Below are 56,771 nucleotides of genomic sequence, written 5' to 3'. Positions count from 1 at the left end.
GACCGGCCAGAAGGTCTACGCCCACCGAAAGGCAATCGTCGAACCAGTATTCGGTCAGATGGCCACCCTGCAAAACGCCAAACACCTACTGCTACGCGGGTTCGAGCAGGCCCGTGGTGAATGGCTGCTCCTGGCAGCGTGCCACAACCTGCGCAAACTCCACGGCCACCTCGGCACCACCGGACTGGCCGGGCTCGCAGTCAGCTGACCGTCAAGCCACTTGCCTGCCGTGGGGCCTTGAGTATGCATCCCGGGCGTCGAGTGTGCATTCCGGGCGGCGACACGCCGACGGCCGTCACCCTCAGCGCATAGTGAAACCGATCATGTTCTGCGCGCACCACTGGACCCGCACAAACTCTTACCTGACTTGGGCCACTTTTGGAGGATCGGGGTGGTTGCGAGTCGCTGAGCTGGGGTTTTCGGTCGCGGCGGGTCGGAAGGTCTGCACTAATTGAAGTTCTTTAGTGTGCGCTGGTGGCGTATGTGCGCACGGTGAAGACGGCCTCGGGAGCAACCGCGGTGCAGATCGTGTGGTCTTCGCGGCGGGGATCGCGCCAGATTGAGCACCTCGGCTCGGCGCACAGTGAGGCCCAGCTGGAGGCGCTCAAGGCGGCTGCGGCTCAGCGCGTGGCTGCCGGTCAGCAGAGCCTGGACTTGGGACTCGAGCAGGCCGCTGCCGGCGGTGGCCGGCCGCTGGAGATCGTGGGCTCCTGTTCTGAGCACCTGTGGGAGGCGTTGTGTCATGCCTATCGGGTGCTGGGCTTTGATGCCGCCACCGATGGAGATGAGGTGTTTCGGGACCTGGTGGGCGCCCGAATCATCGAACCGACCAGCAAGGTCGATGCGCTGCGGGTGCTTTCGGAGACCGGGGTGGATTCGCCGGCCTATCGGACGGTGAAGCGGCGGCTGCCGATTTTCGCCAAACCCGAATTCCGGCAGGCACTTTCGGCTGCATGTGCAGCGCACGCTGCGTTGGGTCCGGCCAGCCTGGTGCTTTACGACGTGAGCACCCTGCACTTTGAAACCGATGCCGTTGATGGGTTTCGCGAGCCCGGGTTTTCCAAGGAACGTCGACTCGATCCACAGATCACCCTGGGTTTGTTGACCGATGCGACTGGGTTCCCGCTGACAGTGGCTGCCTTCGAGGGCAACAAGGCCGAGACCGCGACCATGTTGCCGGTGATCAACGCGTTCAAGACCGCCCACCGCTTGAGCGAGGTCACCGTGGTCGCTGATGCCGGGATGATCTCTGAAGCCAACCAGGTCGCCCTGCAGGCCGCGGGGTTGTCGTTCATTCTGGGAACCCGGATCTCATTGCTGCCCAACGTGATCGCCGAATGGCGCGCTAAGCACCCGGACGAGGTCATCCCGGACGGGTTGGTGTTAACCCAGCCGTGGCCGGCCACCTCAGCGGAGAAAGCCCGCGGTATCCCGGATCGGGTCATCTACTACCAGTACCGACATGACCGGGCCCGGCGCACCCTGCGCGGCATCGACGAGCAGATCGCCAAGGCCCAGCGCGCCGTGGATGGGCATGCCCCGGTCAAGCGCAACCGCTACATCCAACTCAGCGGTGCGACCAAATCGGTCAACCGCGCCTTGGAGGCCAAGACCCGTGCGCTGGCCGGCTGGAAGGGCTACACCACCAACTTGGTCGAACAACCCGCGCAGTTCGTCATCGACGCCTACCACCAGCTGTGGCGCATCGAGAAGGCCTTCCGAATGTCCAAGCATGACCTTCAAGCTCGCCCGATCTACCACCGCACTCGCGACTCGATCGAGGCGCACCTCAGCGTCGTGTTCGCCGCCATGGCTGTATCGCACTGGATCGAACGCCAAACCGGCTGGAGCATCAAGAAATTCGTCCGCACCGCACGCCGCTACCGCACCGTGCAGATTCGCGCCGGACGACAAATCCTCACCGCCGCCGACGCCCTACCCGACGACCTCGCCGAAGCACTCGCCAAGATCCGCACCGACGGTGCGCACTAATTTGGCCCAAGTCGGGACACGCCGACGGCCGTCACCCTCAGCGCATAGTGAAACCGATCATGTTCTGCGCGCACCACTGGACCCGCACAAACTCTTACTGACCCACGCTCCTAGGCCGTAGGGGTCAAGGTCGCTAGTTCCTCGCGGTGAGCATATGGCGGAACCATTCCGCAAGGCCGAGGGAAGTAGGCTTTGCGCCTGGTGTTGCGTCGTCTGGTCCGAACAAGCGAGGCCACGGTCGCAAGCGCGCCGCAAGGTCAGCCCGGAGGGCTGGCAGGCCCGCGTTGTACGAGTACGACCGCCTCATACACGTCCGACCGACTACGGAACAATGGGAAACGCTTCTATACTGCCACCATGAAGCCACTGCGAGCGGATGAGGACGACCTTCGGGTCACAGCGGCGCGGTGGCACGCCGTAGCGGGAGACCTAGTAGGCGCTGCACCCAATGTTCCGGCTGCCTCTAGTCAGGCCAGCGCCGCAGTTGTCAACGAAATACACGCCGGTGCGGCTGTAACCGAGCAGGCATTCGCGGCACGTATCCGGATCACAGCAATCAAAACCGACGCTGCGGCTACCCTCTACGCCGCCCAAGACGCGGCAGCGGCGACCAAACTGGACGACATTGCGAAGGCGTTGGAGGCGTAATGCTCGCCACCGTCGAATTGCCGACTCTCTCACAGATTCGAGCATGGGACACAGACCATCTCATCGAAGCGGCTGACCACTGGACCGCTACCGCTGATCGATGGGATGACGCATTCTGGCAGGTGTGGAACCAGTCGGCCTCGATGAACTGGGAGGGGCAAGCGCAAGATGCGTTGCTCAACCGGACCACCGCCGACAAGGCTACGGCTAGCGGCAAGTCTGACCAACTACGTGAGGCATCCGGAATCGCACGACGCGGTGCGGGCGATATCGACGCTGCCAAGCGGAGGGTGCTTTACGCCGTCGAGGACGCGCATAACGCCGGTTTCAGTGTCGGTGAAGACTTGTCGGTCACCGACACCCGCAGGAGCAGGACGGCGGCAGAGCTAGCAGCCCGTCAAGCTCAGGCTCAACAATTCGCAGCCGACCTCCGTTCTCGGGCTGCCGAACTAGTCGGGGTGGACCACGAAGTCGCAGGCAACCTCGCCAACGCCGCCGTAGGCATTGGCAATACGACGTTCAACGAACAGCCGATTCACAGCGGCCCCGACGACAAGATCATCAATGACGGTGACGCAGACCGTCGATACGGTGTCCGCCTTGTCGACAACACCTTCAAGCAAGACGGGCCAACGCCGAGCCCGACTCCGACGCCGGCCCCTCCTCCTGCCCCGGATTTGGGGCCAATTCAGAGGCAGCTCCAGGACCAGCAGAAGCAAATAAACGACATTCAGCAGCAGTTACACAAGCCGAGCGAACCGACGCTTGGGGGACTGGGAGTGGCTTTTGGCACAGGGTGCGCGGGTGGCGCCCTCGCGACGTCGGAAACAGGCCCAGGGGCAATAGCAGGATGCGCGGTCCTTGGCGGCCTCTCGGGCATCGGCTACATACTCGGCAAGATTTGGGAGTAGGGCACATGTCACCTTCACGGACTTCCGCGCCGCTGAAGGCGTTTAACTGGCTCAGCACCAACAGGTACGGGATGGTCTTATCCAGCGCCTTCGTCCTCGCGTTCGCGGGCTTGGAGTGCTACAACTTCTTCAGCACGCACAACGCTATTCACCTCATTTTCGCCCTATTCATACTTGGGATCGTAATCAACGGCTGGGTCCAGGTGTATCGGCATCGAAACGACCCCTCCTGGCCACCTAAGCTCCGATGGGTCTTGCGGGAACGAGCCGAGTAGTTCCAACTCCCAGCGCACAAGGTCGCGCGCCGCTCTCACGTCGGGGTCGTCGGGGTCGAACCCTTCCGCTGCCCGGAGAAGTTGATCATCTTGGAGCAGGCGGCAAGCACCGCTGATGTCGTCCACCGGCTGCAATCCATCGTGGATGCCGCCGACGGACCTTCGAGTGAAGGGCTCGCAAGGCCAGCCGGTAGCTGCGCCTGAGGTCGGGGACTGCGGCAGTACCGTGCTCTGCTCACGTCGCTACTCAAGTCGCGGACACTGCCCGATGAGGAGGAGACTGCCGGCACCGGGAAGATGACCCGTAGCCAGCTCGGACGCCCTGGAGCACAAGCCCGTTGGGGGAAGGTGGCCCGCTGATGGGACGACCGAAGCGGCGCAACCGAGCGCCGGTCCAGTCAATCGAGACCTTGGCGAACGCCCTGCCGCATCAGCTTCGGAACCCGGACATGGAGCCGAGGGACCGGCTCCCGGCGATTGGAGGATGGCTCCGGGCTCACATGGTGGACCCGGCCCTGGCGCTAGACGTAGCCAACGCTGCGGGCCTGGGGATCGTGGAGTGGTCCAGGAGTCGTCTTTCCGCTCCTGGTGCAGCCGACGAGCACCCGGTCTACCGGAGCTTGTCGGTTGGTCTTCCCGAGCCCCCGTCGAGGGAGACGAGGCCGGACCTGCGTGTCGTGGAGTAGGCGCCATTGGTTCCGGCACATGCCCACCCGACCCTCAGTGAGGAACTGAGCGGATCTCCTCGTTGCACCGATCGAAGGACGACCTCTACCCGGCGTACACGATGAGCACGACGGTGAGGGCAACGATCGCGGCGGTCAAAGCGATGAGCACCAAAGTTAAGACCTCAAGGCGCTTCGAGGACTTCTCGGCTGAGCGTCGGAACCCATCGATGGCCTGGCGTAGCTCGCGGTTGGAGACGATTACCCGACGCGACTCTCGGTCGGGATGCCGATCTCATGGCGCCCCCTGTGTTGCATGTGCCCGACGAATTCCTCGTCAGTTAAATCGGCCAAGACGTCAACTTCCTTCGCCCAACTTGCGCCATCTTGTGCGCGAAGTTGATCGGCCCTCCGCTGCCCGGGCGTTCGGTTCAAAGCGTATGTACAACTCAGTCCGGTTCCGTACCGCTCACGTCGATTATGTGATATGAGGCTCTGAGCTGCGACAACTGAACGCAGACCTTGCGGATCAAGGCCTCGTCAGGGGTGCCAAGGCTGTCGCCACCCGGGACCGCCGCGCGGTGCTTCTGCTCGGGCTTCGAGTATGTGTCGTCCGCGATCAGCCTGCCGGACATTGTCTGGAAAATGATATTTGCGAAGACGAACATCACCCGAAACATCCGTTGATCATGACAGGCGCCCGATCACAATTTGCTCGGCCGACATTTCGATGCGTGACCAGGCTCCGGCGAACTCTGGTTGTTCAGTAAGAACTGTGGTAACCGCGGCCCGAGGCTGTCATACTCGTCAAGTTGCCATGCGTATATCGCCCGCCGGTCTGCCCCGCGGCGGGTCACGATAAGCAGGAAGTCCCCCATGAACCACGCGCGAACACTGCATATCAGCGGAGCGGTCGGTCGCACGGCCGCGGTCCGGTGACGCTGTTTGCCCACCCGAAACGGGTGGTTTCGCCGGTGCCGAACGACGGTTTCGACGACGACTTAGATGCCCATGCCGCGGAGCCCACGCCCGCGAAACGCCCGCCGAGGTGGTCGATGCGCAACTGGCCTGTGCGGTGGAAAGTCGTAGCGATCGCGCTGGTGCCGCTGCTGCTGGCGATGGTTTTCGGCGGATTGCGCATCGCCGGAGCGATGACCGACGCCAGCAACCTGCGGCTGGCCGCGGACCGCGCCGAAGTGGTCCCGGCAATCACCAAGTACATGTCGGCGCTCGATGTGGCGGTGATCGCGACCTCCACCGGGTCTGACGTGGAGGGAGCCAAGAAGAACTACGAGGCCCGCAAGGATGAGCTGCAGGCGCGGCTGGCCGACACCGACGTGGCACCCGACGTCCGGACTGGGGTCGGCACCCTGTTGACCGGCGGGCAGGCACTGCTGGACAAGATCGCGGCGAACAGCATTGGTCTGCGTGACCGGGTGACCATGTATGCGCCGATCCTGCTGACCGCCGAGAACGCGGTCGACGGGTCGGTGCGCGTGGACAACACGCAGATCCGGGCCGCGGCACAAGGATTGAGCCGCGCGATCGGTGCTCGCGGTCAGATGATGATGCAGCGGCTGCTGATCACCCGTGGCGGCGATCTGCCCGAACCCGAGCTGCGCACCTCGATGATCACGCTGGCCGGCACCGAACCGTCGACCCTGTTCGGCATGGCCGAGGTGCTCGGTGTCGGGTCGTCCCAGGCAAAGACGTTGCAGCAGCAGATGGTCCGCCGGATGGCCATCATGTCGGACCCGACCAGCCAGCTGGTCAACAACCCCGAGCTGCTGCGCTCGGTGCAGACCACCGACGCGATCGCCGCGCAGGTGATCAAGGACACCACCGGGTCGGTGACGAAGTCGCTGGAGGACCGCGCCAACAGTCGGCGCGACGCCGCGATCCGCGACGCGGTGCTGGTACTGGCCGCCTTCGTGGCGGCGCTGGTGGTGGTTTGGCTGGTAGCGCGGTCGCTGATCCAGCCGCTGCGGGTGCTGCGCGACAGCGCTTTGAAGGTCGCCCATGAGGACCTCGAAGGCGAGATCGCCCGGGTGCGCGCCGGCGACGAGCATGCCCCCAAGCCGCTGCCGGTGTACACCACCGAGGAGATCGGGCAGGTCGCGCACGCGGTCGATGAGCTGCATACCCAGGCGCTGTTACTGGCCGGCGACGAGGCCCGGTTGCGGCTGCTGGTCAACGACATGTTCGAAACGATGTCTCGGCGCAACCGCTCACTGGTCGACCAGCAGCTGGCGCTTATCGACCGGCTGGAGCGCAACGAGGAAGACCCCGGCCGGCTCGACAGCCTGTTCCGCCTGGACCACCTGGCCGCGCGCATGCGCCGCAACGGCGCCAACCTGCTGGTGCTGGCGGGTGCCCCGATCACCCGCGAACAACGGGGACCGTTGGCGCTGTCGACGGTGATTGACGCGGCAACCTCCGAGGTGGAGGACTACCGACGGGTGGAGACGGCGACGGTGCCCGACTGCACCATCACGGGCGCCGCGGCGGGCGACATCGTGCACATGCTTGCCGAGCTGATCGACAACGCGTTGCGCTACTCGCCACCCACCTCACCTGTGCGGGTTTCCGCGGTGTGGCACCGCAACGGCGGGGTTCTGGTGCAGATCGTCGACTCCGGGCTGGGCATGACCGACGGAGATCGCAGGATCGCCAACATCAGGTTGCGTGCCGGCGGCGAGGTTACCCCCGACAATGCCCGCCACATGGGTCTTTTCGTGGTGGGCCGGCTCGCCGACCGACACGGCATGCGGGTGCGGCTGCGCAGCTCGGCACCCGAAGGCAGTTCGGGGACGACGGCCGAGGTCTACCTGCCACCCAACGTGCTCGTCGGCCTGCGTGGCGCTCCGCCGCCAGCGAGAACCGGTGTCGCGTTTTCGCGGGGACCGGCGGCTGCGGAGACAACCCCTGCGCGGGCTGCTCGCCGTGCGCACGACGCGGAACGTAGCGCAACCGTCGCCGCCGAGCCGTCGGACCGCAACGGGTCCCACGCGACCGGGCCACCGGGGGCGCTGCTGCCACGCCGCAAGCCTGGCTCCAGCGGCATCACCGGCGTTCCCGCTCCGCCCACCGCAGCCGGCGGGCGGCCCGAAGAGTTGCCGCGGCGTGAGCAACCTGCCACGCGGCTGGCGCAGACCGACCAGGAGTCGCCAGCGGAACAACCCGCGCCCGGACGGGTTTCGGACACCTCGGCCTACTTTTCGTCACGCTCGGGGGCCGCGCGCGCCGACGATGCGGCCGCATCGGGGTCGGGGCGGGGGCAATCCCCGCCGACCAACGCGGCCCGGGTGCTGAAGACCGCGACGCAAAGACCGCCGCTGCGAAGTTACCCACGCCGGCCAAGGGGCCCGAGGAAGACGTGATTTATCAACGGATGCTGTCGGAGTGGCTGGTCGATCCGCATGACTTGGCCCGCAGCGCCGACCTGGACTGGAAGTCGGTCTGGGATCACGGGTGGTCCACAGCAGCCGAGGTCGAGAACGTGCCCGTCCGGTCGCGCACCGCTCATGGCCTTCCAGTACGGGAACCCGGTGCCCGGCTGGTGCCCGGAACCGCGGTGCCGGATGCGGCACCACAGCAGACGTCACAGGCCAACGGCGCCGTGGCACCATCCAACCGCCATGGGCGACACCAGAGTGACCAGGACCACGGGGTAGCATCCAACGGCGGATTTCACTCGGGTCGGCACCAGGCTTCACCGCCGGACCCCGAGGCGATCCGGGCCTCCATGAGCAGCCACTTCGGCGGTGTGCGCGCAGGCCGGTCGCATGCCCGTGAGACAACCGAAGGATCCGATCACGAATGACGTTTTCTTCTGGCCCGTCCTCCGACAATTCGTTGGGTTGGTTGCTGTCGAACTTCGCCCGTGAGGTCCCCGGGGTGTCGCATGCGGTGCTGGTGTCCGTCGACGGTCTGCTGATGGCCGCCAGCGAACATCTGCCGCGGGAGCGTGCCGATCAGCTGGCCGCGGTGGCCTCGGGATTAGCCAGCCTCGCGACTGGCGCCGCCCAGTTGTTCGAGGGCGGTCAAGTGCTGCAGTCGGTGGTCGAGATGCAACACGGTTACCTGCTGCTGATGCGGGTCGGTGACGGCTCGCATCTGGCAGCGCTGGCCGCAACCTCGTGCGACATCGGTCAGATCGGTTACGAGATGGCCATCCTGGTGGAACGGGTGGGCGGCGTGGTGCAGTCGTCCCGACGGGCATCGTTATCCTCGTGAGCCGCGATGGACAGCCGCGAGCCGCCGCCCCGCGCGCATGAGGCGAGTCTGGTCCGCCCCTACACGCTGACCGCTGGACGGACCAGCCCCAGCGTCGAGTTGCCGCTGGAAGCGCCGGTGCAGACGCTGCGATCGGCCCTGTTTCACCAATGGCCACCACACGATATGCGGGGCAAAATCATCCAGCTTTGCACCAAAAGCCCCTCGGTCGCGGAAATCTCGGCGCGCCTGGATGTGCCGTTGGGCGTCGCGCGGGTCCTGGTCGGCGATCTGGTGACCTCCGGCTACCTTCGGGTGCAGCCGACGCTGAATGACCACTCCACTCAAGACGAACGCCGTGAATTGATAGGAAGGACGCTGCGTGGCCTACGAGCACTCTGAGAGGCGCAACGCCGCCTCGACGAAGATCGTCATCGCGGGCGGCTTCGGGGTCGGCAAGACGACGTTTGTGGGCGCGGTGTCGGAGATCATGCCGCTGCGCACCGAGGCGATGGTCACCGACACGTCCGCCGGCGTCGACATGCTGGAGGCCACGCCGGCCAAGCGCACCACCACGGTGGCGATGGACTTCGGACGGATCACGCTGGATGAGGATCTGGTGCTCTACCTGTTCGGCACGCCGGGCCAACGCCGGTTCTGGTTCATGTGGGACGATTTGGTGCGCGGCGCGATCGGCGCCGTCATCCTCGTCGACTGCCGGCGTCTTGAGGACAGCTTCGCCGCCGTCGACTTTTTCGAGCACCGCCGGCTACCGTTCCTGATCGCGGTCAACGAATTCGACGGGGCGCCAAGGTATCCGGTTGACGAAGTGCGCAAAGCGCTGACACTGCCCGACCACATCCCGGTGATCAACATCGATGCCCGCGACCGCCGCTCGGCGACCGACGCGCTCATTGCGGTGAGCGAGTACGCGCTGGACAGTCTCAGCGCTTGAGTCTTAGCGCTTGATCCGGATGTGCCACCGGACGTAGCCGGCGTAGAGCACCGACAGCACCGCGAGCATGGCCATGTCGAACACGTAGATGTGCTTGGAGTGTTGCCACCACCTGTCGTCGGTTGGCACCTGCGGAACTTTGACCAGGTGCGGGAAATCGATTGACGACGCTCCAGCGGCGAAGCCCCAACGCGCGGGCGTCACAAACGACAGCTGGTTGAGACCGAACCGGCCGGTCACCGGAATGCCCATCCCGCCGCAGAGCACCAGTTGCGACATGATCGACACCACCAGCAGTGGCATGATCTGCTCGTTGGACTGCGCAAGAGCAGACAGCAGCAGGCCCAACATCGCCGACGCGACACAGGTCGCGGCGACGGTGAGGAAGAGCGACAGCGTCGCGCTGTCGAAGAAGGGCGGATGCGCGGTGGGCGCGCCCTTGCCGAGTCGAACGATGAGGGTCGCGATCGCTGCCTGGATGGTCGCGAAAACCGAGAACACGAGAACCTTGGCCAGCAGGTAGGCCGTGGTGGACAGGCCCACCGCCTGTTCTCGCCGGAAGATGGGGCGTTCACCGATCAGGTCGCGGATGGTCAAGGCGGTGCCCATAAAGACGGCCCCGATGTTGAGCAGCACCATGATGTACTGGGGCTGAGTAGGTGCGGGGCCGGTGGGGTCGGCAAAGCCAAGTCCCGGTTTGGGGCCTTTCACGGTCAGCGACAGCGCGCCCATGAGGAACGGCAATACCGCCAGGAACACCGTGTATCCACGGTCGGAGATGACGAGGCGAACCTGGCGCCGCGCAACCGTCGAAAGTTGGCGCCATCTGTCGGTGTGCACCGGTTCGCCCAGATCCCCGGGCTCTGCCGCGACCCGCACCGGCTGCTCATGCCGTTGCTTGGCTCGCTCCAGGAAGCGCCGGTTGGCCTCGTCGGGGTCGGCGCCCACCTTGGCGAAGATTTCGGCCCAGTTCCGGGTGCCGAACGCCGACTCGACCTGGTCGGGAGGGCCGCAGAACGCCGTCTTGCCGCCCGGGGCCACCAGCAGAATCTGGTCGCACACGTCGAGGTAGGACACCGAGTGCGTCACCACCAGCACGACGCGGCCGGCGTCGGCAAGCTGGCGCAACATCAGCATGACTTGACGGTCCAGCGCCGGGTCCAGACCGGAGGTGGGCTCGTCGAGCAGCAGCAGCGACGGCTGGGTGAGCAGCTCCAGCGCCACCGACGCGCGTTTGCGCTGGCCCCCCGACAGCCGGTCCACCCGGGTGTCAGCTTGCTTGGTCAGGTCGAGCTCCTCGAGCACCTGGGCGACGACCTGAGCGCGTTCCTCTTTACTGGTGTCGGGCGGTAGCCGCAGTTCCGCGGCGTAGCCCAGCGCCTGGTTGACGGTGAGCTGGCGGTGCACGACGTCGTCTTGCGGAACCATCCCGATTCGGCTGCGCATGGTCGCGTATTCGCGGTGGATGTCGTGGCCTTCGAAGGTGATCGCGCCTTGGCTGGGCCGGGTATACCCGGCGATCAGCCGCGACAGGGTGGTCTTGCCCGCCCCGGATCCACCGATGATCGCCGTGAGCGTGCCCGGGCGCGCGGTAAACGAGATGTCGTCGATCAGTTCCTTGCCGTCGACCCTGAAGTGGACGCTACTGACCTCCAGGCCGCCGGTGCGGGTCGCGGCCTCGGTCCGGCGGATCAGGGTGCCGTCGCTGAAGACCAGGTCGACGTTGCCGATCGTGACCACGTCGCCCTCGTTCAATACCGCGGAGCCCACCCGGACCCCGTTGACGAATGTGCCGTTGATGCTGCGGGCGTCGCGGATTTCGGTGCCCAGTGGCGACGGCACCAAAAACGCGTGATGGCGCGATGCCAGGACGTCCTGGATGACGATGTCGTTGTCGGTGGCGCGACCGATTGTCAGGGACCCGGCCGGCTTCTCCGGCGTTGCGGCGCCGGGCCGCAACGCCTGGATCATCTTGGTCGCCAGGTTCGACACTTCCGGCGGCTTGGTGGCGGCCGGGGCCATCTGGGTCTTTGGTGCGGCCGCAGCCGGGGCCGGTTGCGGTGAACTGCCCGCATAGGCGGGTGGCTGCCCACCGCTGCCGGGATACGCGGGTGGACGCTGCCCGCCGGGCGGATACATCGGCGGGCGCGGCGGCGGAGGCGTAGGTGCGCCGGGGTGCGCCCGCAGCGGCGCGGACTGCGGTGGCCACGACCCGCCGGGCTGTCGGCCGGGCGGGGGAGGCGCGAGCCGCGGCGGGGCCGCGGACGGCTGCACGGCGCGCATCGACGCGGTTTGGGGCGGCCGCCCGGCCAGGCCCTGGTGCCGGCCCACCTCGAAGGTCAGTCGCGGCCCGTCGGGGTTGCCGATGTTGATGCTCTGGCCGTCGTGGATGTCGACCACCGGAACCCGGCGGCCGTTGACGAAAGTCCCGTTCAGTGAGCCGTTGTCGATCGCCAGCCACCTGCCCTGGTCGTAGCGCAACAGCAGATGTGCACGCGAGATCAACGGGTGGGTAATGCGCATGTCCGCGCGCAGGTCGCGCCCGACGACCACATCATGGCCGGGCGCGAACGTGCGCTGTGACCCGTCGTATCGAACGGTAAGCACGGGCGGCGCTGCTTGACCCATCGCACCAACTGTAGCCGGTTGATTCACCGGCTCACTGTATCTGTTGTGCCGGGGCCGGTTTGGATGCGCCGAAGCGGCCCATTGGGCCGGCGCGTCAATGCGGCCGCACCGGCAGGTCGGGGGCGCCAGTCACCACGCAGCGGGTGCGGCGGTAGATCGTCGGCATGCACCGGTTGCAGTGGATGCACTCCGAATGCGCCGAACCGTCTTCGCGGATCCGGTTGACCAGGTCGGGCTGCGCCAGTAGCGCCCGCGCCATCGCGACGAAGTCGAATCCCTCCGCCATGGCCAGATCCATCGTCTCCCGGTTGGTGATCCCGCCGAGCAGGATCAGCGGCATCGACAGCTCGGCGCGAAACAGCCGGGCGTCGCGCAACAGGTAGGCGTCGCGGTAGGGATATTCGCGCAGGAACCTGTTCCCGGTCATGCGGATGCCCCAGCGCAGCGGCGGCTTGAACGCTGCGGCGAATTCCTCGACCGGGGCGTCGCCGCGAAACAGATACATCGGGTTGACCAGTGAACTGCCGGCGGTCAGCTCGAGCGCGTCCAGCCCGCCGTCGTCTTGCAGCCACTTGGCGGTAATCAGCGCCTCCTCCACCGCGATGCCGCCGCGCACCCCGTCGGCCATGTTGAGCTTGGCGGTCACCGCGATCTGCCGATCCACAGCATGGCGGACCGCCATCACGATGCCTCGTGCGAGCTTGGCCCGGTTCTCCAACGACCCGCCGAACTCGTCGTCGCGCCGGTTGATCAGCGGGCTCAGGAACGAACTCGCTAAGTAGTTGTGTCCCAAGTGAATCTCGACCGCGTCGAAACCCGCCTCGACCGCCAGCCGGGCGGCGTGGGCGTGCGCGGCGATGACGTCGTCGATGTCTTCGCGAGTGGCCTTGCGGGCAAAGCGCATCGCGATCGGGTTGAAGACCCGCACCGGCGCCAGCGCCGGGGCCTTGTTGGAGCGCGCGTCGGCCACCGGGCCGGCGTGGCCGATCTGCGCGCTCACCGCCGCGCCCTCGGCGTGCACGGCCTCGGTGAGCCGGCGCAGCCCGGGCACGGCCTCCGGGCGCATCCAGATCTGGTTGCCGCCGGTGCGGCCGCCGGGAGAGACCGCACAATAGGCGACGGTCGTCATCGCGACTCCTCCGGCGGCCGGCAGCCGGTGGTATTCGATCAGGTCGTCGGTGACCAGCGCCTCAGGTGTGCGGGCTTCGAACGTCGCGGCCTTGATGATCCGGTTGCGCAGTGTCAGCGGTCCGAGCTGGGCCGGGGCGAACACGTCCGGGGCTGCGGTCATATGAGGAGCCTAATGGCGCATGCCAGACTGTCAGCGTGGGTGCGATCAGGCTGGACGGCAAGACCACGCGCGACGAAATCTTCGTCGACCTCAAACAGCGGGTGGCGGCATTGACCGCAGCCGGCCGCACCCCGGGATTGGGCACCATCCTTGTCGGCGACGATCCCGGGTCACACGCCTATGTCCGGGGCAAGCACTCCGATTCCACCAAGGTGGGTATTACGTCGATCCGCCGCGACCTGCCAGCCGACATCAGCCAGGCCAAGCTCGACGAGACCATCGACGAACTGAACGCCAACCCCGACTGCACCGGTTACATCGTGCAGTTGCCGCTGCCAAAGCACCTCGACGAGAACGCGGCATTGGAGCGCGTCGACCCGGCGAAGGACGTCGATGGTCTGCATCCGACGAACCTGGGGCGGCTGGTGCTCGGCACCCCGGCGCCGCTGCCGTGCACTGCGCGCGGCATCGTGCACCTGCTGCGTCGCTACGACGTGCCGATCGCAGGCGCCCACGTGGTCGTCATCGGGCGGGGCGTGACGGTCGGTCGCCCGTTGGGCCTGCTGCTCACCCGTCGCACCGAAAACGCCACAGTTACCTTGTGTCACACGGCAACTCGCGACCTAGCTGCACTAACGCGACAGGCTGACATCATCGTCGCGGCCGTCGGTGTGCCCCATCTGGTGACGGCCGACATGGTCCGTCCGGGTGCCGCGGTCGTCGACGTCGGGGTCAGCCGCACTGAGGCCGGGCTAATCGGTGACGTGCATCCGGATGTCTGGGAGGTGGCCGGTCATGTGTCACCCAATCCCGGCGGCGTCGGCCCGTTGACCCGGGCGTTCTTGTTGACCAACGTCGTCGAATTGGCGGAGGCAGCGGCGTGACCGTGCGTGACCACACCCGAAGGATCGTGGCCGCACAGTGGCCCATCCTGGTGGTGGTGCTGATCTTTATTGCGGCGTTTACCCTGGCGGGCTTGAACTTCTGGCGACGCGGCGCATTGCTGATCGGCATCGGCGTCGGCGTGGCCGCAATTTTCCGGCTGCTCTTGCCCGACGCGCGCGCGGGACTACTAGCAGTGCGCAGCAAGGGAATTGACTTCTTCGCACTGGCGGCGGTCAGTGCTTCGATGTGTTACATCGCCGCGACGATCGACCCGCTGGGAACCCGTTAGATACCTGGCACACCAGGCAATTGCGGAAGGTTCGGCAGGTTGCCGTTGGCGATTGACGCCATCATCGACGGACAATACATCGATATCGCGATGCTGGTGAACATCTGCGCCATGGCCGGTGACATACCGTTTTGGCCGGTGATGCTCGACGCGGCCGAGGCAAACGTTCCGCCCGGCTGGGCCAGCATCGGGCAGACGGACTGGCCCAGTGCGACGGCGCCTGCGGGATCGCCGTAGTTGACCCCGGAGTTGCTCAACGCCGAGAGAAATTGCTCGTCAACGGAATTCGCCTGGGCGGGTGCTGCCCAGGCGGCCGCCGCAATGACGGGGATCACACACACCGGCACAATTCGCGCCCGCCGCATCTGCTGCTCCTCACCTTCGACTCTGCACAGCAACAGTGCTGTATCGCCGTCACGTCTGCGACACGGCGGGGTAAAGGTTTGCGCACAGTTCATGCGACACGTCGCTGGGGCAGCATGGTTTTCGGCGCCCTTTGGCAGACAATGCGCAGATGACAGCACCGTGGGAGCCCAGTGTTGGCTGGTGAAATCTCCCGGCAGGCCTTTTTGCGGGGCGCCGCCGGAGCGTTGGCCGCTGGCGTGGTTTTCGGCTCGGTTCGGGCTACCGCGGCTCCCAACCCCTCCGGCTGGGAAGGCCTTTCGGCCGCCCTTGGCGGGCATGTGGTGCTGCCGAATGACGGTGCCCAATTCGCCACGGCCAAACAGGTTTTCAACACCAACTACAACGGCTTAACACCGGCGGCGATCGTGATTCCCAGTTCGCCGGCCGACGTGCAGAAGGCGATGGCGTTCGCTGCCGCCCACAACCTCAAGGTCGCGCCGCGCAGTGGTGGGCACTCCTATGTCGGGGCGTCAACCGCCACCGGCACCATGGTGCTGGACCTGCGTCAACTGCCAGGAGGAATCAATTTCGACCCTGCAACCGGATACGTCACGGTAACGCCCGCCACCGATTTGTACGCGCTACACCAGGCGCTGGCCGGGGCCGGTCGGGGCGTCCCGACGGGTACCTGCCCGTCGGTCGGTGCCGCGGGCCATGCCCTGGGCGGTGGATTGGGTGCCAATTCCCGGCACGCGGGGCTGATGTGTGACCAACTGATGTCGGCGTCGGTGGTGCTGCCGGGTGGCCGGGCTGTCACCGCTTCTGCCGCGGAGAACCCCGACCTGTTCTGGGCGTTGCGCGGTGGCGGCGGTGGCAACTTCGGGGTGACGACCTCGCTAACCTTTGCCACGTTTCCCACCAAGGACCTTGATGTGGTGAACCTCAATTTCCCGCCGCAGGCGTTCGCACAGGTCCTTGTCGGTTGGCAGAATTGGCTGCGATCGGCCGATCGAGGCAGCTGGGCCCTGGCTGACGCCACCGTCGACGGACTGGGGACGCACTGCCGGATTCTCGCAACCTGCCCGGCCGGATCGGGCGGCAGCGTGGCGAACGCCGTCGTCAAAGCCGTGGGCCTGCAACCGACCGGGACAGAGACACACACGTTCAATTACCTGGATGTGGTGAGATATCTGGCTGTCGGGAACCTCAACCCGTCCCCACTCGGGTATGTCGGTGGCTCGGATGTTTTTCCGGTGATCACCCCGGCCGCTGCCCAGGGGATCGCCGCGGCGGTCGAGGCGTTTCCCCGCAACGCGGGCCGCATGCTGGCGATCATGCATGCCCTCGACGGTGCTCTCAGCGAGGTGGCACCGGCGTCCTCGGCCTTTCCCTGGCGTCGGCAATCCGCGCTGGTGCAGTGGTACGTCGAGACATCCGACGTACCGGCGGCCACCCGCTGGCTTGACACGGCACATCAAGCGGTCCAACCGTATTCGGTCGGAGGCTACGTCAACTACCTGGAGGCGAACCAGCCGGCGTCGCGGTATTTCGGCGCGAATCTGGCCCGAATGACGGCCGTAAGGCAGAAATATGATCCGGGCCGGGTCATGTTCTCTGGATTGACCTTCTGACCGCTCATCGCGAAGTCCCTTGCGCCACTTCCGCTCCATCGGCATCTTGGCGAGGATCCTTGTCGGTGCGTGTCGTTAGCATCCGGGTTGTGGTTCTGCGCAGCCGCCAGGAGATAGCCGCGACATTCGATGAGCTCGAGGCGGTGCTGCGGCGCTGCATGGAGTTGTCGGTTGATGCGATTGAGCACCACGGAGCGGTTTGAGGTGTCGGAGCGCTGTGAGCGGGTGCGCCGTCGTTTGCCGGCGATCGAGCATGAGGTGACCAATCGTATCGGGCGCGAGGCCACTGCCGAGGAGCTGGGCGGTAAGTTCGCGCATGCGTTGGCCGAGTGGCTGTTGGTCACTCGCGCTGAGGCGGGCCGCCGCATCGGGGAAGCCCGGGATTTGGGGCCGCTCACCGGATTAACCGGTGAGCCGCTGCAGCGGGTGCTCGCGGCCACCGCTGCTGCCCAGCGTAAGGGCAAGATCGGCGCTGGCGGCGTGGCGGTGATCCGCCGTTTTTATCATCGGCTACCGAGTTGGGTGGATGCGCCCACCGCCGAGCGCGCCGAGTCGAAGCTGGCCGGCCTGGGGTCGCGGTTTCGGCCCGACCAGGGCCGCGCCGGGTATGTGCAACGGCACCGACGAGCCACCGTGTGTGGACGGCACGCCCAGCCAGGAAGCCGTCGACGGTTCACCACGTCACCGATTACGCCAAATGCCGCTCCACCGACGTCAACGACTTGACATTGGCCTGCGGCACCAACCACCGCATCGTCAAACCCGGCGGCTGGCAAACCCGCAAACGCAAAGACGGTGGCACCGAATGGATTCCTCCCCCTCACCTGGATCGTGGCCAGCCCCGCATCAACCTGTTCCACCATCGGCGAGAAACTGCTCCGCGACCGGGACGACGACGACGAAGACCACTAAGTTGACAGCGTGGCCCGAACACAGACCGTGATGTACGGCAGCGCAAGGCCGTTGTTGTTGGCCAGCGCCGGGTGGGTGGCCAGCAGCTCACGCACCCGATCCAGCGTCTTGGTGCGCACATCGGCCGGCGAGGTGATGCAATAGCTGCGCGATGCCACCAAGTCGATAAGTGCTTGCGGTGTAAGGTAATTCGTCCACTCGACGCGGTGACGTTCCAAGTCGGTGAACGGGCGGGGCAGCATGACGCGCTCGCTGACCGGGTCGGCGTCACTGCCGATGATCTGGCCGAGTTCGCGCACCCAGCCCAACCGCTCGTCGCGGGTGTTCCACACCAGACCCAGCCGGCCCCCCGGCCGCAGCACCCGGATCACCTCGGGGATCGCGCGGGCCGCCTCGAACCAATGCCAGGCCTGTGCGACGAGAACGGCATCAACACTGTTGTCCGGCAACGGTATTTCTTCGGCGGTGCCCAACAGCGCGGGCGTGTCCGGCAGCGATTTGCGCAGCACGTCGAGCATCTCGGGGATCGGGTCGACGGCCACAACGTCGAGCCCGCGTTCGACGAGCCGGGTCGTCAGCTTGCCGGTGCCGGCACCCAAGTCGAGCACATCGTGAGCCCCGGTCGGCAGTAGCCAGTCGATCGCCTCAGGCGGATATGAGGGGCGGCCCCGCTCGTAGGCGGCCGCCTCCGAGCCGAACGACAGCGAGCGGTCTTGCCGGGAGCGGGTCACCGCGGCCGAGCGCCTTCAGCCAACTCGAGCGTGCGCCGGATCAACTTGCCGACGGCTTCGGATTCCACCAGAAAGCCGTCGTGGCCGTAGATCGAATCGACAACCTGAAGCTCGGTGCAGCCGGGCAACAGCTCGGCCAGTTCCTCCTGCAGGCGAAGCGGGTACAACCGGTCTGAGGTAATCCCCGCGACCACCGCCGGCACCGGGCACCCGCGCAGCGCGGCCGCGACGCCGCCGCGGCCCCGGCCGACGTCGTGGCTGTTGAGTGCCTCGGTAAGCACCACATAGCTGCCGGCGTCAAAGCGCGACACCAGCTTGCTGCCCTGATGCTCGAGGTAACTCTGCACTGCGTAGCGGCCGCCGGTGGCCGGATCTTCTTCGCCCTGAGTGTCATTGGCAAACCGCGTATCCAACTCGATTTCGCCGCGATAGGTCAGGTGCGCGAAACGGCGGGCGATCTCCAGCCCGGCTACCGGTTCGCGGCCGGTGGCATAGTAGTCACCGCCCTGCCAGTTCGGATCGGCCTTGATAGCCGCGATCTGGGTGCTCTGGGTGCCGATCTGGTCGGCGGTGGCCCGCGCGCTGACCGCCAGCAGCAGCGCTGACCCGACCTGGTCGGGGTGGCTGACGATCCATTCCAGAGCCCGTGCCCCGCCCATCGACCCGCCCAGCACCGCGGCGACCTCGGTGATGCCCAGCGCGGCCAGTGCGGCCACATCGGCTTCCACCTGGTCGCGCACCGTTATCTTCGGAAACCTCGACCCCCAGGGCCGTCCGTCACGGGCAAGCGAGCTGGGCCCGGTGGACCCGCGGCAGCCGCCCAGCACATTGGTGGCGATCGCGCACCAACGGTTGGTGTCGATCGGCGCACCGGGGCCTGCCACACCGTCCCACCAACCCGGCGTCGGATGCCCTGGCCCCGCGGGGCCGGTAATGTGCGAATCGCCGGTCAGCGCATGCAACACGACCACGACGTTGTCGCGCGCGGGCGACAATTCGCCCCAGCGTTGCACCGCGATGCAGACGTCGTCGATCACCGCGCCGCTTTCCAGCCTCAGCGAACCGATGTCGACCAACCCCACCTCGCCTTCAGCGGGCAGTCTCTGGGTCGGCACGTCGGAGATCGTCACCTCAGACCTCCTCGCACGGGCCGTACTGTTTCGGGCGTAAGGCCAGGCGCCGGCGAGCGCGTCGTTCGACGACGGCGGTGCTGGGTTGGCGATGCGGGTGTCGATATTGGCCGGGGGCCGCGGCGTGCGCGGCGTCGCTGATCCCGGTGGTGCTGTCAGGGTGGTGTGCGAGGCTCACGTGGCGTCTTTCTGGTGGAAGTCGGAAGGTGTGCGTCGTAGTCGCAGTCGCGCGGGACGTCACCAGCGATGACGTCTGCCGACAGCAGGGGGTTAGCGACGACGGCGCATGATGGGCCAACCCAAATGGGTACGCATCAGGTATCCCTGTCTACTCAGGGGGCCCGTCATGGCGGACCCGCGCTTGCCGCGTAGCCGGTGATGGCTACTCAACCTGGTCATCACCCGGGGCACCCCACCGCGGTTGGAGGGTTGCCGGCCAGCAAGCCGGGGCTTGGCGCTGGCGCTCATGACCGATAGGAAGCCTATCGTATTGGGCCGCCCCCGTGCCAGCGAGCCCGGACAACCCGTGGTCGAAGCTACCGATGAGTAGGAATGACGGCCGCCAGCGGCCCAATTCGCGCCTTGTAGTCTGACGTGACGAGCGGCTGATCGCTATGGCCCCTGCGGCCATCCGTATGCGCCCACAAGGCGTCAATCTTTGCGTAGGAGGAGTCGGACTCACATGTCCAGCGCACCCAAGATCAAGGTCGAAGGCACGGTAGTCGAGCTCGATGGCGACGAGATGACCCGCGTCATCTGGAAGTGGATCAAGGACTTGCTGATCTTTCCGCACCTCGACATCAACTTGGACTACTACGACCTGGGCATCGAGCACCGCGATGCCACCGACGATCAGGTGACGATCGACGCGGCCTATGCCATCAAAAAGCACGGCGTGGGCGTCAAGTGCGCGACAATCACGCCAGACGAGGCCCGTGTCAAAGAGTTCAACCTCAAGACCATGTGGTCGTCGCCTAACGGGACGATCCGAAACATTCTGGGCGGCACCATATTCCGCGAGCCGATCATCATCTCGAATGTGCCGAGGCTGGTTCCGGGTTGGACCAAGCCGATCGTCATCGGCCGTCATGCGTTCGGGGACCAGTACCGGGCGACGAATTTCAAGGTGGACCGGCCCGGCACCGTGTCGCTGACCTTTACTCCCGAAGACGGCGGCGAGCCGATCGTGCATGAACTGGTCAGGATCCCCGAGGACGGCGGTGTGGTGATGGGGATGTACAACTTTCGCGAGTCGATCCAGGATTTCGCGCGGGCGTCGTTCGCCTACGGGCTGCAAGAGAACTACCCGGTGTATCTGTCCACCAAGAACACCATCCTCAAGGCCTACGACGGCATGTTCAAAGACGAGTTCCAACGCGTCTACGACGAGGAATTCAAGGACAAGTTCGAAGCCGCGGGGCTGACCTACGAGCATCGGCTGATCGACGATATGGTTGCCGCCTGCCTGAAGTGGGAGGGCGGCTACGTGTGGGCCTGCAAGAACTACGACGGCGACGTTCAGTCGGATACGGTCGCGCAGGGCTACGGCTCGCTGGGCCTGATGACCTCGGTGCTGATGACCGCCGACGGCAAGACGGTGGAGGCCGAAGCCGCCCATGGCACCGTAACCCGCCACTATCGCCAGTACCAGCAGGGCCAGCCCACCTCCACCAATCCGATCGCGTCGATCTTCGCCTGGACGCGCGGGCTGCAGCACCGCGGCAAACTGGACAACACCCCCGAGGTCATCGACTTCGCGCAGAAGCTGGAAGACGTCGTGATTTCCACGGTCGAGGGCGGACAGATGACCAAAGACCTGGCCATCCTCATCGGGCCCGAGCAGCCCTGGCAGAACAGCGAGGAGTTCCTCGGCTCGATCGCCGACAATCTGGAAAAGGCGCTCAGCTCGAGCTGATCGCCCGGACCGGGGGACTGTACTCGTCGAGGAAGTCGGTGATGACCTCGGTGATCCGGCCCGGCGCCTCGAACATCGGGATATGCCCCAGGCCGTCGAGGGTGGTCACCCTGGTTGCGGGCGGCAGATAGGTGGTGAAGTGCCGGCTGTACCGGCGTGGCGGAAAGACGCGATCTTTCTCACACAGCACGAGGTGCGTCGGGACGGCGGTGTGTGCGAGATCCATCAAACCGGGCAGCAGCAGCGTTTTGGCCAGCAGCTGGAAATACGCGGGGCAGTGCGCAACGTCGTCGATGATGTCCACGAGTTCTTTCTCGCTAACCCCGTCCGGCGTTCCGCTGATCGCCAGGGTCGCCAGCCGGCGGCTGAACGGCAGCCGCAGCGCCCGCGGTCCCAGCCAGCGGGCCGCCGCCCACATCGGCATGCCCAGGACGAATTTGGCGATTACCTGGTATTTGCCCGGACTCCAACGCGTCCAGCCGCCCGCCGGCGCGATCGCGGTGACCGTCCGCGCCCGGGCGCGACGTTCGAGTTCGAACGCCACCCAGCCGCCCAGCGAGTTGCCGACGATGTGGGCGGTGTTCCAGCCCAGCTCGTCGAGTTGACGCTCGACGTGGTCGGCCAGCGCTTCGGAGCTCAAAAACCAGGTGCCGGAGTGCGGTCCGCCGTGGTGGCCGGCCATGGTCGGGGCGAACACCTCGTAGCGGCCGGTGTCGACCAGTTGCTGGGCCACCGTCTGCCACACCCGTTGCGACATCAGGAACGGGTGAAGCAGCAGGACCGGCTCACCGGACCCGAGGTGGATGGGCTCGCGAGTCGTCATGCCCGCGACACTAGGGTGATACCGGCGGTACCGCAAGCGTGGGCGAGCGGCCGGCCGCGGCGTGACAAGATCGAGTCATCATGAGCACCGCAACCCCAACCCGCCGGGTCTTCTCCGGTGTGCAGCCCACCTCGGACTCGCTTCACCTTGGTAACGCGCTGGGGGCCATCAAAGGCTGGGCGGCGCTGCAGGACGACTACGACCCGTTTTTCTGTGTCGTGGATCTGCACGCGATCACCGTCCCCCAGGACCCGGAGGTGTTACGGCACCGCACGCTGATCACCGCCGCGCAATACCTGGCCTTGGGTATCGACCCGGTCCGCAGCACGATCTTTGTGCAAAGCCATGTGCCCGCTCATACCCAACTGGCTTGGGTGCTGGGCTGTTTCACGGGTTTCGGTCAGGCATCGCGGATGACGCAGTTCAAAGACAAGTCGACACGTCAGGGCGCCGAGTCGGCGACCGTGGGTTTGTTCACCTACCCGGTGCTGCAGGCCGCCGACGTGCTGGCCTACGACACCGAACTGGTCCCGGTCGGTGAGGACCAGCGTCAGCATCTCGAGCTGGCGCGTGATGTCGCCCAGCGGTTCAACAGCCGGTTCCCGGATACCTTCGTCGTGCCTGAGCTGCTGATTCCGAAAGTCACCGCCAAGATCTACGACTTGCAGGATCCGTCGTCGAAGATGAGCAAGTCGGCGGCCACCGATGCCGGGCTGATCAATCTGCTCGACGATCCCGCCTTGTCCGCCAAGAAGATTCGCTCAGCTGTGACGGACAGTGAACGGGAGGTTCGCTACGATCCGGACGCCAAGCCGGGCGTGTCCAACCTGCTGTCCATTCAGTCCGCGGTCACCGACGTCGACGTCGACACACTGGTCGCGCGCTACGCCGGGCACGGGTACGGCGACCTTAAGAAAGACACCGCGGAGGCCGTCGCGCAGTTCGTCACTCCTATCCGCAAGCGGGTCGAGGAGCTCATGGGTGACACCGCCGAAGTGGAAGCAATACTGGCCGCTGGTGCGGCGCGCGCCCAGGATGTGGCCGGCAAAACCGTCCGGCGGGTCTATGACCGGCTCGGTTTTCTTCCCGCGTGCCCGTAGGCAGCATGAGCCCACCGGCCAAACCAGCGATTCTTGATCGGCTGCGGGCCCGCTACGGCTGGTTGGATCACGTGATGCGCGCCCACGAGCGCTATAGCGAGCGCAGGGGCAGCTTCTTCGCGGCGGGCCTCACCTACTACACGATCCTTTCGCTGTTCCCGCTGCTGATGGTGGGTTTCGCGGTCGCCGGCTTTCTGCTGTCGCGCCAGCCCGAGCTGCTGGCCGAGATCGAGGGCCGGATCGAGACGTCGGTGTCGGGCAAACTCGGCAAGCAACTGGTCAAGCTGATGAACTCGGCGATCGCCTCGCGCGGGTCGGTCGGCCTGATCGGCCTGGCGGGTTCGGCGTGGGCGGGATTGAGTTGGATGGCGAACCTGCGTGAGGCACTCAGTGCGATGTGGGCCGAGCGAGTCACGGCGTCGGGGTTCGTCCGTACCAAGTTGTCCGACCTGGCGGCGATGGTGTCGGCGTTCGCGGCGATCGCCGCCACCATCGCGCTGACCGCGCTGGCCGATGCCGCGCCGATGGCCAAGGTGCTGGATTGGCTGGGCCTGCATTATGCCCCGGCGCTCGACATTGTCTTACGCGGGATTTCGCTGCTGTCGTCGTTGATGGTGTCGTGGCTGATGTTTACCTGGATGATCGCCCGGCTGCCCCGCGAGCCGGTCAGTGTCGCGATCTCGATGCGGGCTGGCCTGCTGGCGGCCGTGGGGTTTGAAGTTTTCAAACTGGCGGGGTCGATCTACTTGCGGTCGGTGTTGCGCAGTCCGGCCGGTGCCGCGTTCGGGCCGGTGTTGGGTGTGATGCTGTTCGCCTACATCACTGCGCGCCTGATTCTCTTTGCCGCCGCCTGGGCGGCGACGTCACCGGAGAACCTGCGTGCGGCGCCGGTACCGCCGCCTCCCCCGGCGCTGATCGCCCCGCGGGTGCAGCTCGACGAAGGTCTTAGCGCCCGTCAGGCATTGGTCGCTGTGGCGGTGGGAGCCGTTGGCGCACTGGGACTTTCACGGCTTGTACGTCGGCGGTCATCCGCACCGAGGTCATCGCGGGCGGCGACCCACCTCGCACCACGCCGGTAAGCCCGCGGTGCGATTTCCGGCCGCTTCAGGCCGGGGATGCAGCCGATGACACCGGCGATCAGCACCACCTTGACCGGTGACGCGGCTTCGTCGCCGGTCAGCATGGCATAGGCAACCGTGAGCGCCGCCCCGATGCCGACCCAAACCGCGCAGCTCGCCCCGGTAGGCAGGCTGCGCATCGCGACGGCCAGGCCGGTGTTGCCCCTCCACCGCGCCGTCTTGTCGCTGGCCGGGTACGGCGCGCCCCTCGCCCGGTGTCTGCCGCTGACCGGCCCGACAGTAGCAAACGGACGACCAGCGGCCGCCGGCCTCGTTCTGCCTGCAGAAAGAATGCTGTTGTGCCACATGTCTTCTGGCTTGCAGGTCCCCTTGGGACGCTTCGTTGTTCCGGTTCGTTTGGCGCACCGTGCCCCCGGGGCGATTTCACTAGCGCGCCCGGCCCAAAGCTGCCGCGAAGCCGTGCCAGCGGTGTTATGGTCCCGTTGGGTCGGGATATCGCTCGTTCACCGGAGGTGCGCTCATGGCGAACTCTGTCATGGGCGACCTTGTTAGTCAGCTGCGTCTTGCGTTCCACCGTTTCCAGGACTGGGCCTACCCGGATGAGATCGACCACGCGGTATTCCGCGCTTACATGAAGACGCCACACGATGTCGGCGGTGAACCCGATGCTCCGGCCGTCTTCGAAGAAAAAGAGGAAGAGCAATGGGAGCTCAACACGTTCGTGACATGTGAGGTCATGGGCTGGCGCGGCATCTGGACATCCGAGGAGCGGCGACGGCTCGGCAACGTCGACGTCGGGCGCACGAAATATCTCGGCTTGCCGTACTACGGGCGCTGGGTGCTGGCCGCTGCCCGCTGTCTGGTGGACAAACGCCACATCACGCTCGGCGAGCTGATCGAGCGCGTCGCCGAGGTGCGCGAGCGCCGCGCGACAACCGGCACCGCCTTCCTTGAAGCCGCGCCTCGCACGATCGGGGACGGCAAGGCGGTCGCCAGAAACCGTCACCACACCGAAGCGCTCGGAAAGGGTGATCCCCAATACTTCGCCGGCACTGCCGGCACCCCCCGCTTCGTGGTCGGCGATGCGGTGCGGGTGCGGGACCTGCCGACCATCTTTTACACGCGCACTCAGGAGTACCTGCGCGGCAAAACCGGCACGGTCGTCAAAGTCTCATACGAGAGCCTCACACCGGAAGACGAGGCGTTCGGCCGCGACGACCAAAAGCCTGAGTGGTTCTACATCGTGCGGTTCAAAATGACCGACCTGTGGCAGCCGTACACGGGCTCCTCGAACGACACGCTGCAGGCTGAGATTTCGGAACGGTGGCTGCAGCCCGCCACCTAGGCCGCGGCTTCCGAGAGCAGGCAGGATTCCGACATGGCAGACGAAAACGACAGGTTCGAGACGCTGCCCGACGGCGGTCAACAGCATTCGACACCCATGGTCGACGAGATTACCGACTTCGAGGTGCTCGAAATTGCACTGCGGGAGCTGGCGATTGAGAAGGGGCTGTTCACCGCCGAGGAGCACCGCCGCTATACCGAATTCGTCGAGCAGCTCGGGCCGGCGCCCGGTGCGCGACTCGTCGCCAAGGCTTGGCGCGATCCGGATTTCAAGCAGTTGGCACGACAGGACGCCATCGCCGCTTGCCGCGAAATTAGGAGTTGACTGGTTGCAACCCACTGGGTTTGGCACGCCCAGTGACTTCACTTCGCTGCAGGTGCTCGAGGACACCCCGACGCTGCATCACGTGATCGTGTGCACGCTGTGCTCCTGCTACCCCCGACCCATCCTGGGAAACTCGCCCGAGTGGTACCGGACGCCGAACTACCGCCGTCGGATGGTGCGGTGGCCGCGCCAGGTCCTCGCCGAATTCGGCCTCTACCTTCCAGAGGAGGTTGAGATCCGCGTCGAAGACTCCAATTCCAAGCACAGGTTTCTGGTGCTTCCGCTCCAGCCGCCGGGAACGGAGGATTGGACTGAGCAACAGCTCGCGGAGATCGTCACCCGGGACTGCATGATTGGCGTCGCCCTTCCCAAGCCCGGCGTCACCTCCAACGGGGACCGTCCCGTGCATCCAGCGATTCACCCGGCGGAAAACTACTAGGTGCATCGAGATGCCCGACGACCGTGATGTTTCGAACGTCCGAGTGCAGACGCTGGAACGAATTGCTGCCCACGGACAGGTGTGGTCGCAGCTGGCGTCGAAGTATGGCGTCGGAAACCCTGTGCCGCCGTGGAAGTCAAGCCTCGACGCAATGTGCGACGCACTCGACAGGGAAGGCATTACGCTCCCTTTGCTGATCCGCCGCCACGACGAAGACCGCCTGTCCGACCAGGTTTACAAGGCAGTTCCGTTCCCGGAAAGTCAGCTCCTCGCGCTGGCCCATTCCCTGATCGCCCGCAATGTCATCGACGAGGCTGCGCTTGCCGACCGCATGGAGCTGGTGCGGGCGCGGTTGGAAAGCCGTTAGCTCTCGCTCACCCAGTCGCCGTTGGCCATGACCGCGCGCACCTGCAAATCATGGCTGAGCGCAACGAGATTGGCATCCAGACCGGTGCGCAAACTACCCACGTGGTCGAACCCCAGCACACGAGCGGGGGTGGTCGACGTCGTCTTCGCGGCGGCGGCCAGTCCCTCGTCCGGGTCCGAAGCCAGTCCAGCCACGGTGCGAAAGAGCTGATCCATGGTGGCTGTACTGCCGGCCAGTGTGGAGGTTCCGTGCACGCGCGCCACGCCCGCGACGACGTCGAGCTGCTGCGTTCCACACCGAAACGGCCCGTCGGCGCAACCGGCCGCCGCGGTGGCATCGGTGACCAGGGCGACGCGGTCGGGTCCGGCGGCTTCGATGACCGCATGCACCAGCGCGGGATGAACGTGAACCCCGTCGGCGATCAGTTCGAGGGTCACCCGCGGGTCCTGCAGCAGCGCCAGCGCGGGACCGGGCTCGCGGTGGTGCAGCGGCCGCATCGCATTGAACAGATGGGTGCCGACTGTCACGCCTTCGGCGATCGCCAGACGGGTCTGCTCGTAAGTCGCATCTGTATGGCCAACGGCCACAATGATTTCCGCGTCTCTGAAGCGCCTGATCGCTGTCGTGCTCCCCGGAAGCTCTGGTGCCAGCGTCACCATCCGGATCGTGCCGTTGCCGACGGCAAGGACGGCGTTGATCTCGGCGACGTCCGGATTGCGCAGCTGGGCGGGATGGTGTGCTCCGCATCGCACCGGGTTCAGCCACGGCCCTTCCATGTGGATGCCGGCGATGACGCCGGCCCGGGTCGCCTCGGCGAGCGCACCTACCGCCGCCAGCAGGTCCGCGGGCCCCGCACTGATCAGGCTGGCCAACGTCGTCGTGGTGCCATGCCGTCGGTGAAAAGCGGCGGCAGCGGCGATCTCATCACCGCGCCCGTCGGTGTACCAGCCGCCGCCCCCGCCGTGCACATGCATATCGACGAACCCCGGCACCACCACCGCGTCGGGGAAATCGACGTCGGGCGGCCGCGGCGGTGTACCCGAGCCGCAATCACTGATTCGACGGCCAGCGATCGCCAACCACCCAGGCCGGCAGACCTTGCCATCGAGAACCATTGTGCCAGCAGAGATTAGGCTCACAGCGTCGTGTCCGGCCCGCGCGGCCCGTGTTCCCGAGGCGACCGCCCGATTTGTCATGCTCCAAAGTCTGTCATCCGCCCGATGGTGCGGCGGTCGCCGATCGCTGCGTCCTACCCGTCGCCGGGTCTCGCCGGTTCGGGGTCGACGTGCTGGTCAGCGTCACGCGGCTCGCCGAACGCCCTGCGTCGTCGGCTGCGGGCGGCGGTTCAGCGACCGCGCAACCATGATCAGCCCGAACACGACAAGCGTGCCGATAATGGCCACGCCCACCCGCACCGGCAGCGCATCGGCGGCCGGCGTGATGTCCGGAGCGCGGGCCGCAGCGCCGTCGTCGGCGCCGGTGGCGGGTTTAGCGGCCACCAGCGCTGGATCGGGTTCGATGAGCGTCCCAACCCGGGTGCCCGGCGCGGTAGCGAACCCGTAGTCGAGCAGATGCGCTGCCTGCTGCCACGGCGGAATCGGCTCCCGGGTGCCGTGCAGCAGGACCACCATCAGCCGGCGCCCGTCCCGGTTGGCCGCGCCGACGAACGTCTGCCCGGCGTCGTCGGTGTAGCCGGTCTTGCCGCCCAGCGCGCCCGGATAGTTGTAGAGCAGCTGGTTGTCGTTCTCCAGCTGGTAGCCGGGACGATCGCCGTGGCCCGGGAAATCGAAGGTCCGCGTTGCCACAATGTCAGCGAATGTGGGGTTCTGCCAGGCGTAGCGGTAGAACAACCCGATGTCGTAGGCCGAGGTGCTCATGCCCGGTCCGTCCAGACCGGACGGGGTGGCGACGCGGGTGTCGCGCCCACCGAGCTTGCCGGCCAGAACGTTGATCTTTTCCAGCGCGACCTGCATACCGCCGAGCTGCATCGCCAGTGCGTGCGCCGCATCGTTGCCGGAATGCATCAGCAGCCCGTGCAGCAACTGGTTGACGGTGTAGGTCCCGCCGGCTGTGACGCCGACCTTGGTGCCCTCCACGGCGGCGTCTTCGGCGGTACCCTCGACGGTCTTGTTGAGACTGAGCTCGTTGATCGACGCCATGGCCACCAGCACCTTGATGACGCTGGCCGGGCGGTGCCGGCCGTGCGGGTCCTTGGCTGCGATGACCGCGCCGCTGTCAAGGTCGGCAACCAGCCAGGCCTCGGCGGAGATGTCGTTTGGCACCGGCGGGGTGTTGGGTGCGGCGACGACGCCACAGCCACCCAGCGCATTGCCGCCCACCGGGGTGGCGGGCACCGGCAGGGGAGCCGGCGGGTCTTTGGCCGTGGGAATCTCCGAGGAGTCGACCGCGGGCGGGGTGGACACCCGATACGGGCAGGTGTCTTGTCCGGCGGGCTCGGCGGTCGCGACCGGCACACTGGGCACCGCAGCCAGGAAAAGCACCGTAGCCAGGCATGTCGCGGATCGTTGGAGGGCCATCGTCACAGCAGAGTAGGCGATCAGCGAGCGAATTCTGCGGAGCCGCGCTGCGACCGGTGTCGCGGGGGGCAGGCCCGACCCCGGCGGACGAGTTAGGAGTCGAAGACGTCGTCGCCGATGCCGGTCAACACCGCGCGCAGGACCGACTCGATCTCGGCGAATTCGGCCGGGCCGCTGATCAGCGGCGGCGCCACCTGGATGGCCGGGTCGCCGCGCTCGTCGATGCGGCAGTACAGCCCGGCCTCGTACAGCGCCGACGACACCCGGGGCAGCAGCCGGCGGCGTTGCTCGGCGGTGAAGGTCGCACGGGCCACCCGGTCTTTGACCAGCTCGACGGCGTAGAAGTAGCCTTCGCCGCGGACGTCGCCGACCACGGGCAGGTCGTAGAGCTTCTCCAACGTGGCGCGAAACGCGGGTGCGTTCTGCTTGACGCGCTCGTTGAGGCGCTCGCGCTCGAAGATGTCGAGGTTGGCCAGCGCCACCGCGGCCGACACCGGATGTCCGCCGAACGTGTAGCCGTGCGGGAACATCGTGGCGCCGTCGTTGAACGGTTCGAAGAGCCGGTCGCTGGCGATCATCGCGCCGATCGGCGAGTACCCCGACGTCAGGCCCTTGGCGCAGGTGATCATGTCGGGCACGTAGCCGAAGTCGTCACAGGCGAACATCGACCCGATCCGCCCGTAGGCGCAGATCACCTCGTCGGAGACCAGCAGCACGTCATACTCGTCGCAGATCTCGCGGACCCGTTCGAAGTAGCCCGGCGGCGGCGGGATGCAGCCGCCGGCGTTTTGCACCGGCTCTAGGAACACCGCGGCGACGGTGTCGGGGCCTTCGAACTCGATGGCTTCGGCGATGCGGTCGGCGGCCCATCGCCCGAACGCCTTGACATCGGTGCGCAGCGGTTCGGGCGCGCGGTAGAAGTTGGTGTTGGGCACCTTCACCGCGCCCGGGGTCAGCGGCTCGAAAGGCGCCTGATACTTCGGCACACCGGTGAGCGCCAGTGCGCCCTGCGGGGTGCCGTGATAAGCGATCGCACGCGAAATCGCTTTGTATTTACCAGGTTTGCCGATGAGCCTGAAGTACTGCTTGGCCAGCTTCCACGCGGTTTCGACGGCCTCGCCGCCGCCGCTGGTGAAAAACACTCGGTTGAGATCGCCGGGCGCGTAGCCTGCCAGACGCTCGGCGAGCTCGATCGCCGGTGGGGTGGCATACGACCACAGCGGGAAGTACGCCAGCGTGCGGGCCTGCGCCGCGGCGGCCTCGGCGAGCTCTTCGCGGCCGTGCCCGGCCTGCACCACGAACAGCGCCGACAGCGCATCCAGGTAGCTACGGCCGCGGTCGTCGAAGATTCGGACGCCGTCGCCCCGGGTGATCACCGGCGCGGTGATGCCCGCGCCGTGGCGGGCGAAATGGAGCCAGAGGTTATCGAGCATCGTGTCCGCGAACGTTACGCTCGGACGATGACCTCGGCCCAACAGGTCGACGAATTCGAGGCCCTGCGCCCGCATCTGCTGGCCGTCGCCTACCGGCTGACCGGCACATTCGCTGACGCCGAGGACGTCGTGCAGGAGGCCTGGCTGCGCTGGCAGTCAGCGCAGCACGACGAGGTTCGCGATGCGCAGGCCTGGTTGACCACCGTGGTGAGCCGGCTGGCCCTCGACCGGCTGCGCTCGGCGGTGCATCGCCGGGAAACCTATGTGGGCCAATGGCTTCCGGAACCGATTGTGACCGGTTTCGACGATGCCGACCCCCTGGCGGCGGTGGTGGCCAACGAGGACGCCCGGTATGCAGCGATGGTGGTGCTGGAGCGGCTGAGCCCCGATCAGCGGGTCGCGTTCGTGCTGCACGACGGGTTCGGGGTGCCGTTTTCCGACGTGGCCGACGTGCTGGGCACCACCGAGGCCGCCGCCCGGCAGCTGGCATCGCGGGCCCGGCGGGCGGTCGCCGCTGATCCGCCGCCGCAACCGGACCCGGCACACGACGAGGTGGTCGGCCGGCTGATGGCCGCTATGGCCGCCGGTGACCTGGAGTCGGTGGTGACGCTGCTGCACCCCGACGTCACCTTCACCGGCGATTCGAACGGCAAGGCGCCGACCGCTGTTCAGGTGATTCGCGGGGCGGACAAAGTAGCGCGGTTTATCTTCGGGCTGGCGCGACGCTACGGGCCGGCGTTTTTCACGGCGAATCAGCCCGTCCGCGTCAACGGCGAGTTCGGCGTCTTCACCGCGGGCAGTGCCGGCGGCGAAGGGTATCGGGAGATGCTGCCGCGGATCCTGGCCATCACTGTGCGCGACGGAAAGGTTTGCGCTTTCTGGGATATCGCGAACCCGGACAAGTTCAGCGGTTCTCCGCTGCGGCCTCGGTGAGTGCGCCTCGAGTCCGTAGCAACCGTGGTCGTCACTCGCACTTTTTCACGGCAGCTACCGGCTCGCGGACGGATCCGCCCACGGAACCCGGCACGCGTCACCGGAACTAAAGCCCTGCTCGGTGATGCCCAGCGCCGAATACATGCGTGCCCGCATGTTCTCCGTGGCGATCTGATACGTCAGCTCGATCACACCGGCATCACCGAAGCGGGCCTTGAGATCGGCCACCTGTTCGTCGGTGATGGTGTGTGGGTCGGTGGTCATCGCGTCGGCGTAGGCGATCGCGGCCCGCTCGTCGTCGGTGTAACGCGGTGAGGTCGCGTAATTGCCGATGTCGTTCAGCCGCTCGATGTCCAGACCGTCGAGGCGCTGCAGCATCGACCCGAAGTCCACACACCACGAGCAGCCGACGGTGCGCGCAGTCCAATACACGGCCAGCTCGCGAACGTTTGCGGGCAGTTTGCGCGATGCGCGCTCCAGCGCCGTCTCGTGAATTGCGTTGGCGAACAACAGGCCAGGGTGATGCGCGGCGACGGTGAACGGTTCGGGGACTTCGCCGAACCGCCGTTTGGCGTAACGGTAGGCGGCACGGACCCACAGCGGGGCCTTCTTCGGGGGCACAGGGTCGATTCGTGGTTTCTGTCTCATACCCGTGAGACGACACAGCCCGCCAGAGTGTGACGAGCGTGAAGCTAGCTGTTCGTGAGCGTCGCGACCACCTGCGCGAACATGGTGTTCTTGATCGCCCCGAGAGTACCCCGGTCTTTGCCGTCGAGCGGCTTCAGCATGCCGACGGCGGCGGCCGCGACGGCGCCCTCGGGCGCGGTGGCGTCGACGATGCCGATCGCCTCAGCGTCCCTCCCGCCGAACCGTCGCCCCGTCGTCATCGAGGCCACCGCAGCCTGCGGTGTGAGCTTGGCCTGAATCAGGGCCGCCATCCCGGGTGTGAAGGGGATACGGATGTCGACTTCGGGGAAGCAGAAGAAGCCGCGGTCGGCGCGCATCACCCGGAAGTCATGCGCGAGTGCCAGCATCGCGCCCGCGCCGAATGCATGGCCAGGCAATGCCGCCGCGGTCGGCACGGGCAGGGCCAGCATCCGGGCGAGCAGCACCTGGACGCGATTGACATACCACGGGGTCTGATCACCATGCGCCATCAACCAGTCCAGGTCCAGACCGTTGGTGTAAAACTTGCCTGCGGCCGTCGTGACGAGGCCTTGAGCGCTGCCGCCGACCACTTCGTCGAGGTGGGCGTCGAACTCATCGAGAAAATCAGGTGAGAAGCGGTTTTCGTCGTCGCCGAGGTCCAGCACCGCGATCTTCCCATCGTAGCCGAGGTTCATCGTCGTCTCCTTTGCTGCTTGACGGGAGGGGGTCCGACGTCGAGCACCGCCCGCACGGCGGCGCGCAGGTGATCGAGGGCGGTCGGGTCGTGAATCCTGTTGCGCTGTAACACGATGCTCGTCGGAAGATCGACGATGCAGGTGGTGATCACGTCTACCGCGGCGGCGTCCTTGCGGCCCCACATCATGGTCGCGAGGTGGACCATCAGCTCGACGAGCTGGGCCTGAGTTGCCGCCAGTTCGTCCGCCAGTTCGCGGCGAATCTCCTTGTCGCTCAGCTTCTCTCGGCGTATGGCCAGCAGCACCGAGGACGACTGCGGGTGCTGCTGGGCGAAAACGGCCGGTGCCGCCGCGGCGGCGACCACGGCCTCACGCGGGGCGAGTGACCCGTCGACGAGCGCCCGTTGGGTCGCGAGAAACCGGCGCGCCGCCCGCAGCCATGTGCGCGCCAGCAGCTCGGCCCGGGACCCGAAGGTGTGGTAGATCGCACCGTTGGATACCCCGGCCGCCGCGGCAACCGCTCGGATTGTCATCGCCGACGGCCCGGCCTCGGCGGCCAGCGATTCGGCGGCATCGAGGACCCGGTCGATGTCGTAGACCCGGGGACGTGGCACGCACCCGACTATAACAGAGCAAGCGCTCTGTTATAGTCGGGTGGCACGAGCTGCGCACCTGCGGTGGGCGAGGCTATCCAGTGTCGCGCGCCCCGCCGGGGCACAGCACGTCACGGCGTGCACTCCGGTGCGCGGCGCATCTTTGCAATCAGCCGATCAGCCGCCAGCCGGCAGCCCCAACACGTGCCGGGCGACATAATTGAGTGCGAATTCGTTGCTGACCGGACCGGACCGAGCGAGCCGGGCATCGAGGTAGCAGTCGAGCCAGCCCTCGCGTTCATCCCAGGCATCGACGCCCATGACCTGCATGGCGTGATCGGCAGTCGCGAAGGCCAAATCGGCCGTAAGTAACTTGGCCATGTTGGCATCGGCGGTGACGTCGGCGCCCGCGTCGAAGAGCGCCGCGGTGCGATAGACAAAGAGCCGATTGGCCTGTAGGCGCGCGTGCTGGGCGGCCAGCGGATGGGCGATTGCCTGGTTGGCGCCGATCGGCATCGCGCCGGATATGACGCGGTCCTTGGCGCGCTGGACCGAACGGGTGATGGCGTAGGCGGCGGTCCCCAGGCACAGCGCGGCCGTCAGCACCCGCTCGACGTGGGTAAATGGCCACATCACCAGCAGGCCCTCACCCTCGGCGCCGACTATGTCCTGCTGTGGTACGCGCACGTCGTCGAGTTGGAGTTGGTACTGTTTGACGCCTCTGCAGTCGCCGGGCTCAGCGGGTGCCCCACGCCACGGCGCGCGCGAAAACGCAAGCAGCCGATCGAAGGACGTGTGCGTCTGCAGCTGCTCGCCGATGACGGCAGCGTCGTCGCGGAAGGTGAAGGTGTCGCCGAACTGCGCTCAGTTGGCGCGAACGGGCGACGCCCGTCCCGTGCGTGATACTGCGTCTGCTCGCCCGAATTAGCGCGCGACCGTCAGGACGCTTGACCTCCCGGGTCACCGTGGTCACCTCGATGTCGCGCCGGCATCGCCACACGCTGTACCGCCGCGCAGCCGCCGACGCCCCGGACCGCGGCCAGTAGGGTGGCTTCGACGCTGACCGACGAGAAAACAGGACTGTCTCATGCGTATAGAACATGGCAGGCATCGCTGTGATTACCGCCGCGATTGACTGGAATATGTTGCGGGACAACGCTACCCAAGTAGCGTATCGAGCGTATGCGCCCTATTCGCGGTTGCGGGTGGGCGCGGCGGCGCTGGTCGACGACGGCCGGGTGGTCACCGGATGCAATGTGGAGAATGTCTCATATGGCCTAGGCCTGTGCGCCGAGTGCGGAGTAATCAGCGCGCTGCATTCGACCGGGGGCGGCAGGCTGCTCGCGCTGGCGTGCATCGACGCGAGCGGGCGGTTGTTGATGCCCTGCGGGCGGTGCCGGCAACTGTTGCTGGAACACGGCGGACCCGGCCTGCTCATTGACCACCTCGCCGGACCGCGCCGCCTTGGCGAGCTGTTGCCCGACGCGTTCGGCCCCGACGACCTGCCGTGACATTCGACGCGCCGACGCTGATCAAGACCAAGCGCGACGGCGGCCGGCTCTCCGATGCCGCCATCGACTGGGTCATCGACGCCTATACCCGCGGCCGCGTCGCCGAGGAACAGATGGCCGCACTGTTGATGGCGATCTACCTGCGCGGCATGGACCGCTCCGAGACCGCGCGGTGGACCGCCGCGATGCTGGCTTCCGGTGAGCGGCTGGACTTCAGCGATCTGAGCACGCCGACGGTGGACAAGCACTCCACCGGAGGGGTGGGGGACAAGATCACGCTGCCGCTCGTGGGCGTCGTCGCCGCCTGCGGCGCCGCGGTGCCCCAGGCATCCGGGCGCGGGCTGGGCCACACCGGCGGCACCCTGGACAAGCTCGAATCGATCGCCGGGTTCGTCGCGGACCTGCCGGTCCCCAAGGTGCGCGAACAACTGCGCGACGTCGGGGCGGCGATTTTCGCGGCCGGTTGGTTGGCGCCCGCCGACGCCAAGCTGTATGCGTTGCGTGACATCACCGGCACCGTCGAGTCGCTGCCGCTGATCGCCAGCTCGGTGATGAGCAAGAAGCTGGCCGAGGGCGCCGGCGCGCTGGTGCTCGACGTCAAAACGGGTTCCGGGTCGCTGCTGAGGTCCGAGCCGCTGTGCCGGGAGCTGGCGCAGACCATGGTGCAGCTGGGTACCGCGCACGGTGTGCCTACCCGCGCGCTGCTGACCGATATGAACCGTCCGCTGGGCACTGCCGTCGGCAACGCGCTCGAGGTTGCCGAAGCCCTGGAAGTGCTGGCCGGCGGTGGACCGCCCGACGTGGTGGAGCTGACGGTGGCGCTGGCCACCGAGATGCTGCAACTCGCCGGCGTCGACGGCGGCGATCCCGCGCAGACCCTGCGTGACGGCACCGCGATGGACCGCTTCCGCGCGCTGGTCGCCGCCCAGGGTGGAGACTTGTCGGCGCCGTTGCCGGTGGGCGCGTGTTCGGAGACCGTGACCGCAGGCCGGGGCGGCACAATGGGCGACATCGACGCGATGGCGATAGGGATGACGGTGTGGCGGCTCGGCGCGGGCAGAACCCGACCCGGCGAACGGGTGCAGCCCGGTGCCGGCATCCGAATCCATCGCCGCCCCGGCGAACCGGTCGTGGCCGGCGAGCCGCTGTTCACGCTGTACACCGACACCCCGGAACGGTTCGGCGCCGCGATGGCCGAGCTCGACGGCGGCTGGAGCATCGGCGACCGCCCACCGGCCCAGCGCCCACTGATCATCGATCGGATCACCTGATGACGGCACCGCTGACCCTGGACATGATCGGCAAAGCACCCAAGGCGCTGCTGCATGACCACCTCGACGGCGGGCTGCGCCCCGCCACCGTGCTCGACATCGCGGGCCAGATCGGCTACGAGGACCTGCCCGCCACCGACGTCGACGAGCTGGCCCGCTGGTTTCACACCCGCTCTTACAGCGGGTCGCTGGAACGCTACCTCGAGCCGTTTGCGCACACCGTTGCGGTCATGCAGACGCCCGAGGCCCTGCACCGGGTCGCCTATGAATGCGTGGAGGACTTAGCCGCCGACAACGTGGTGTACGCCGAGGTGCGTTTCGCCCCCGAACTGCACATCAACCGGGGGCTCTCGTTCGACGACGTCGTCGACGCCGTCCTGGCAGGTTTCGCCGACGGAGAGAAAGCCGCCGCGGCCGCGGGCCGCGCGATCACGGTGCGCTGTCTGGTCACCGCGATGCGCCATGCCGCGCTGTCCCGCGAGATCGCCGAGCTGGCGATCAGATTTCGGGATAAAGGTGTGGTCGGATTCGACATTGCCGGCGCCGAGGCCGGTTACCCACCATCCCGGCACCTGGATGCCTTCGAGTACATGCGAGATCATAACGCCCGCTTCACAATCCATGCTGGAGAAGCGTTCGGGCTGCCGTCCATTCATGAAGCGATCGCATTCTGCGGCGCCGACCGGTTAGGTCACGGGGTGCGGATTGTCGATGACATCCACGTCAACGACGATGGCACGGTGCAGCTGGGCCGACTGGCGGCCATCCTGCGGGACAAGCGAATTCCGCTGGAGCTGTGCCCAAGCTCCAATGTGCATTCCGGTGTTGTCGACAGCATCGCCGAGCACCCGTTCGACCTGCTGGCCCGGGCGCGATTCCGGGTCACCATCAACACTGACAACCGGTTGATGAGCGACACCTCGATGACCCGCGAAATGCACAGGCTAGTAGAAGCATTCGGTTACGGCTGGAGCGACTTGGAGCGGTTCACCATCAATGCGGTGAAGTCAGCGTTCATCGGCTTCGACGAGCGTCTGGCGATCATCGACGAGGTGATCAAGCCCCGCTTCGCGGTGTTGATCGGGTAGGCCGTGGCCGATACGGAGCCGGTATTCGACTTCGCCGACGTGGTGGTGGAACGGGCCGGACTGCGCGCGCTCGACGGATTCAGCGCGGCCATCCCGAAGCGGGGCGTAACGGTGGTGTTTGGCCCGTCGGGATCGGGCAAGTCGACGTTGCTGCGATTGTGCAATCGGCTGGAAGTACCAACCAGCGGCCGAGTATTGTTCTGCGGCAAGGATATTGCCGCACTCGACCCGTTATGGTTGCGTCGCCGGGTGGGCATGTGCTTTCAGCGCCCGACGCCCTTCCCCGGCACCGTGGCCGAGAATTTGCGGGCGGCCGACCCCGCCGCGTCCGATGCGCGGATGTCCGAAACACTGGCGCGGGTGGCGTTGACCGGCTCATGGCTGGACCGTGATGCGACCGCCCTGTCGGGCGGTGAGGCGCAGCGGATGTGCCTGGCCCGCACGCTCATGGCGCAACCTGAGGTGCTGCTTCTCGACGAGCCCACCTCCGCGGTCGACGCCGCGGCGGCACGGGTGATCGAACACGCTGTACGCGACCTGGCGGACGGTCAAGGAACTCCGGCCGTGTGGGTCACCCACGACGCGGCGCAGGTCGAGCGCATCGCCGATTGGGTCGTATACCTCGACAACGGCCGCTGCACAGGGTTTGAACCGGCTGCATCGAAGCCGGGAAACGAGGAGGTGACGCCGTGAACGGCGAGGTCGGATGGGCGGGGCTGGCAACGTCGTTGGCGTTGGTTGGCTTCGCCGCGGCGATTTCGTTGTGGCAGCGGCTGGGTCTCGAACGCCAAGTGGTGTGGTCGGCCATCCGTGCGCTGGTCCAATTGCTGCTGGTTGGCAGCGCGTTGGCGTTGCTTTTCGAGCCCGGTCGCTCGCTGTGGTGGTCGTGGGCGTGGACCGCGGGCATGGTCGGCTACGCCGGTGACGTCGCGCGCCGGCGGGCCCCGGAGGTCCCCCGGCTGGCGCCGCTGGCCATCGCCGCGTTCGCTACCGCGGCGGTGGTGACGCTAGGCGTGATATTCGGGTTGCGGGTGTTTCCGTTGCAGCCGCGGACCCTGGTGCCGATCGCGGGGATGATGATCGGCAACTCGATGACCGCCACGGTGCTGGTGGCCCGCCGGCTGGTCGACGAGCTGCGCGACAAACGCGATGAGGTCGAAGCGCGGTTAGCCCTCGCGCAGCCCTACCGTCAGGCGGCCGCCCCCTACCTGCGGACAGCGTTGCGGGCGGCCGTTTCTCCGCAGATCGAAACCACCAAGGCCACCGGTCTGGTGTTCTTGCCTGGGGCGATGACCGGGCTCATCCTCGCCGGTGTCTCGCCGGTGCAGGCTGTGCTCGTGCAGGCCGTGGTGATGTTCTTGATCTTGGGATCGGTCGCGGCCACCACCGTGGTGGTCGCCCTTGGCCTGGTCCGCCGGGTGTTCACCCGCGACCACCGGCTGTTGCCGCTGTAACGCCGAGCAGACGCAAAATCGCACGATTTCGTGCCGAAATGTGCGATTTTGCGTCTGCTCGCCAGTCCTATTCGCGCCTTAGCCGTGACTCCACGAACCGTTCCAGCTGCTCCCACTCGCGCACCGCCCGGGCATACGGCCCGGCGGGCTTGCCGACCGGGTCGGGTTCGAGCACGTAGGCGACCAGCTTGCCCAGCGGCCGATCGGTCGCGAGCGCTTTTTCCACGGTGCTGTCCTCGGCGTATTCGCCAACATCGCGAAGCAACTCGACGGCCAGTTCCAACTGCTCACGGTCCACCGCATCGGGTCCGTCCGCCAAATCGTCGGCCAGGCCGGTCAGCACATAGACGTTGTCGTCGGTGATGTCGACCTCCAGCGAGCCATCGGTCGCCGCCGTGCGGATGTCGTCGTAGGTGCTCAGGTCGGACAGGTCGTGGTCGTGCTCGTCGGCCAGATACCGGGCCAGAGCGCGTTCCGAGCTGAAGACGCTGATGCGGCCGTTGCGACCCAGGAAAATCGGACGGTCGTCGAAATAGCAGCGCAGCGTATAGAACGTGCCCGCGTCGGTCATGATCCGGATCGGGTCGATGCCCACCTTCAACCAGAAGTCCTCGTCGCTGCCCAGCACCACGGTGTCATCGGCCGCAATTGACTCGTCGGGCTCCTCGCCCTCATCACCGATATCGATGTCAAGTGCCGACTCGTCATCCTTGCGAGGTTCAGCCAACTCGGCGGCGGCCCGAGCCGACGCGGCCTCATCGACATCCGGGGTAGTGACAATGCCATCGACCGCGGCCAAAACATCGTCCCAGCCTCGCGCGATGATCTCCGCGATGGAATTCCAGCGCTTGCGCCCGGCTTTGCCGGTGAAATGGTCGATGCCGCCGGCCACCGTGCCCAGCATCGGATTCCCGTTGAAGAACTTGCTGACGGTCGGCAGTTCGCAGACCGACCCGATCGCCGATACGATCGCCAGGCTGCCCGCCAGCGCGGCGACCGACTCTTGGGTCGGTTTTTCGGCGACGAGTTCCTCGACGCCGACCAGGTCGAACTGTTTGTCGTCGGCCGGGTCGAGTTTGTGCGCATTCGCCTGAGTCAAATCCTTCCACGCAGGGTGGTCGACTAGATCGTTGTCGGTGTCGGTGCGCACGAAGGCGACCAGGTCAGCGACGGTTTCGAAGCCGTAGAGATCCTCGCCCTTGCCGAGAAACGCCTCCCACTCGTCGCCGGCGTCGCGCCAGCGCGGCGCCCACAGCGTGTAGCGGTCGCCGGCGGTGAGGCTCAGTCGGATCGGAACCAGCTCAGCAGCCATGCGGCACAGGATATCGACGCAGGCGCACAGTGCCCGACCGAGGGCTAACCGGGGGCGTTAGCTGCCCCAGATGTCGGTAATCGCAGGAGCGTTGGCCGCGTAGCCGGTTTTGGGCAGCCCGTACATCTGCTCCAGCGTCGACAACACGTTGTAGTGGCTGATCGGCTCGGGGTATGCCCCGGGTTTGACGTCGGCTCCGTAGATGATCGTGGGGATCTGGTTGCGCGCGGTGTTGTCGTCTTCATCCCAGGTCAAAATGAGCAGACTGTTGTTGGTCTTTGCCCAGGAGGCGTACGGAGACAACTTCCGGTACAGCCAAGTGTCGCCTTGAGCAATCGAGCCGTCGTGCATGTCGTTGTCAAGGTTGGGAATAACGAACGAAACCGTGGGCAGACTAGCGTAATTCGATGGCGCAGGAAACGCCGAAAACGGCAGCGAGTAGTTCCTCGGGATGTTGCTGAAATCCGCCCAGGGCACGTGCTTGCGGGCGTATTTGCCCGCGCTGCAGACTGGCGAGCCCACAGCCGGCAGGTCTTCGGCGAAACCGGCGAATGTGTATCCGGCGGCGAGTAATTCAGAAGCGAGATTCGGGGCGGCACCAGCGTTGACGGGACAGCTGTTGTCCTTCAATCCGAACATGTTGCCGGCGAACAGCGCCAGGTAGTTGGGCTCGCTGGGGTGTGTTTCGGCGAAGGATTGCGTCATCATTGCGCCATTGGCGGCAAGGGAATTGATGTAGGGTGCCGACTTGTTGCCGATGATATTGGCCTGCGAACGGTTTTCCTCCACCACAATGACCACGTGCGCGGGAGTGGGAAGTGCGGCGGCCGCGAAGTGCACACGGTGGGGCATGTCGCCGAAATGTCCGGAGGCAGAAGAGGTCATTACCGCCCACACCGCCAGGACCGTGATGAGCCCGACGATTCGCAATCCACCATTGTCTCGCCGTCTCAGGCGCCGCATGCCGGGAGTATAGGGTCGGCCTTACCCGTCAACCGTTATGGCCGCACGCGTGTCCAGCGATAAGGTCGATCCTTGTGGAGCTGCACGTCGTCGACCATCCGCTGGCCGCGGCCCGGCTCACCGCACTGCGCGACGAGCGCACCGACAACGCCGCGTTCCGTGCGGCGTTGCGCGATTTGACGCTGATGCTGGTCTACGAGGCTACCCGCGACGCACCCACCGAGACGATCCGCGTCCGTACACCGCTGGCCCCAACCGTCGGGATACAGTTGGCCAACCCACCGCTGCTGGTGCCGGTGCTGCGGGCCGGGCTGGGCATGGTCGACCAGGCACATGCGCTGATTCCGGAGGCGCGCGTGGGGTTCGTCGGGGTGGTTCGCGACGAGCAATCCCACCGTCCGGTGCCTTACCTGGAATCGTTGCCCGATGACCTGCGCAGCCAGCCGGTGATCGTGCTCGATCCCATGCTGGCCACCGGTGGGTCGATGACACACACCATCAGGTTGCTGCTGCAGCGTGGGGCAACGGATATCAGCGTGCTATGCGTCGTTGCGGCGCCGGAAGGCCTTGCGGCGCTGGAGAAAGCAGCCCCCAACGTGCGGTTGTACACCGCTGCTATCGACGAGCGACTCAACGAAATCGCCTACATCGTACCGGGTCTCGGCGATGCCGGTGACCGCCAATTCGGGCCACGCTGACCTACCAGTGCCGCACCGCGGCGACGAGGCCGTCACGCAGCGCGGTTGCGCGGTCACGAGCACGTCGAACGTCCTCGCCGGGCGGGCAGCCGGCTTCGAGGTAGAACTTCAGTTTCGGCTCGGTGCCCGACGGTCGCACCACCACTCGGGCCCACATGTCGGCGTCGCTGCCGGAGAACACCAGTGCGTCGGTGCGTGGCTGCAAATCCGTTGTGCGGACCGCAAATCCAGCCAGCCGACCGGGTGGCTCTTGCCGGAGTCGCCGCATGAACGCTGCTGCCTCGCCGGGGCCGGCGACCGGGCGTGACACCGCCGCACCCACGTGGACGCCGTGGCGTCGGGCAAGCTCGTCGAGCGCGTCGAACACCGAGCGGCCCTGCGCTTTGAGCGTCGCCACCACGTCACAGGCCAGCACCGCCGCGCTGATCCCGTCCTTGTCGCGCACCGCGTCGGGGTCCACACAATGGCCGATCGCCTCCTCGTAGGCGTAGACCAGCCGGCAGCCGGGCAGACCGGCGTCGGCGCGCGCCAGCCATTTGAAGCCGGTGAGGGTTTCGACGTGGCGCGCTCCGTGGTGCGCGGCGATGGCCGCCAGCATCCGCGACGACACCACCGTGCTGGCGACCACGGCTGTTTCCACAGATTCAGTATGGGACAAAATGTAATCGCCTAGTAAGCAACCTGTTTCGTCTCCGGTAAGCATCCGCCAGCCGTCTGGTGCGGGTACGCCGACCGCGCACCGATCGGCGTCGGGGTCCAGCGCAATCGCGATATCGGCGTCGACGTTGTCGGCCAGGCGCAGCACGGCGTCGGCGGCGCCCGGCTCCTCGGGATTGGGGAACGCGACGGTGGGGAAGTCGGGGTCAGGCGCGAACTGTTCGCCGACGGTGTGGACTTCGCCGAAGCCGGCGCGGTGCAGCGTCTCTACCGCCAGCGCACCGCCGACCCCGTGTAACGGGGTCAGCGCCACCCGCACCGACCCCGACGAGCGTCGCAAGCCGGCGGTGCGCTCGGTGTAGCGGTCGACTAGCCCGGTGTGGCTGGATTCGACGGGCACTCTGGCGATTTGGTCTGCAAACGGCGCGGCGGCCATCGCGGTTTCGATCGCGCGGTCGGCGGGCGAGACGATCTGGATGCCGCCGTCGAAGTACACCTTGTAGCCGTTGTCGCTCGCCGGATTGTGTGATGCGGTGATCTGGATCCCGGCCGCGGCGCCGGTATGGCGCACTGCGAACGCCAACACCGGTGTCGGTATTGGGCCGGCAAACAGCAAAACGGGAAAACCTTCGGCGGCAAACACTTCCGCGGTTGCAACAGCGAACATGGCCGATCCGTAACGCGCGTCGCGGCCGACGATCACCTTCGAGCCGCGCAGCCCCCGGTCCTTGAGCACTTGCGCCACCGCCCAGGTCGCGCGCACGACCACGGCCAGGTTCATCGCGTCCGGTCCGCCCCGCAGCGGCCCGCGCAGTCCGGCGGTGCCGAATCTGAGCGGCCGGGCGAACCGCGCGGCCAGTTCACCGGGCTCGCAGTCGGCGAGTTCGGCGGCTGTCGCCGGGTCGGGGTCGTGCGCGATCCACTCCTCGGGCGTCACACCCGCCAGCCTTACAGCCGGGCCACCACCCCGGCCAGCAGCGCACCCATTCGGGCCGCTGACGCAGCGCCAGCCTCGACGACCTCGACGTGGCTAAGCGGAGCCCCGGTCATACCTGCAGCCAAGTTCGTCACCAGCGACACCCCCAGCACCTGAGCGCCCGCCGCCCGCGCCGCGATTGTCTCGTGCACCGTCGACATCCCCACCAGGTCGGCACCCAGGGTGCGCAGCATCCGGATTTCGGCGGGCGTTTCGTAGTGCGGTCCCGGCAGGCCGGCGTATACGCCTTCGGTCAGCGTCGGGTCGACCCGGCGGGCCAACTCCCTTAGCCGCGGCGCGTAGGCGTCGACCATGTCGACGAACTGCGGGCCCACCAGCGGAGACCGCGCGGTGAGGTTCAGATGATCGCTGATCAACACCGGCTGGCCGACTTCGAGGTCGTCGCGCAAACCGCCCGCGGCGTTGGTGAGCACGATCGTGTGTGCACCGGCCGCGCATGCGGCTCGCACCGGGTGCACCACGTGCAGCAGGTCATGGCCCTCATAGGGATGGATGCGACCGGCCAGCACCAGCACCCGGTGCTCGCCGATGCGCACGGACAACAGCTGACCGGTGTGCCCGACCGCGGTCGGCGGGCTGAAGCCGGGCACCTTCGCCATGGGTAGCGCCGCGGTCGCCGGACCCAGCGCGGCCACAGCCGGCGCCCACCCAGACCCCAGCACGACCGCCACGTCGTGCGCGGCGACCCCGGTGTGCTCGGCGATGGCCCGCGCCGCCCGCCGAGCCAGTGCCTCGGGGTCCGGCCGACCATCGGTCACAGCGGCCGAGCTTAGACTGCCAACATGCCCACCACCACCGCATTGGATGCCGTCGAAGATGCGGTGCGGCGGTGCAGCACCGAAATCGTCGAGCTTTCCCACGCAATCCACGCCGAGCCGGAGCTGGCATTCGCCGAGCACCGAAGCTGCGCCAAAACCCAGAGATTGGTCGCCGATCGTGGCTTCCGGATCACAACGGGCGTGGCGGGCTTGGACACCGCGTTTCGTGCCGACTTCGGCAGGGGAGCGTTGGTCGTCGGGATCTGCGCGGAATACGACGCATTGCCGCAGATCGGGCACGCCTGCGGTCACAACATCATCGCCGCATCCGCTGTGGGCACCGCGCTGGCGCTGGCCGACGTGGCCGACGACCTGGGCCTGACGGTCGCGCTGCTGGGCACCCCGGCCGAGGAGGCCGGCGGCGGTAAGGCCTTGATGCTGCGCGCGGGCACATTCGACGACGTCGCGGCGGCGGTGATGTTGCATCCGGGACCGACGGACATCGCCGCCACCCGGTCGCTGGCATTGTCGGAGGTCAGCGTGCACTACCGTGGCCGGGAATCGCATGCGGCGGTCGCACCACATCAAGGTGTGAACGCCGCGGACGCGCTGACCGTCGCGCAGGTGGCCATCGGGCTGCTGCGCCAGCAGTTGGCGCCGGGACAGCTGGTGCACGGCATCGTCACCGACGGCGGACAGGCCGTCAACGTCATTCCCGGGCGGGCGGCCCTGCGGTATGCGATGCGGGCACCGGACTCCGAGTCGCTGAGCGAGCTGCAGGGCAGGGTGTTCTCCTGCTTTGCCGCGGGCGCGCTGGCGACCGGATGCGAATACGACATCGACGATTCCGCGCCGGCCTACGCGGAGCTAAAGCCTGATCCATGGCTGGCCGACACATGCCGGCAGGAGATGCGCCGGCTCGGCCGCGAACCTGTCGCGGCCGAGGTGGAGGCGAAGCTGCCGATGGGCAGCACCGACATGGGCAACGTGACCCAGGTGCTGCCCGGCATCCACCCGGTGATTCGGATCGACGCCGGCGGCGCCACCGTGCACCAGCCCGCTTTCGCCGCCGCCGCGGTCAGCCCCAGCGCTGATCGTGCTGTGGTCGAAGGTGCAATTATCCTGGCGCGCACCGTGGTTCGCCTTGCCGAGACCAGCGCAGAGCGGGAACGGGTGCTGGCGGCACGTGATCAGCGGGCGGCGTCATGAGTCTGGTAGACAGCGCCGAGTCCTGGCTGGCCGCCCACCATCACGACCTCATCGAATGGCGGCGTCATATCCACCGCTACCCGGAACTGGGCCGCCAGGAGTATGCGACCACACAATTCGTCGCCGAGCGGTTGGCCGACGCCGGGCTCAACCCCAAGGTGCTGCCCGGGGGGACGGGTTTGACCTGCGACTTCGGTCCCGAGCATGAGCCCAGGATCGCGTTGCGCGCCGATATGGACGCGCTGCCGATGGCCGAGCGCACCGGCGCACCTTATTCGTCGACCATGCCCAACGTCGCGCACGCCTGTGGCCACGACGCCCACACCGCAATCCTGCTCGGCACCGCGCTGGCCCTGGCGTCGGCACCCGAACTGCCGGTCGGCGTGCGCCTGATCTTCCAGCCCGCCGAAGAGCTGATGCCCGGCGGGGCGATCGACGCCATCGCGGCCGGCGTGCTGAGCGGCGTCTCGCGGATTTTCGCACTGCACTGCGATCCTCGACTCGCGGTCGGCAAAGTGGCGGTCAAGCCGGGCCCGATCACGTCGGCCGCCGACTCGATGGAAATCACGCTGTACTCGCCGGGAGGGCACACGTCGCGGCCGCATCTGACCGCCGACCTGGTTTACGGGCTGGGCACGCTGATCACCGGGCTGCCAGGGGTGTTGTCGCGGCGCATCGACCCGCGCAAGAGCACCGTCTTGGTGTGGGGTGCGGTCAACGCCGGGATGGCAGCTAACGCGATCCCGCAGACCGGCGTGCTGGCCGGCACTGTCCGCACGGCGAGCCGGGAAACCTGGCAAAGCCTGGAGGGCCTTATCCGCCAGGCGGTGTCGGCGCTGCTGTCGCCGCTGGGTGTCGACCACACGCTGCAATACCACCGCGGGGTGCCGCCGGTGGTTAACGAGGAGATTTCCACGCGGATCCTCACCCACGCCATCGAAGCCCTCGGCCCCGATGTGCTGGCCGATACCCGCCAGTCCGGCGGTGGCGAAGATTTCTCCTGGTATCTCGAAGAAGTGCCCGGGGCGATGGCGCGACTCGGTGTGTGGTCCGGCCGCGGACGCCAGCTCGATCTGCACCAGCCGACGTTCGATCTCGACGAGCGGGCCCTGCCGATCGGGTTGCGGGTGATGGTCAACATCGTCGAGCAGGCCGCGGCCTTCTAGACCGCGGGCTCCCGCTCGCCGCTCTACGTGCCCGGACCGATGCTGCGCGACGGACGGGTGCGCAAGTCATGCACGTATTCCGGTGGTGCACCGGCGATTTCGGCGGCATCGGCCATCACGCCCAGGTAATGCGCTGACGGCAATCCGCCCTCCCAGGCATCGAGCACATACAGCCATGCCAGGACGGGATCGGTTGTGGTGTCCGAGGATAAACGTTCCACGCGGCAGCGGATCTTCTTGTGGATACCGAGTTCGGAACCTTCCCACCGATCGAGGTTCCGCTCGTCGGCCGGGGTCACGTCGTAGAGGACGACGAACACCTTGGAGTCCGGGTCCTCCACGATTGTGGCCAGCGCCCCTTCCCAGCCGATGTCCTCGCCACCGAACGTCAACCGCCAACCGTGCAGCCAACCGGTGCCGGCCATCGGTGAGTGGGGTGCACGCTTTGCCATCTGCTCAGGGTCCATGTTCGACCCGTAGGCGGCGTAGAGCGGCACGGGGAAAGCTTAAACGGCGACCGCTCGTTCGGCGCCCATCCGACATCGTGGTTAGGTTGGGGCCGTGGCGACCCGCATTGTGATCCTCGGGGGAGGCCCGGCCGGCTACGAGGCGGCACTGGTCGCCGCGACGCGCGACGCCCAGGTCACCGTCGTCGACTCGGACGGCATCGGAGGGGCAGCCGTGCTGGCCGACTGCGTGCCGTCGAAGACGTTCATCGCTTCCACCGGGCTGCGCACCGAACTGCGGCGCGCCCCGCAGCTGGGCTTCGACATCGACATCGAGGACGCCAAGATCTCCCTGCCGGAAATCCACCAGCGGGTCAAGATGCTGGCCGCCGCGCAGTCCGCCGACATCACCCGGCAACTGCTGACCATGGGGGTCGAGGTGATCGCGGGCCGTGGCGAGCTGGTCGACGCCGCTCCCGGCCTGGCGCGTCACCGCATCAAGGTGACCGCCCCCGACGGTACGGCGGGCGAGCTTGACGCTGACGTCGTGCTGATCGCCACCGGCGCCAGCCCGCGCATCATGCCGTCCGCGCGCCCGGACGGCCAGCGGATCCTGACCTGGCGACAGCTCTACGACCTCGACTCACTGCCCGACCACCTGATCGTGGTCGGCTCCGGTGTCACCGGGGCCGAATTCGTCAACGCGTACACCGAGCTGGGGGTCACCGTCACCGTAGTGGCCAGCCGCGACCGCGTGCTGCCCTACGAAGACGCCGACGCCGCTTTGGTATTGGAGGAATCGTTCGCCGAACGCGGCGTCCGACTGGTCAAAAATGCACGCGCCCAATCGGTTACCCGCACCGATGACGGAGTGCTGGTCACCATGACCGACGGCCGCACCGTCGAGGGCAGCCACGCCCTGATGACCATCGGCTCGGCGCCCAACACCAGCGGGCTGGGTCTGGAACGGGTGGGCATCGAGCTCGGACGCGGCAGCTACCTGACCGTCGACCGCGTGTCGCGGACATCGGTTCCCGGAATCTACGCGGCGGGTGACTGCACCGGCCTGCTGCTGCTGGCGTCGGTGGCCGCGATGCAGGGCCGGATCGCGATGTATCACGCGCTCGGCGAGGCCGTCAGCCCGATCCGGCTGCGCACCGTCGCGGCGACGGTGTTTACCCGGCCCGAGATCGCCGCCGTCGGTGTTCCGCAGTCGCTGATCGACGACGGCCGGGTGTCGGCGCGAACGATCATGCTGCCGCTCAACACCAACGCCCGAGCCAAGATGTCCGGGCTGCGGCACGGGTTCGTCAAGGTGTTCTGCCGGCGGTCCACCGGCGTGGTGATCGGCGGGGTGGTGGTGGCACCGATCGCGTCGGAGTTGATCCTGCCGATCGCGGTGGCGGTGACCAACCGCGTTACGGTCGACGAGTTGGCGCAGACGCTGGCGGTTTATCCGTCGCTGTCGGGCTCGATCACCGAGGCCGCCCGACGGCTGATGGCCCACGACGATCTGGAGTAACGCCAGGTAGCCTTGGGAGCCAGCGTCCTACTGACGAGTAACCGAGGAGTCGTGTTCCGTGAGTGCACCGGCAAGCTGGCGCGGCTGGCCGGCTTCGGCCCTGGGCCCACAGCAGCGCGCGTCGGCGTGGGAACGACTTGGTGCCGAACAGTTCGACGTGGTGGTCATCGGTGGGGGTGTGGTCGGCTCCGGTTGCGCGCTGGACGCCGCCACCCGCGGGCTCAGGGTGGCGATGGTCGAGGCGCGTGATTTTGCCTCCGGCACCTCGAGTCGCTCGTCGAAGATGTTTCACGGGGGTCTGCGCTACCTCGAGCAACTCGAGTTCGGTCTGGTGCGCGAGGCGCTCTACGAGCGCGAGCTGTCACTGACCACCTTGGCTCCGCACCTTGTCAAGCCGTTGCCGTTTTTGTATCCGCTGACTAAGCGGTGGTGGGAACGTCCATACGTGGCTTTGGGCATGCTGCTCTACGACCAGCTGGGCGGTGCGAAATCGGTTCCACCGCAAAAGCATTTAACCCGTGCCGGCGCACTGCGGCTATGCCCGGGCCTCAAGCGCACCTCGCTGATCGGGGGTATCCGCTACTACGACACGGTGGTCGACGACGCCCGGCACACCCTCACCGTGGCCCGCACCGCCGCTCATTACGGCGCCGTGGTGCGGTCCTCGACCCAGGTGATCGCCTTGCTGCGCGAGGGTGACCGGGTGACCGGAGTGCGGGTGCGTGACTCCGAAGACGGGGCGGTGACCGACGTCCGCGGCCACGTCGTGGTCAACGCGACGGGGGTTTGGACGGACGAGATCCAGGCACTGTCCAAGCAGCGCGGGCGGTTTCAGATACGCGCCTCCAAAGGCGTGCACATCGTGGTGCCGCGTGACCGGATCGTCAGCGACGTCGCGATCATCCTGCGCACCGAGAAGTCGGTGATGTTCGTTATTCCGTGGGGCAGTCACTGGATTATCGGGACCACCGACACCGAGTGGAACCTCGACCTGGCGCATCCCGCGGCGACCAGAGCCGACATCGACTACATCCTCAGCACCGTCAACACCGTGTTGGCCACCCCGTTGACCCATGACGACATCGACGGCGTCTACGCCGGGTTGCGCCCGCTGCTGGCCGGGGAAAGCGACGAGACGTCCAAGCTGTCACGAGAGCATGCGGTCGCGGTCCCCACGCCAGGTCTGGTCTCCATCGCCGGCGGCAAGTACACCACCTACCGCGTCATGGCGATCGACGCGATAGACACAGCGGCACAATACATTCCGGCCCGGGTGGCGCCGTCGATCACCGAGAAGGTGCGCCTGCTGGGCGCCGACGGTTACTTCGCCTTGATCAACCAGGCCGAACATGTCGCCGACCTGCACGGGCTGCATCCCTATCGGGTGCGGCATCTGCTCGACCGGTACGGGTCGCTGATCAGCGAGGTGCTGGTGCTGGCCGAAGACCGCCGCGAGTTGCTGGACCCGATCACCACCGCGCCGGTCTACCTCAAGGTTGAAGCCGCCTATGCCGCCGCCGCCGAGGGTGCGCTGCACCTGGAGGACATCTTGGCCCGCCGAATGCGGATCTCCATCGAATACCCGCACCGCGGCGTGGACTGTGCCCGCGAGGTGGCCGAGGTCGTTGCGCCGATTCTGGGATGGACCCGACAAGACATCGACCGCGAGGTCGACACCTACAGGGCGCGGGTGGAGGCCGAGATCCTATCGCAGGCCCAGCCCGACGACGTGTCGGCGGACGCCTTGCGCGCCAGTGCTCCTGAGGCGCGGGCCGAGATCCTGGAACCGGTGCCGCTGAATTGACTTCGCGTGCACCGCTTCCTATTCGAAACGGTCTGGGCCCGGCACGGGTGCGGCTGCGCGGCGGGCCGGTGCTGGCCGAGCTGGCAGCTCGGTTCGGCCCGCGGGTCCGCGAGGTCCTCCATGCCGACGGCACACCCGTGGATGAGACGACGCTACTGCCGGCCGGTGCCTATGTATACCTGTATCGTGACCTGCCCGACGAGGTGCCCGTGCCGTTCGAAATCCCGGTGCTCTACCGCGACGACGACATCGTGGTGGTCGACAAGCCGCATTTTTTGGCCACCATGCCGCGTGGGCGGCACGTCGCCCAGACCGCGCTGGTGCGGCTGAGATGCGAACTCGGGTTGCCCGAGCTGAGTCCGGCTCACCGGCTGGACCGGTTGACCGCCGGAGTGCTGTTGTTCACCACACGTCGCGAGCTGCGCGGCGCATACCAGACGCTGTTCGCGCGTGGGCAGGTGCACAAGACCTATCTCGCGCGGGCCGCGGTCAAACCTGATCTGGTTCTGCCGCAGGTGGTGTGCAGCCGAATCATCAAGCGCCGCGGTCGTTTACAAGCTGTTGAGGAGCCGGGTGAGCCCAACGCCGAGACCCTGGTAGAGCTGGCTTCCGCTGACGGCTTGTATCGGTTGACGCCGCGAACCGGGCGCACCCACCAGCTGCGGGTGCACATGGCATCCCTCGGCTTGCCGATCCTTGGAGACCCGTTGTATCCCAACGTTATCGACGTGCCAATTGATGACTTCTCCGCGCCGCTGCAGTTGTTGGCGCAACGCATCGAATTCGAGGATCCGCTTAGCGGGGCTCGACGTGAATTCGCCAGCCGAAGGCAGCTGTCCCGTCACGCGGCCGCGTCCTGGTTTTCGGCGTCAACACCGCTCGACACCCGGACGGATTAGCGGCAGATCGCGCCCGCCAGCCAAACGCGTGGATCGCGACGGTCCCGGTGCCCGCGAGAACACCGCATCCCGGGGCGAGTTCCCGGGCCGGGTGATTACCGTGATCGCTTGACGTACGCGATCCTTGAAACGCCCGACGGTCGTCAGGCCCGGTAGTCGCATGTCGGCGAGGCTTCGTAGTGCTGCCATGTTATCTGCCCTCCGGTGATACCAGGCTTTTTCATTAAACGACGTCGACCCCGCCGATGGCGCGACTCCTCGGCCAGATGTGAGGAGGCCGCTGCCAGGCACGAAATGCGATCCAGGTCACTGGACTGCCGGTTCGTCAGCCCGGGTGCTTGGTGATGTCGGCAAGATACGTCCGCAGCTGCGGCCAGTTTTCACCGACAATTGAACGCCAGCGGCGTTCCACTTCGGTCAATGTTGCTCTGGTCAGCTCGGCCACCGCCATGCCCGCTGGAGTCAGGCGAATCCGCTTGGCGCGACGGTCATCTGGATCTCGAACGCGGGTCACCAGACCGTCGCGCTGCAGTCGGTCGAGGACGAAGTTCAGCGCTTGCTTGGAGATGTTGAGCCGGGCTGCGAGCGCGGTCGGTCGCGCGCTCCCCTGGGCGAGCAATATCAGCAGCGAGGCATCCAGCGGCTGGGCGGCGACTGACTCGCGGGCGTATGTGGCGGCCAGCTCTCGGACGAGCCGATGGCTCAAACGTGCGACGAGTGCGGTCAGCGGTAGGCCGTAGACATCCACTTCCGCACCGACCGGGGGGACCATCGAATCACGTCGCGGGCGGTGACCGCCGCCTGCCCGGGAACTCGGTCTCGACACCCCGACAATAGTAAAGTAACTTGACGAATGTGCGGCGACTTCTAAGAGTGACGGTGGTGGCGGTGGTCGGGCTTGTCGGATGTGCGCCGCCGCTCGCATGTGCGGCCCCAGATGACCGGCAGGCGACGTTCGACTTCGGTGGGCGGCCTCGGACTTATACGGTGCATGTACCACCGGGCCACCCGACGGGCCTGGTGCTGAATCTGCACGGCGGGGGCAGCACGGGAGTAGGACAGGAAAGGCTGACCCACTTCGATGCCGTCGCCGACGCGAACGGGTGGGTCGTCGCCTATCCCGATGGCGTCGACGAGAACTGGGCGGACGGGCGCGGGGCGTCCGAGCCCGATCGTCTCGGCATCGACGACGTCGGCTTCTTGACGGCTCTTGCGGACAAGCTGAGAAGCCAGTACGGCATCGATGCGACGCATGTCTTCGCGACCGGCATGTCGAATGGTGGGTTCATGGCCAATCGGTTGGCGTGCGACCGCGCGGACGTGTTCGCCGCAATTGCCCCGGTCTCCGGCACGCTCGGGACCAGCGTCCCGTGCACCCCGTCGCAACCGGTGGCGGTCCTGGAGGTCCACGGAACCGCGGATCCGATCGTCCCGTTCGGCGGCGGGACCATGCGGGGCCGCGGCGGCGTCAGCGACATCGTGTCGGCACCGGCGATGGTCGACCGATGGCGCGCGGCCGACGGGTGTGCGGGCTCCCCGTCACCGGAAACCATCCCCGGCAACGGCGACGGGACAGTCGTGCACAGGTTCACCTCCGCGCCGTGCGCCGCCGGAACTGCCGTGGTTTTCTATCAGGTCGACAACGGTGGGCACACCTGGCCCGGCGGGCCGCAATATCTGCCCAAGGCGATCATCGGGCCCACCACCCATGCGTTTGCCGCGTCGGAAACCATCGGCCAGTTTTTCGCGACCCACGCCCGCTAGCCAAGGCACCGGATGTCGTAGCGACCGGCGAATTGCCCGGCCGTGTCGGGACAGTGGACGGGTCGCAAACGGTAGTCAAACTCATCAATTCAGCGGCGAAGGCGCATGATTGCTACCGAGCGGTCTTGTTACCATGCCTCGTGGCTGCGACGGCATCATCTCATCTGTCTCCCGCTCAAAGGAATTAGGTTGAAATCCAATCGATTTGGTGCTGCGTTTAGTCTTCTGGGCGCAGTGATGTTGTCGGCGTGCGGTGGCCACGACAACGCCGCCGGGCACAGCGCAACGACGGGCACCTCCGCGGCGAAGGTGACGTGCGGGGGCAAGGCGACCCTGAAGGCCAGCGGCTCCACCGCCCAGGAAAACGCGATGACCCGCTTCGTCAAGGCTTACCAACAAAGCTGCCCGGGTCACTCGTTGGATTACACGGCCAACGGTTCCGGTGCTGGAATCAGCGAATTCATCGGCAAAAAAACGGATTTCGGGGGTTCCGACTCACCGCTGAGCAAGGACGAATACGCCAAAGCGGAGCAGCGGTGCGGCTCGCCGGCGTGGAACCTGCCGCTGGTGTTCGGCCCGATCGCCATCGTCTACAACATCGCCGGCGTGACGTCGCTGAACCTCGACGGCCCGACGCTGGCGCAAATCTTCAACGGCCAGATTACGACGTGGAACGATGCCGCGATCCAGGTGTTGAACTTGGGTGTCACCTTGCCCGCCGAGCCGATCCAGGTGATTTTCCGCAGCGACGAGTCCGGGACCACCGACAACTTTCAGAAATATCTCGATACCGCGTCCAACGGTACCTGGGGCAACGGTGCCGGAAAGAAGTTCAACGGCGGGGTTGGTGCGGGCGCCGGCGGCAGTGACGGCGTCGCTGCGGCCGTTAAAAGCACGGAAGGATCGATCACCTACGTTGAGTGGTCGTTCGCCCGGGCGCGGCGCTTGGCCACGGCCAGGATCGTCACGTCGGCCGGTCCGGACCCGGTGGCGATCGGCCCGGAGTCGGTGGGAAAGACGATCTCGGCCGCCTGGTTCACCAAAAAGGGCAACGACCTCGCCCTCGACACGATCTCGTTCTATCGGCCGAACCAGCCCGGCGCCTATCCGATCGTGCTGGCGACGTACGAGATTGTGTGCTCGAAGTATCCCGATCCGCAGGTGGCAACGGCCGTGAAGGCGTTCCTGCAGAGCAGCATTCACTCCGGTCAAAACGGCCTGGCCGACAACGGATATATCCCGATTCCAGCGGCGTTCGCGTCGCGATTGTCGACCGCGGTCGATGCCGTTTCCTGATCTGAGGTCATTTCGGCACCGATGCCTAATGTTCCAGGGCTTTTTTCGCCGTGGTCAACGCAATGTTCCAGGAGTTTTCCCGCGGAAGTCAGTGTTTGGCGTCATGCAGTTCATGACATTGCCCCCCGAGGTGACCTCTGCGTTGATCCACTCGGGGCCCGGTGCGCAATCCCTGGTCGAGGCTGCCACGGCGTGGCGGCAGCTCGCGGCCAAACTGGACGAGTTCGCCGAAAGCTACGTCGCCGTGGTCTCCTCGCTGACCGGGACCTGGTACGGTCCGTCCGCGACGGCGATGGTCCGGGCCGTCGACCCCTACCTGACCTGGCTGCGCACCACCGCACAGCAATGTCAGCGGGTCGCCTCTTCGGCCCAAACCGCGGCGGCGGCGTTCAATTCGGCGCGCGCGACCATGGTTTCGGTCGCACAGGTTGCCGCCAACCGCGCGCGGCTGGCACAGCTTCTGGCCACCAACGGCTTCGGGCGCAACCTCCCGGCGATCGCTGACAACGAATACCAATACCAGAGCATGTGGGCGAACAACTCGGCGGCCATGAGTCGTTATCAGGCGACCTCGGCACACGCCACCGCGCTGCCTGAGTTCACCTCGCCACCCTCGGTGAGCGATCCGACCGGGCTGGTCGCTCAAGCCGGGGTGGCGCCGACCGCTTCCACTGCTGCGGCGGCGTCCACTGCGGCGTCGCTGGCCAGCTTCGATCCGCAAAGCGGCTGGTTTGGATTGGCGAACACCTATGCCAACCAATTCATTTCGTCCGGATTTCCCATCAACCTGCTTAGCTATCTGGCGCAGAACACGTCGGCCCAGGCTCTCCAGACGGTGGGCAGCCAGATCGGCCAGGGCCTATCGGAGGGTGAGGCGGCTTTGGGACCACTGAGAGGGTCGGGTGCATTCGGCGCCGCCGGACTCTCGGCCGAGCCCACCGCGGCGATAGGCGTCGGCGTGTCGATGGGCAAGCTGACCGCGCCGCCCGCGGTCGTGGGGCTGTTGCCGGGTGCGCAATCACCGGTGCAACTGGCGTCAGCGGCATCACCGCTTGCATCGGGTGAACCCGGCTTGCCGATGCCGCCGATATTGCCACCGCCGATTTCGGCGGGCAGTGGCTGGCGCAAACGAAAGCAGCAGAAATACGAAGATCTCGAATACGGTTTGGAGATCAAAGGAGCAGTGATGCCCCGACCGCCGTCGGCGGGTTGAGCGACACCGCGGGCAGCTCAGAACTTGACGGGTACCGTCTACCCGGAATGCCGGGGGCAGAACGCGGCAACACTGACACCGACGAAAAACCCGGCATGGTAGTCGTCTAGATCGCTGTTTTTCATCACGTCGGATGCCACGTCGGTCTTCTGCCTGCCGAGGTCGAGTTCATCGCAGACCTCATGACCGGCGATGATGGCGGATTGCGCAGACACGAAATTGATTCCCTTCGACTTCAGCGCTGCCAGGAAATTGGTGTCGACGGCGTCGGCATATGCGCGCGGCGCCGACACTCCCGCGAGAAGCAGCGCGACAACCGGGCCGGCCACGAGCGACCCCACGGGGCCGGCCAAGCGCACGGGGATGGCCGTCACTGCCGAACCTTTCCGCCAACAGAAGTGCGAGTGTTGCCGATGGCACGCCAAGTCGCTGACAGTGCGATCTTGGCATGCCACAACCAGACTGGCGAACGCGAGGCGCCACGCAACCCTTTGCGCTCGATCGTTAACTTGATGGACATGCCCTAGGCGTTCAGCGTTGGCAGTACGGGCACCAGTAGGTCACCCGGCCGCCGGTGCTGTCGTATTCGACGGGGGTTGCGCAGCGACGGCACGGCTGCCCGGCACGTCCGTACACCCAAAGCCGGCGTCCGGGCCGAGTATCGCCGGTGGTGCAGCGGTTTGAACGAAATCTGTTGAACCACAACATCTCTCGAGCGCGCACGACCAGGCGCAGCGGGTCGGTGAGTCTGCCGACCGGCGCGGTGGGCAGATGTCCGCTGACGAAGCACAGTTCGTTGCAGTAGACGTTGCCGATGCCTGCCATCACCCGCTGGTCGAGCAGTGCCTCGGCAAGCGGCCGCTGGGAGTCGGCGGCGAGGTTGGCCGCGGCAATCTGCGGGTTCCAGTCGTCACCGAGCAGATCGGGTCCCAGCCGGGCCACCACGCTGGTGTCGTCGTTGCGGTTGAGGATTTCCAGCACGCCAAGATCGATGCCGAGAGCCCGGATT

55 protein-coding genes, 4 pseudogenes and 2 riboswitches (2 of these 61 cut by a window edge) are annotated in these 56,771 nt (G+C 66.6%); of the genes and pseudogenes, 36 read left to right on the top strand and 23 right to left on the bottom strand.

The annotated features are described in order from the left end of the window. From MHEC_RS19060 to MHEC_RS19045, 4 genes are all read left to right on the top strand, one after another. Nucleotides 1-208, top strand: partial view of an IS1182 family transposase gene (locus MHEC_RS19060; RefSeq protein WP_435870360.1) — the end only. The gene continues 1,184 nt to the left of window position 1, outside the view; 208 of the gene's 1,392 nt are visible here — the last part of the coding sequence; the start codon falls outside the window, past its left edge; it ends in the stop codon at nt 206-208. A 266-nt stretch (nt 209-474) separates the two neighbouring features. Next, a complete protein-coding gene (locus MHEC_RS19055; RefSeq protein ID WP_048893889.1) occupies nt 475-1,992 on the top strand; it encodes an IS1634 family transposase in 1,518 nt (505 codons plus the stop codon). A gap of 357 nt (nt 1,993-2,349) precedes the next feature. Further along, nucleotides 2,350-2,640: a hypothetical protein gene (locus MHEC_RS19050; RefSeq protein WP_048891818.1), complete on the top strand. Its 291-nt coding sequence runs from the start codon at nt 2,350-2,352 to the stop codon at nt 2,638-2,640. Beyond that, nucleotides 2,640-3,551, top strand: coding sequence for a hypothetical protein (locus MHEC_RS19045; RefSeq protein ID WP_053094005.1), 912 nt, complete (start codon nt 2,640-2,642; stop codon nt 3,549-3,551). The genes MHEC_RS19050 and MHEC_RS19045 overlap by 1 nt, the downstream gene beginning before the upstream one ends. A 1,389-nt stretch (nt 3,552-4,940) precedes the next feature. On the opposite strand, the gene MHEC_RS19040 is transcribed toward MHEC_RS19045, so the two are convergent. Next, the gene (locus MHEC_RS19040; RefSeq protein WP_048891821.1) at nt 4,941-5,171 is read right to left on the bottom strand and encodes a hypothetical protein; all 231 of its coding nucleotides are present in this window, start codon (nt 5,169-5,171) and stop codon (nt 4,941-4,943) included. Between the two features lie 294 nt (nt 5,172-5,465). Between MHEC_RS19040 and MHEC_RS19035 the strand changes: the two genes are divergently transcribed. From MHEC_RS19035 to MHEC_RS19020, 5 genes are read left to right on the top strand one after another with little or no spacing between them, the layout of a single operon-like run. Further along, nucleotides 5,466-7,871: an ATP-binding protein gene (locus MHEC_RS19035; RefSeq protein WP_236591510.1), complete on the top strand. Its 2,406-nt coding sequence runs from the start codon at nt 5,466-5,468 to the stop codon at nt 7,869-7,871. Further along, nucleotides 7,868-8,314 (top strand): hypothetical protein, encoded by a 447-nt coding sequence (locus MHEC_RS25125; protein WP_414018101.1) that lies wholly within the window; start codon nt 7,868-7,870, stop codon nt 8,312-8,314. Before MHEC_RS19035 ends, MHEC_RS25125 begins: the two co-directional genes overlap by 4 nt. Then, entirely contained in the window at nt 8,311-8,727 is a 417-nt protein-coding gene (locus tag MHEC_RS19030; protein WP_048891822.1) for a roadblock/LC7 domain-containing protein, read from the top strand. The genes MHEC_RS25125 and MHEC_RS19030 overlap by 4 nt, the downstream gene beginning before the upstream one ends. Before the next feature lie 6 nt (nt 8,728-8,733). Continuing rightward, nucleotides 8,734-9,108 (top strand): DUF742 domain-containing protein, encoded by a 375-nt coding sequence (locus tag MHEC_RS19025; protein ID WP_048891823.1) that lies wholly within the window; start codon nt 8,734-8,736, stop codon nt 9,106-9,108. After that, nucleotides 9,089-9,661: a GTP-binding protein gene (locus tag MHEC_RS19020; protein WP_048891824.1), complete on the top strand. Its 573-nt coding sequence runs from the start codon at nt 9,089-9,091 to the stop codon at nt 9,659-9,661. Before MHEC_RS19025 ends, MHEC_RS19020 begins: the two co-directional genes overlap by 20 nt. A 3-nt stretch (nt 9,662-9,664) precedes the next feature. Here the strand turns inward: MHEC_RS19020 and MHEC_RS19015 are convergent, their stop codons facing one another. Continuing rightward, a complete protein-coding gene (locus MHEC_RS19015; protein WP_048891825.1) occupies nt 9,665-12,289 on the bottom strand; it encodes an ATP-binding cassette domain-containing protein in 2,625 nt (874 codons plus the stop codon). Between the two features lie 94 nt (nt 12,290-12,383). Then, entirely contained in the window at nt 12,384-13,580 is a 1,197-nt protein-coding gene (locus MHEC_RS19010; protein WP_048891826.1) for an NADH:flavin oxidoreductase, read from the bottom strand. 35 nt (nt 13,581-13,615) lie between these two features. Here MHEC_RS19010 and MHEC_RS19005 point away from each other — a divergent pair, with 35 nt between their 5' ends. Continuing rightward, nucleotides 13,616-14,464, top strand: a complete 849-nt coding sequence (locus tag MHEC_RS19005; RefSeq protein WP_048891827.1) for a bifunctional methylenetetrahydrofolate dehydrogenase/methenyltetrahydrofolate cyclohydrolase — start codon at nt 13,616-13,618, stop codon at nt 14,462-14,464. Then, entirely contained in the window at nt 14,461-14,754 is a 294-nt protein-coding gene (locus MHEC_RS19000) for a DUF3017 domain-containing protein (RefSeq protein ID WP_048891828.1), read from the top strand. The genes MHEC_RS19005 and MHEC_RS19000 overlap by 4 nt, the downstream gene beginning before the upstream one ends. Here MHEC_RS19000 and MHEC_RS18995 read toward each other — a convergent pair. Next, entirely contained in the window at nt 14,751-15,119 is a 369-nt protein-coding gene (locus MHEC_RS18995) for a DUF732 domain-containing protein (protein WP_048891829.1), read from the bottom strand. The two genes, MHEC_RS19000 and MHEC_RS18995, sit on opposite strands and share 4 nt — an antisense overlap. Nucleotides 15,120-15,293: 174 nt before the next feature. On the opposite strand from MHEC_RS18995, the gene MHEC_RS18990 reads away from it, so the two are divergent. The 3 genes and pseudogenes from MHEC_RS18990 to MHEC_RS18985 all read left to right on the top strand — a co-directional run. Further along, nucleotides 15,294-16,730 (top strand): FAD-binding oxidoreductase, encoded by a 1,437-nt coding sequence (locus MHEC_RS18990; RefSeq protein ID WP_048891895.1) that lies wholly within the window; start codon nt 15,294-15,296, stop codon nt 16,728-16,730. Nucleotides 16,731-16,795: 65 nt separating this feature from the next. Further along, nucleotides 16,796-16,933, top strand: coding sequence for a hypothetical protein (locus MHEC_RS25120; protein WP_412176933.1), 138 nt, complete (start codon nt 16,796-16,798; stop codon nt 16,931-16,933). A 7-nt stretch (nt 16,934-16,940) separates the two neighbouring features. Next, nucleotides 16,941-17,642: pseudogene (locus tag MHEC_RS18985) on the top strand (DUF222 domain-containing protein); the annotation flags it as partial. On the opposite strand, the gene MHEC_RS18980 reads toward MHEC_RS18985, so the two are convergent. Together MHEC_RS18980 and metX are read right to left on the bottom strand one after the other, a co-directional pair. Then, on the bottom strand, nt 17,639-18,373 hold the full coding sequence (locus MHEC_RS18980; protein ID WP_048891831.1) for a class I SAM-dependent methyltransferase: 735 nt from the start codon (nt 18,371-18,373) through the stop codon (nt 17,639-17,641). The pseudogene MHEC_RS18985 and the gene MHEC_RS18980 sit on opposite strands and share 4 nt — an antisense overlap. Further along, on the bottom strand, nt 18,370-19,503 hold the full coding sequence (gene metX / locus MHEC_RS18975) for a homoserine O-acetyltransferase MetX (protein WP_048891832.1): 1,134 nt from the start codon (nt 19,501-19,503) through the stop codon (nt 18,370-18,372). The genes MHEC_RS18980 and metX overlap by 4 nt, the downstream gene beginning before the upstream one ends. Before the next feature lie 352 nt (nt 19,504-19,855). Beyond that, a riboswitch (SAM riboswitch) is annotated at nt 19,856-19,975 on the bottom strand. A 210-nt stretch (nt 19,976-20,185) separates the two neighbouring features. Between metX and MHEC_RS18965 the strand changes: the two genes are divergently transcribed. Continuing rightward, on the top strand, nt 20,186-21,418 hold the full coding sequence (locus tag MHEC_RS18965) for an NADP-dependent isocitrate dehydrogenase (RefSeq protein WP_048891833.1): 1,233 nt from the start codon (nt 20,186-20,188) through the stop codon (nt 21,416-21,418). Here the strand turns inward: MHEC_RS18965 and MHEC_RS18960 are convergent. Continuing rightward, nucleotides 21,405-22,241, bottom strand: a complete 837-nt coding sequence (locus MHEC_RS18960; RefSeq protein ID WP_048891834.1) for an alpha/beta fold hydrolase — start codon at nt 22,239-22,241, stop codon at nt 21,405-21,407. The two genes, MHEC_RS18965 and MHEC_RS18960, sit on opposite strands and share 14 nt — an antisense overlap. Before the next feature lie 80 nt (nt 22,242-22,321). Between MHEC_RS18960 and trpS the strand changes: the two genes are divergently transcribed. Then, the gene (gene trpS, locus MHEC_RS18955) at nt 22,322-23,341 is read left to right on the top strand and encodes a tryptophan--tRNA ligase (protein WP_048891835.1); all 1,020 of its coding nucleotides are present in this window, start codon (nt 22,322-22,324) and stop codon (nt 23,339-23,341) included. A 5-nt stretch (nt 23,342-23,346) separates the two neighbouring features. Beyond that, nucleotides 23,347-24,420, top strand: a complete 1,074-nt coding sequence (yhjD, locus tag MHEC_RS18950) for an inner membrane protein YhjD (protein WP_048891836.1) — start codon at nt 23,347-23,349, stop codon at nt 24,418-24,420. A gap of 23 nt (nt 24,421-24,443) precedes the next feature. Here the strand turns inward: yhjD and MHEC_RS24510 are convergent. Then, nucleotides 24,444-24,617, bottom strand: a pseudogene (locus MHEC_RS24510) (DMT family transporter); the annotation flags it as partial. Between the two features lie 11 nt (nt 24,618-24,628). Continuing rightward, a riboswitch (guanidine-III (ykkC-III) riboswitch) is annotated at nt 24,629-24,698 on the bottom strand. A 242-nt stretch (nt 24,699-24,940) separates the two neighbouring features. Between MHEC_RS24510 and MHEC_RS18945 the strand changes: the two are divergent. From MHEC_RS18945 to MHEC_RS18935, 3 genes and pseudogenes are all read left to right on the top strand, one after another. Then, nucleotides 24,941-25,765 carry an SH3-like domain-containing protein gene (locus tag MHEC_RS18945; RefSeq protein ID WP_048891837.1) on the top strand — a complete coding sequence of 275 codons (825 nt, stop codon included), beginning with the start codon at nt 24,941-24,943 and terminating at the stop codon, nt 25,763-25,765. Nucleotides 25,766-25,798: 33 nt separating this feature from the next. After that, a pseudogene (gene scnC, locus MHEC_RS18940) lies at nt 25,799-26,528 on the top strand (thiocyanate hydrolase subunit gamma). Between the two features lie 10 nt (nt 26,529-26,538). After that, nucleotides 26,539-26,895: a hypothetical protein gene (locus tag MHEC_RS18935; RefSeq protein WP_048891838.1), complete on the top strand. Its 357-nt coding sequence runs from the start codon at nt 26,539-26,541 to the stop codon at nt 26,893-26,895. Here the strand turns inward: MHEC_RS18935 and nagA are convergent. The 3 genes from nagA to MHEC_RS18920 form a co-directional block, all read right to left on the bottom strand. Further along, on the bottom strand, nt 26,892-28,010 hold the full coding sequence (nagA, locus tag MHEC_RS18930) for an N-acetylglucosamine-6-phosphate deacetylase (RefSeq protein WP_275999149.1): 1,119 nt from the start codon (nt 28,008-28,010) through the stop codon (nt 26,892-26,894). The genes MHEC_RS18935 and nagA overlap by 4 nt on opposite strands. Nucleotides 28,011-28,193: 183 nt before the next feature. Beyond that, on the bottom strand, nt 28,194-29,432 hold the full coding sequence (dacB1, locus tag MHEC_RS18925; RefSeq protein WP_048891839.1) for a D-alanyl-D-alanine carboxypeptidase DacB1: 1,239 nt from the start codon (nt 29,430-29,432) through the stop codon (nt 28,194-28,196). 92 nt (nt 29,433-29,524) lie between these two features. Next, nucleotides 29,525-30,865, bottom strand: coding sequence for an aspartate aminotransferase family protein (locus MHEC_RS18920; RefSeq protein ID WP_048891840.1), 1,341 nt, complete (start codon nt 30,863-30,865; stop codon nt 29,525-29,527). A gap of 27 nt (nt 30,866-30,892) precedes the next feature. Here MHEC_RS18920 and MHEC_RS18915 point away from each other — a divergent pair, with 27 nt between their 5' ends. After that, the gene (locus MHEC_RS18915) at nt 30,893-31,798 is read left to right on the top strand and encodes a sigma-70 family RNA polymerase sigma factor (RefSeq protein WP_048891841.1); all 906 of its coding nucleotides are present in this window, start codon (nt 30,893-30,895) and stop codon (nt 31,796-31,798) included. 54 nt (nt 31,799-31,852) lie between these two features. Here the strand turns inward: MHEC_RS18915 and MHEC_RS18910 are convergent. The 4 genes and pseudogenes from MHEC_RS18910 to MHEC_RS18895 form a co-directional block, all read right to left on the bottom strand. Further along, nucleotides 31,853-32,482, bottom strand: a pseudogene (locus MHEC_RS18910) (carboxymuconolactone decarboxylase family protein); the annotation flags it as partial. A gap of 8 nt (nt 32,483-32,490) precedes the next feature. Next, nucleotides 32,491-33,141 (bottom strand): enoyl-CoA hydratase-related protein, encoded by a 651-nt coding sequence (locus tag MHEC_RS18905; protein ID WP_048891843.1) that lies wholly within the window; start codon nt 33,139-33,141, stop codon nt 32,491-32,493. Beyond that, nucleotides 33,138-33,755, bottom strand: coding sequence for a TetR/AcrR family transcriptional regulator (locus tag MHEC_RS18900; RefSeq protein WP_048891844.1), 618 nt, complete (start codon nt 33,753-33,755; stop codon nt 33,138-33,140). The genes MHEC_RS18905 and MHEC_RS18900 overlap by 4 nt, the downstream gene beginning before the upstream one ends. A gap of 156 nt (nt 33,756-33,911) precedes the next feature. Next, nucleotides 33,912-34,340: an acyl-CoA dehydrogenase family protein gene (locus tag MHEC_RS18895; RefSeq protein WP_235434804.1), complete on the bottom strand. Its 429-nt coding sequence runs from the start codon at nt 34,338-34,340 to the stop codon at nt 33,912-33,914. 9 nt (nt 34,341-34,349) lie between these two features. Between MHEC_RS18895 and MHEC_RS18890 the strand changes: the two genes are divergently transcribed. The 6 genes from MHEC_RS18890 (at nt 34,350) to MHEC_RS18865 (ending at nt 39,058) form a co-directional block, all read left to right on the top strand. Further along, nucleotides 34,350-34,637, top strand: coding sequence for a hypothetical protein (locus MHEC_RS18890; protein ID WP_152967045.1), 288 nt, complete (start codon nt 34,350-34,352; stop codon nt 34,635-34,637). A 197-nt stretch (nt 34,638-34,834) separates the two neighbouring features. Then, the gene (locus MHEC_RS18885) at nt 34,835-35,245 is read left to right on the top strand and encodes a cytidine deaminase (RefSeq protein WP_048891846.1); all 411 of its coding nucleotides are present in this window, start codon (nt 34,835-34,837) and stop codon (nt 35,243-35,245) included. Beyond that, nucleotides 35,242-36,516 carry a thymidine phosphorylase gene (locus MHEC_RS18880; protein WP_048891847.1) on the top strand — a complete coding sequence of 425 codons (1,275 nt, stop codon included), beginning with the start codon at nt 35,242-35,244 and terminating at the stop codon, nt 36,514-36,516. The genes MHEC_RS18885 and MHEC_RS18880 overlap by 4 nt, the downstream gene beginning before the upstream one ends. Next, nucleotides 36,516-37,604, top strand: coding sequence for an adenosine deaminase (locus MHEC_RS18875; RefSeq protein WP_048891848.1), 1,089 nt, complete (start codon nt 36,516-36,518; stop codon nt 37,602-37,604). Before MHEC_RS18880 ends, MHEC_RS18875 begins: the two co-directional genes overlap by 1 nt. A 3-nt stretch (nt 37,605-37,607) precedes the next feature. Further along, nucleotides 37,608-38,297, top strand: coding sequence for an ABC transporter ATP-binding protein (locus MHEC_RS18870; protein WP_048891849.1), 690 nt, complete (start codon nt 37,608-37,610; stop codon nt 38,295-38,297). Continuing rightward, nucleotides 38,294-39,058, top strand: coding sequence for an ABC transporter permease (locus MHEC_RS18865; RefSeq protein ID WP_048891850.1), 765 nt, complete (start codon nt 38,294-38,296; stop codon nt 39,056-39,058). The genes MHEC_RS18870 and MHEC_RS18865 overlap by 4 nt, the downstream gene beginning before the upstream one ends. 67 nt (nt 39,059-39,125) lie before the next feature. Here MHEC_RS18865 and satS read toward each other — a convergent pair whose 3' ends face one another. Then, entirely contained in the window at nt 39,126-40,370 is a 1,245-nt protein-coding gene (gene satS / locus MHEC_RS18860; RefSeq protein ID WP_048891851.1) for a protein export chaperone SatS, read from the bottom strand. Between the two features lie 57 nt (nt 40,371-40,427). Next, entirely contained in the window at nt 40,428-41,255 is an 828-nt protein-coding gene (locus MHEC_RS18855) for an alkaline phosphatase family protein (RefSeq protein ID WP_048891898.1), read from the bottom strand. Between the two features lie 152 nt (nt 41,256-41,407). Between MHEC_RS18855 and upp the strand changes: the two genes are divergently transcribed. Then, the gene (gene upp / locus MHEC_RS18850) at nt 41,408-42,031 is read left to right on the top strand and encodes a uracil phosphoribosyltransferase (RefSeq protein ID WP_048891852.1); all 624 of its coding nucleotides are present in this window, start codon (nt 41,408-41,410) and stop codon (nt 42,029-42,031) included. A gap of 1 nt (nt 42,032) precedes the next feature. Here the strand turns inward: upp and MHEC_RS18845 are convergent, their stop codons facing one another. Together MHEC_RS18845 and MHEC_RS18840 are read right to left on the bottom strand one after the other, a co-directional pair. Continuing rightward, entirely contained in the window at nt 42,033-43,625 is a 1,593-nt protein-coding gene (locus MHEC_RS18845) for a phospho-sugar mutase (protein ID WP_048891853.1), read from the bottom strand. An 11-nt stretch (nt 43,626-43,636) separates the two neighbouring features. Then, nucleotides 43,637-44,443: a purine-nucleoside phosphorylase gene (locus MHEC_RS18840; RefSeq protein ID WP_048891854.1), complete on the bottom strand. Its 807-nt coding sequence runs from the start codon at nt 44,441-44,443 to the stop codon at nt 43,637-43,639. Nucleotides 44,444-44,467: 24 nt separating this feature from the next. On the opposite strand from MHEC_RS18840, the gene MHEC_RS18835 reads away from it, so the two are divergent. Next, nucleotides 44,468-45,652 (top strand): M20 family metallopeptidase, encoded by a 1,185-nt coding sequence (locus MHEC_RS18835; RefSeq protein WP_048891855.1) that lies wholly within the window; start codon nt 44,468-44,470, stop codon nt 45,650-45,652. Continuing rightward, a complete protein-coding gene (locus tag MHEC_RS18830) occupies nt 45,649-46,818 on the top strand; it encodes a M20 family metallopeptidase (RefSeq protein ID WP_048891856.1) in 1,170 nt (389 codons plus the stop codon). Before MHEC_RS18835 ends, MHEC_RS18830 begins: the two co-directional genes overlap by 4 nt. Before the next feature lie 23 nt (nt 46,819-46,841). Here MHEC_RS18830 and MHEC_RS18825 read toward each other — a convergent pair whose 3' ends face one another. Further along, nucleotides 46,842-47,315: a gamma-glutamylcyclotransferase gene (locus MHEC_RS18825; protein ID WP_048891857.1), complete on the bottom strand. Its 474-nt coding sequence runs from the start codon at nt 47,313-47,315 to the stop codon at nt 46,842-46,844. Between the two features lie 64 nt (nt 47,316-47,379). Between MHEC_RS18825 and MHEC_RS18820 the strand changes: the two genes are divergently transcribed. The 3 genes from MHEC_RS18820 to MHEC_RS18810 are packed head-to-tail and all read left to right on the top strand — an operon-like array spanning nt 47,380 to nt 51,489. After that, nucleotides 47,380-48,786, top strand: coding sequence for an NAD(P)H-quinone dehydrogenase (locus MHEC_RS18820; RefSeq protein ID WP_048891858.1), 1,407 nt, complete (start codon nt 47,380-47,382; stop codon nt 48,784-48,786). A gap of 58 nt (nt 48,787-48,844) precedes the next feature. Continuing rightward, nucleotides 48,845-50,590: a glycerol-3-phosphate dehydrogenase/oxidase gene (locus MHEC_RS18815; protein WP_048891859.1), complete on the top strand. Its 1,746-nt coding sequence runs from the start codon at nt 48,845-48,847 to the stop codon at nt 50,588-50,590. Nucleotides 50,591-50,610: 20 nt separating this feature from the next. Next, nucleotides 50,611-51,489, top strand: a complete 879-nt coding sequence (locus MHEC_RS18810) for a pseudouridine synthase (protein ID WP_048891899.1) — start codon at nt 50,611-50,613, stop codon at nt 51,487-51,489. Nucleotides 51,490-51,814: 325 nt separating this feature from the next. Here the strand turns inward: MHEC_RS18810 and MHEC_RS18805 are convergent, their stop codons facing one another. Next, nucleotides 51,815-52,261, bottom strand: coding sequence for a MarR family winged helix-turn-helix transcriptional regulator (locus MHEC_RS18805; RefSeq protein WP_048891860.1), 447 nt, complete (start codon nt 52,259-52,261; stop codon nt 51,815-51,817). Nucleotides 52,262-52,344: 83 nt separating this feature from the next. Between MHEC_RS18805 and MHEC_RS18800 the strand changes: the two genes are divergently transcribed. The 3 genes from MHEC_RS18800 to MHEC_RS18790 all read left to right on the top strand — a co-directional run bounded on the left by MHEC_RS18800 (nt 52,345) and on the right by MHEC_RS18790 (nt 55,762). Further along, nucleotides 52,345-53,253: an extracellular catalytic domain type 1 short-chain-length polyhydroxyalkanoate depolymerase gene (locus MHEC_RS18800; RefSeq protein ID WP_082169893.1), complete on the top strand. Its 909-nt coding sequence runs from the start codon at nt 52,345-52,347 to the stop codon at nt 53,251-53,253. Nucleotides 53,254-53,442: 189 nt separating this feature from the next. Beyond that, nucleotides 53,443-54,549, top strand: coding sequence for a phosphate ABC transporter substrate-binding protein PstS (gene pstS / locus MHEC_RS18795; RefSeq protein ID WP_048891861.1), 1,107 nt, complete (start codon nt 53,443-53,445; stop codon nt 54,547-54,549). A 103-nt stretch (nt 54,550-54,652) separates the two neighbouring features. Next, nucleotides 54,653-55,762, top strand: a complete 1,110-nt coding sequence (locus MHEC_RS18790) for a PPE family protein (RefSeq protein ID WP_048891901.1) — start codon at nt 54,653-54,655, stop codon at nt 55,760-55,762. Between the two features lie 38 nt (nt 55,763-55,800). Here the strand turns inward: MHEC_RS18790 and MHEC_RS18785 are convergent, their stop codons facing one another. Both MHEC_RS18785 and nei2 read right to left on the bottom strand, forming a co-directional pair. Then, nucleotides 55,801-56,136, bottom strand: coding sequence for a DUF732 domain-containing protein (locus MHEC_RS18785; RefSeq protein WP_071700162.1), 336 nt, complete (start codon nt 56,134-56,136; stop codon nt 55,801-55,803). A gap of 157 nt (nt 56,137-56,293) precedes the next feature. Then, nucleotides 56,294-56,771: the 3' portion of an endonuclease VIII Nei2 gene (gene nei2, locus MHEC_RS18780; RefSeq protein WP_048891862.1), read on the bottom strand. It continues 278 nt past the right edge of the window; 478 of the gene's 756 nt are visible here — the last part of the coding sequence; the start codon falls outside the window, past its right edge — the gene reads right to left on this strand; its stop codon occupies nt 56,294-56,296.

Origin of the sequence: Mycobacterium heckeshornense (genome assembly GCF_016592155.1) — a bacterium.
In the GTDB taxonomy this organism is placed as follows: Bacteria; Actinomycetota; Actinomycetes; order Mycobacteriales; family Mycobacteriaceae; genus Mycobacterium; species Mycobacterium heckeshornense.
This window is presented reverse-complemented; position numbering and strand designations above follow the sequence as displayed.

What these genes read in the sequence shown, in the direction of transcription:
- MHEC_RS19050 (WP_048891818.1), top strand. Translation starts at nt 2,350, where the DNA reads ATGAAGCCACTGCGAGCGGATGAGGACGACCTTCGGGTCACAGCGGCG.
- MHEC_RS19045 (WP_053094005.1), top strand. Translation starts at nt 2,640, where the DNA reads ATGCTCGCCACCGTCGAATTGCCGACTCTCTCACAGATTCGAGCATGG.
- MHEC_RS19040 (WP_048891821.1), bottom strand. Translation starts at nt 5,171, where the DNA reads ATGTTTCGGGTGATGTTCGTCTTCGCAAATATCATTTTCCAGACAATG.
- MHEC_RS19030 (WP_048891822.1), top strand. Translation starts at nt 8,311, where the DNA reads ATGACGTTTTCTTCTGGCCCGTCCTCCGACAATTCGTTGGGTTGGTTG.
- MHEC_RS19025 (WP_048891823.1), top strand. Translation starts at nt 8,734, where the DNA reads ATGGACAGCCGCGAGCCGCCGCCCCGCGCGCATGAGGCGAGTCTGGTC.
- MHEC_RS19015 (WP_048891825.1), bottom strand. Translation starts at nt 12,289, where the DNA reads ATGGGTCAAGCAGCGCCGCCCGTGCTTACCGTTCGATACGACGGGTCA.
- MHEC_RS19010 (WP_048891826.1), bottom strand. Translation starts at nt 13,580, where the DNA reads ATGACCGCAGCCCCGGACGTGTTCGCCCCGGCCCAGCTCGGACCGCTG.
- MHEC_RS18995 (WP_048891829.1), bottom strand. Translation starts at nt 15,119, where the DNA reads ATGCGGCGGGCGCGAATTGTGCCGGTGTGTGTGATCCCCGTCATTGCG.
- MHEC_RS18965 (WP_048891833.1), top strand. Translation starts at nt 20,186, where the DNA reads ATGTCCAGCGCACCCAAGATCAAGGTCGAAGGCACGGTAGTCGAGCTC.
- MHEC_RS18960 (WP_048891834.1), bottom strand. Translation starts at nt 22,241, where the DNA reads ATGACGACTCGCGAGCCCATCCACCTCGGGTCCGGTGAGCCGGTCCTG.
- trpS (WP_048891835.1), top strand. Translation starts at nt 22,322, where the DNA reads ATGAGCACCGCAACCCCAACCCGCCGGGTCTTCTCCGGTGTGCAGCCC.
- yhjD (WP_048891836.1), top strand. Translation starts at nt 23,347, where the DNA reads ATGAGCCCACCGGCCAAACCAGCGATTCTTGATCGGCTGCGGGCCCGC.
- MHEC_RS18945 (WP_048891837.1), top strand. Translation starts at nt 24,941, where the DNA reads ATGGCGAACTCTGTCATGGGCGACCTTGTTAGTCAGCTGCGTCTTGCG.
- MHEC_RS18935 (WP_048891838.1), top strand. Translation starts at nt 26,539, where the DNA reads ATGCCCGACGACCGTGATGTTTCGAACGTCCGAGTGCAGACGCTGGAA.
- nagA (WP_275999149.1), bottom strand. Translation starts at nt 28,010, where the DNA reads ATGGTTCTCGATGGCAAGGTCTGCCGGCCTGGGTGGTTGGCGATCGCT.
- dacB1 (WP_048891839.1), bottom strand. Translation starts at nt 29,432, where the DNA reads ATGGCCCTCCAACGATCCGCGACATGCCTGGCTACGGTGCTTTTCCTG.
- MHEC_RS18920 (WP_048891840.1), bottom strand. Translation starts at nt 30,865, where the DNA reads ATGCTCGATAACCTCTGGCTCCATTTCGCCCGCCACGGCGCGGGCATC.
- MHEC_RS18915 (WP_048891841.1), top strand. Translation starts at nt 30,893, where the DNA reads ATGACCTCGGCCCAACAGGTCGACGAATTCGAGGCCCTGCGCCCGCAT.
- MHEC_RS18905 (WP_048891843.1), bottom strand. Translation starts at nt 33,141, where the DNA reads ATGAACCTCGGCTACGATGGGAAGATCGCGGTGCTGGACCTCGGCGAC.
- MHEC_RS18885 (WP_048891846.1), top strand. Translation starts at nt 34,835, where the DNA reads ATGGCAGGCATCGCTGTGATTACCGCCGCGATTGACTGGAATATGTTG.
- MHEC_RS18875 (WP_048891848.1), top strand. Translation starts at nt 36,516, where the DNA reads ATGACGGCACCGCTGACCCTGGACATGATCGGCAAAGCACCCAAGGCG.
- satS (WP_048891851.1), bottom strand. Translation starts at nt 40,370, where the DNA reads ATGGCTGCTGAGCTGGTTCCGATCCGACTGAGCCTCACCGCCGGCGAC.
- MHEC_RS18855 (WP_048891898.1), bottom strand. Translation starts at nt 41,255, where the DNA reads ATGACCTCTTCTGCCTCCGGACATTTCGGCGACATGCCCCACCGTGTG.
- MHEC_RS18835 (WP_048891855.1), top strand. Translation starts at nt 44,468, where the DNA reads ATGCCCACCACCACCGCATTGGATGCCGTCGAAGATGCGGTGCGGCGG.
- MHEC_RS18830 (WP_048891856.1), top strand. Translation starts at nt 45,649, where the DNA reads ATGAGTCTGGTAGACAGCGCCGAGTCCTGGCTGGCCGCCCACCATCAC.
- MHEC_RS18805 (WP_048891860.1), bottom strand. Translation starts at nt 52,261, where the DNA reads ATGGTCCCCCCGGTCGGTGCGGAAGTGGATGTCTACGGCCTACCGCTG.
- MHEC_RS18790 (WP_048891901.1), top strand. Translation starts at nt 54,653, where the DNA reads ATGCAGTTCATGACATTGCCCCCCGAGGTGACCTCTGCGTTGATCCAC.